This window comes from Citrobacter sp. R-1.5.2 (assembly GCF_035064245.1).
Taxonomy (GTDB): domain Bacteria; phylum Pseudomonadota; class Gammaproteobacteria; order Enterobacterales; family Enterobacteriaceae; genus Citrobacter.
The window spans coordinates 1-56,489 of sequence record NZ_JASEYC010000005.1; the positions used below are offsets into that span (position 1 = coordinate 1).

Genomic DNA, 56,489 nt, shown 5'->3' on the forward strand with positions numbered 1-56,489 from the left:
GGTTTGGCGATTGATCAGATCGCACAATCCGGGCTGAGTTCCCTTTCAGTGATCTACTATTCCGCGCAGCTATTTAGCACACTTGCACGCATCAAAGGTGAAATTCGGGGAGTTACTCAGGCTATTAAAACCATTAAAGGGACGGTGACGTTCTGGACAAACATGGTTGATAATAGTATCAGCGAGGTCACAAACCTAAGTAATGTCCTGAACTCCACATTTGGAAATACACGATACGGGCGTTATAAAAAGGGATCAGTCGGCGGACGTTCGCCTGCAATTGCGGGTAGTGCAGCAACAGTTGATGTGGTGGATGATCAGGGCCTCTCAGACCAGGTGACAGCCCAGTCGGTAATGGACCGCAAAAACATTACAGATACTGTTGATGAACTGAATAATTCATCAACTGCTGATGAATTTGTTCAGGGTATTTCTGATGTTGTTAATTCCATTCTGAACAGTGCCGGTAGTGTGAATGAAAGGATTTCAGCTCTGGAGAAACTCGCTAATTCTACAAGCACTGAATATCAGCAATCTGAAAGTAGTAAAGCAATTTCCGCAACCATCAATACGTTGATTATTGTGTTGTGTACTGGAGCAATGACCAGCTCAGCAGCCGATGCAAACCCGACTAGTCGTGATGAATCTGAACAGTTAACGCAGCGTGTTTCTCAGCAGTTGGATGAAGCATTGTTATTAGTTGGTGATCGTGCAGATGATGAGTTATATAACGCTCTGCTAAGCATCAGGACTGCTTTTATTTCGACAATGATGAATCGCTCATCGGGATTAAGTGACCTGATGCTGGTGACAATGGCTCAGCCCATACCTGCGCTTACTCTTGCAAATCGTTTATATCAGGATTCCTCTCGTGCCGATGAATTAATTCAGGAGTCACGTGTTCCGCATCCGGCATTTATGCCGCTTACGATGAAGGTGCTGAGACAATGAGTAATGACAATGATCAGGATGTCGTTTCACTTACAGTTGGCGGAAAAATCATTGAGGGATGGGATTCTGTTCGTGTAACAAGGGGTATCGAACGTTTTCCTTCTGATTTCGATCTTGGTCTGATGGATTATTATCCTGGCAGTGACAATAAGCAGTTGGTTGAGGAGGGCATGTCTTGCAGCGTCACTATTGGCGATGATCTGACTGTTACCGGCTATGTTGATGACTGGGAACCAGCGATATCACGCTCCCGGCATGAAGTAAGAGCGACGGGGCGTAGCAAATGCCAGGACCTTGTGGATTGTTCAGCAGAATGGCCCAATAACGTTATTAATGCCAGCAACGCGCTTGAAATCGCTCAGCGCCTGGCATCGTACTATGACATTCAGGTTTCGACTGATGTTGATGATTTGATTAAGGTCCCCCAATTCACAATTAACTGGGGGGAATCACCGCAGGAAATTATTGAGCGGGTGGCCCGTTGGTCAGCATTGCTCTATTACGATCAGCCTGATGGAAATTTGCTTCTTACTCGTGTAGGTACACGACGGGCCGCCAGCGGCATTGCAGAAGGTGTAAACGTTGAACAGGCATATTATCGCAGGTCAATGGCGGATCGATTCTCGGACTATGTTGGCGTATCTATGGGAATATCACCGATCGCCGGATTTTCACCTGATACAGCATATGACGCGGTAACGCTGGCGACGGCAAGGGACCCTGAAGCTGCCAAAATGCGTTATAGAAAACATATTTCTATTATCGAAAGTACGTTGATGGCCTCGCATCAGGCACAGCGTGCAATAGATTGGGAAATGAATCGTCGATATGGCCGCTCAAAACAATTATCTGTAACCATCGACTCCTGGCGGGATAAGGATGGGAAACTTTGGGAGCCCAATACTCTGATCCCGGTTGACCTTCCAACACTGCAACTTCCTGATACTGAATTACTCATTGCTGAAGTCACTTATATGCGAGACGACAACGGCACACATGCGCGTCTGGCTCTGATGCCGCCGGAAGCTTTCGCCATTCAGCCTTATGCCTTTTATCAGCAGATTCCAGGACTAAATACATGAACCAGAATTTGAAAAAAGCAGCAGTGCGAATTGCTGGGATGCTGGGGATTGGGCGGATCACATCTCAGAAAGACAGTGGGGAAATTCAACAAGCGCAATATCAGACTCCATTGGAGGTTGCCAGTGCGCCTCGGATGGCTGACTTCGGTTTTTCCTCCGGGCTTCCGGTAGGTACTGATGTTGTTATTGCCTTCATCGGCGGTGATCGTTCAAGCCCAGTAATCATTGCATCAAATCATCAGGGGTATAGACGAACTGGGCTGAATGAAGGGGAAACAGCCATATATAACAAATGGGCGATGGAAGTGTTGCTCACTGAAAATGGCGTCTTTATTGATGCTAATGGGAAAGACGTAGAAGTAAATAACGCTACGAACGTAACTATAAATGCCAGTGAGGGAATACTGGCAAATACTCCGGTTTTAAAGTGTACCGGAGGCATTATAGACAACTGTGAGAGCAATACCCGAACGCTCAAAGAGCTCCGTGATGCTCACAATGATCATGACCATGTAGTTAAAAATGTTCAGAAGGGTAACGACGACGCTACCAGTGAGAAAACAGAGGAGCAGGTTAAATGAGTGATTTTTCCTCCTTCTGGAACGTGGACGAAATGATTGCCGACTGGCAGGAAGGCGCGGGGATGCTATCTACCGATTATGACCTTCAAACGGTAATTCTAATCAGTCTTTTTACCGATCGGCTGGCGCGTTCTGATGATAACTATGGAGATAGCGATCGTCGTGGCTGGTGGGGTGATACAGGTGAAGATCAGCAGCTTGGTTCACGGCTTTGGTTATTGCGCAGGGAAAAACTGACGACAAATGTGGCAATAAAAGCTGAAACATACGCGCTGGAAGCTCTTAAATGGCTGAAAGATGATGGGGTTGTAAGTGACGTTATCCCAGTAGCCCAAATCGTTATGCCAAATCGCTTGAACCTCACTATCCGGTATTTATCTCCGGGGCAAAACTGGCAGGAAAGCAGGTTCTACTGGATATGGGAGAAACTTTAAAATGCCCTTTAAACGAAAGACTCTGACTGAGTTACGAGATGAAAACCGTAATTTTCTTCAGGCCGAACTAAAAAACGTTGGTGCGCTTCTCCGTTTTGCCAACCTAAAGGTTGTTGCCGATATGGATGCGGGGATGTCCCACCTGCATTACGGCTACCTTGATTATATGGCGCTGCAGTCCAACCCGTTCACGGCAACTGGTGAATATCTGGCTGGATGGATGGCCTTAAAACGTGTCTACAGGAAACCCGCCAGTGCCGCTAAATCAAAAGATGTGAAAGCGGTCGGGGCCGGAAACCGCATTATTCCCGCCGGAACGATTTTAAACAGGGGGGATGGCTATCAGTACACTGTAACCTCGGAAATCAAAATTCAAGATACCGGGGAAGGGCATGGAGGAATCACCGCTGTTTTGCCTGATGTCACGGATGATGTTACCGGTGGGGGCGCTAATGGCAATGCAGATGCAGGAACGGTACTCACGCTTGATGTAAACATTGCAGGAGTTGAGGCTCAATTAACGCTAATAGAAGCTGCTATAGGCGGCGCTGATATCGAGGATGAAGAGGCTTTTCGAAGTCGTGGCCTGCTCTCATGGCAAGAACCTCCACAGGGGGGAAGTGATACCGATTATAAAAAATGGGCGCTGGAGGTCTCCGGGGTCACGCGAGCCTGGGTGAAACGTAGGCTTAATGGTGCAGGGACGGTTGGTGTGTACATCATGTGCGATGGAAATCTTAATGACGGTTTCCCTGTCGGAACTGATGGGATATCACAACTTGAGGAGTGGGGGGCAGTGAAGGCATCCGGTGATCAGCTAACTGTAGCCGATCATATCTATCCACTTCAGACAGACACTGCGATTATTTTTGTTTGTTCACCAATCAGGAAAACCATTAATTTTGAAATTGCAGGTATTAAGAATGCAGATAGTACAGTAGTCAGTAATATTAAAGAGGCATTAAAATCCCTATTTTTTGATGAGTCGAATCCTGATGGTTCAGGGAAAATTGATTTGTCTGATATTAATAAAAGTATCAGTAATGTAGACGAAACTAAGGGGTATATCCTTAACAGCCCATCATCAAACATTACTTTTGAAATTGGTGAGATTCCAGTCCTGGGTGAGGTGAAATTTGTATGAGCCTGTATTCCCAAAATGATTACGCTACTGCGCTCGGTGCGTTATTGCCGACGGGTAGAGCATGGCCGAGAACAAGCAAGACTGTACAGGCTGCAGTTTTACGTGCATTGGGTAACTCCTTTCAGCGTTCTGATAATGATGCTGTGAACCTCATCACTGGTGCTTTTCCTGCGACTGCAACTGTCATGCTATCAGAATGGGAAAGTACTCTCGGTTTACCGAATGACTGCTCTATTGGGGAAATTGGTGGCATCAGTGACAGGCAACGCTCAGTTGTCTCTAAATTAATAAGCACTGGCGGCCTAAACCGAGATTATTATATTCATGTCGCAGCAGCATTAGGTTACACCATCACGATTACACAGTTTCGGCCTGCAATGAGTGGGATGTCTGCATGTGGTGATGCGTTGAATGGCGATGAATGGCCCTTTACGTGGAGAATTAATGCTCCGGAAACAACTGTTAAGTATGCGTTATCTGGTGCTGCGTATTGTGGTGACCCATTAGCTTCGTGGGGGAACAAACTGCTCGAATGCGCAATTAATAAGATCGCACCATCCCATCTGAATCTTATCTTCAGTTATTCATAATTAATTATTTACCTTAATTATTATCACTTACTAGTGAGGATTAATCATGCTCAGAATCGGGCAGGTTGAATCGTCGGCAACAGCAGACGGTAAATATACAGACGGTAGCGTTGCTGGTGGCATTGCAGCAACACGACTTCGCGCAGCTGCGTTTAACGCCATTCAGGAAGAGCTGGCCAACATTGTAGAGTCAGCAGGAATGACACTTTCCCCTGATGATATGACACAGGTGCTTACAGCATTAAAAAAACAGTTCCTTAGTCGTACTAACCCATTTGCAGATATTAAATCTGATGGTACGGCAGCGGTAGCTACGGCTCTCTCAAACCTTGGTTTTGGACAATCCGTCGCACGTGAGGGTTATCTGATTTGGCCCGGAGGGCTGATCATGCAGTGGGGTACGTTAACTGGAGACCAGGGGAATCTGGGGGCTGGATATCCTATCGCGTTCAAAGAACTGGTGTTTCAGGCTCTTACTTCAATGAATGACAAAACAGCCGGGGCCGTTGACGGAATTACGCTGTATGTCCCGACCGCGAATTTAGCCAATAAAACATCGTTAATTGCGCTCAATAAAGGAAAAGATTTGCAGGGCACAGTAACTGCTTCATATTTTGTGATAGGAAAATGATATGTACCAATACAGCGCTGAAACAAACGGATTTTATTTAACAGGATTTCACACCGAAATCCCAACAGATGCAGTTAATGTGACTGAGGATAAATGGCGTGAGTTGATGGCCGGTCAGGCTGGAGGGAAAATAATCAGTGCAGATGTTGATGGCTACCCTGTTCTGATTGACAGGCCAGCCCCAACACATGAGCAATATGTCGCTGCTGCTGAGCAGGAAAAACAGAACAGAATTGACGAAGCTCTCCAGTCTATTTCTGTCATCAATCTGAAACTGCAGGCAGGAAGAACTCTAACAGATGCGGAGAAGCTCAGGCTCGACAGCACGCTGGATTACATCGACGCAGTGACGGCAACAGACACCGACACCGCGCCAGATATCAACTGGCCCGCTCCCCGGGAGGTGTAGGCCATTCAATAACACGCTCTACTTCTCATGCGCCAGGTTAACTGGCGCTGGCAGTCCGCTTTGAACATCTGCTGGTAGCAGAGAGAAATATTCAGCGTATCGTTGGTCATCCAGCGCCACTTCTCCGGGGTTACTATAGAAATCTGGTGAGTGTGGTGACGCAAATACAGCGACTATTTTTGTTTCTGTGGTATCTGAAAACTGAACATAAATCATAGTTAAATCTCATATGATGTTACATAAACTGACGAGCTGTTCGTTGTACCTACTGCACTGCCCGCGTAGTAGATAGTCGATGGCTCAGTGAGTTGAATTTTGAATATTCCAGTAATATTTGTGCCGCTATTTGCTACTCTCGTTCTACCCACCATATTCTTACGGGGGGCAACATCAATTGCGATATTGTAAATGTTGGATGATCCGCCTGCTGACGCTGACATTAAACCTGACACTGCTTTTGCATTTAAAGGTACTGTATTTACCAGTGATATTGGGGTTGCTGTAGAAACCGGGCTTGATGTTGAAAGTACCGTCACCTGTTGAATTGACAATATTCTCCCCACTAAATCACCAATAATGAACTGACCTGACTCAACACCCCACACAGCAACCAGTGCGGATGCTGTAAATCCAGCTGGCATATTTGTTCCACCATAAACTTCTCGAACATTGGCGTTTGTCGCATTAACGGCGAGAAGTGCTGACGTCGCTGTCGTCGGGTTATAAATAGCATACAGTGCCACGAAGCCGGTGGTCGGCACAGACCCCGTATCCATCCCACCTGCACCGGTAGTCGCCAGGTTGATTGTTTTGCTGAAAGAAGTTAACCGATACTGACGCCCACCACTTTCTTCAACAATCAACTCGTCTGCTAAAAATGTCGCAGTAGCACTCGCTGCAGCCACTGACATTCTGGCGTTTCGCGACTGCCCAACAACGCCAGAGAATGATTCTCTCAATTGAACGTTTTTAATAATGATCATTTATCGCTCAGATGGCATGCTTCCGGCCTTTTGGATGGAGGAAACTCATGCTTATTGGCTATGTGAGGGTGTCAACAAATGACCAGAACACTGCACTTCAGCGAAACGCGCTCGAAAGTGCAGGATGTGAGCTGATTTTTGAAGATAAGATCAGCGGTAAGGTGTCCGACAGACCAGGATTAAAAAAGGTGCTACGGACGCTATCAGAAGGCGATACGCTGGTGGTATGGAAACTGGATCGGCTCGGGCGAAGCATGCGACATCTTGTTGGGTTAGTGGAGGAATTGCGGGAGAAAGGAGTTAACTTCCAGAGCCTGACCGATAGCATCGATACGAGTACACCTATGGGGAGATTCTTCTTTCATGTTATGGGTGCACTGGCCGAAATGGAAAGGGAGCTTATTGTCGAACGCACCCGGGCTGGTTTAGCAGCTGCGCGTGCGGAAGGTAGGATCGGCGGCCGTCGGCCAAAGTTAACGGATGGGCAGTGGGCTCAGGCTGGAAGGTTGATTGCAGCAGGGGAATCAAGAAAACGTGTGGCTATAATTTATGATGTAGGGGTGTCAACGCTATACAAAAAATTTCCGGCGCGATGTTGAGAAGACGCCGCCGCGTCGTCGTATGCAAGAACAGGCGGCGGCGAACTGGCGAACGCTCGATAGTGCAAGTATTGAATGATTGCCAGTCACGGGGGATTGTACTTAAGCAATATGACGGTTCAAGGTGTTTAATCTGAAATCAGCCACATATCAGCCTCTTCAAACATTTCCTGAACAGTACGGCTTATCTGCTCTTTCTCATGCTTGCTGGCGTCAGTATTGATCGCCGGCAGCGTCATCATAGGCTTAACCCGAACATCAGCATCCGGGAAAATCCGGTGAACTCTCTTACTCAGTTCGCCAAGAATGATGTCTTTTGCACCGGGCAGCCCATCAAAATTCCGTTTGTCATAAACGAGTTCCACGAACATTGCTCTTTGCCTCTTCACTGGATGGATATACAGTTAATATTGTCTGGTTATTTATACAGTGTCAAGACAGATAACGAGGCATGGCGGGTGGGTATCTTGGGGCATACTTGGGGCAAAAATTTCTGCCTTGGGGCATTTTGGGGCATGATTGGGACGTTATAACACGTATGAACTTTACCGAATTTCACATGATGTTAATTTTTAATGTGTTGAATATACTAGAGAAAACACATGCTCTTGGGCGTTCTTTAGTGATTTTTAAAATATCCGCGTCACGCAGTTAAAGTGGTGGGCATACTCTTCAAGGCTGGTGATCCCCAGACGCATCCATTTCGGGTGTGACCACTGGGGTAAGCCGATATAGATCATAACGCTTGTAGGATCTCGTCAACGCGACGTACACGGGCAATGCGTGGGAAAATATGCGTCATGCTGCCCTGATGCTGGTCGGCGCTGGCGGCACTGCAGGCGTCTTCGGCAACGATCAGGCTAAAACCCAGCTCCCAGGCGTTACGCGCAGTGGATTCGACGCCGATATTGGTGGAGATCCCGCAAAGGACGATGGTGTCGATACCACGACGGCGCAGCTGTAGTTCCAGGTCAGTACCGTAGAATGCTCCCCACTGGCGCTTGGTAACCTCCAGGTCTGTTGCACATTTTCCCAGCGCTTGCGGGTATTCCCACCAGTTGTCGGGTAATGCTTTGGCTGGCGCGGGGGCATCAACCGGTTGTTTTAGCGCTTCGGCATAATCCGCAGACCAGCCGACGCGAACCATCACCACTGGTGAACCGTGAGTACGGAATTTTTCCGCCAGTTGTGCTGCGCGAGCGACGACGTCGTTTGCCGAATGAGGCCCACCCGCGAAAGGCAAGATCCCCTCCTGTAGATCGATGACGACAAGTGCGGTTGTTTTTGCGTTCAGTTCCAGCATGGTGACTCCAGTAAAAAAGATTTCCGTTACACCTTAATCGCGAATCTGTGTGAAAGGGGCGACAATTTTTGTTATTTTTTGTGAGATTACGCAATACCCGCTCAGGAAACACGCGTACAGTCAGTACCGGACTGAGAGTCTACCCCAGTAGGCTCTTATCGTGCGGCAGAATTTCCAGTATAATAGCCGCCTTTTTTCATTCAGTTGTGACATTCAGCTAAAGCTGCGACTTCGTCATCTGCCGGGCAGGTGACAATCCGCCTGCGGCAAAGTTAAGGGATATCTCATGCGTACAGAATATTGCGGACAGCTACGTCTGTCCCACGAGGGGCAGCAGGTGACTCTGTGTGGTTGGGTCAACCGTCGTCGTGATCTTGGTAGCCTGATCTTTATCGATATGCGCGACCGCGAAGGTATCGTGCAGGTATTTTTCGATCCGGACCGTGCGGACGCGTTAAAGCTGGCCTCCGAACTGCGTAATGAGTTCTGCATTCAGGTAACGGGCACCGTGCGTGCGCGTGACGCGAAAAACGTCAACGCCGATATGGCGACGGGCGAAATTGAAGTGCTGGCATCCGATCTGGTCATTATCAACCGTTCAGATTCACTGCCGCTCGACTCTAACCACGTAAATACTGAAGAAGCTCGTCTGAAGTATCGCTATCTCGATCTGCGTCGCCCTGAAATGGCGCAGCGTCTGAAAACGCGTGCCAAAATTACCAGCCTGGTGCGTCGTTTCATGGACGACCACGGCTTCCTCGACATTGAAACGCCGATGCTGACGAAAGCGACGCCAGAAGGCGCGCGTGACTACCTGGTACCGTCTCGCGTACATAAAGGTAAATTCTACGCGCTGCCACAGTCACCTCAGTTGTTCAAACAGCTGCTGATGATGTCTGGCTTCGACCGTTACTACCAGATCGTAAAATGCTTCCGTGACGAAGACTTACGTGCTGACCGCCAGCCTGAATTTACGCAGATCGATGTTGAGACCTCTTTCATGACCGCACCGCAGGTGCGTGAAGTGATGGAAGCGCTGGTGCGTAATCTGTGGCAGGAAGTAAAAGGTGTGGACCTGGGCGATTTCCCGATCATGACCTTTGCTGAAGCAGAGCGTCGTTACGGTTCCGATAAGCCGGATCTGCGTAACCCGATGGAACTGGTGGACGTTGCTGATCTGCTGAAATCTGTTGAGTTCGCCGTATTCGCTGGTCCGGCTAACGATCCTAAAGGGCGTGTAGCGGCTCTGCGCGTCCCTGGCGGTGCTGCACTTAGCCGTAAGCAGATCGACGATTACGGTAACTTCATTAAGATCTACGGTGCGAAAGGTTTGGCATACATTAAAGTCACCGAGCGTGCGAAAGGTCTGGAAGGGATAACCAGCCCGGTGGCCAAGTTCCTGAATGCTGAAATCATTGAAGCTATTCTGGAACGTACTGGCGCGCAAGACGGCGATATGATCTTCTTCGGTGCCGACAACAAGAAAGTGGTTGCCGATGCGATGGGGGCTCTGCGCCTGAAACTGGGTAAAGACCTGAACCTGACCGACGAATCCAAATGGGCGCCGTTGTGGGTTATCGACTTCCCAATGTTTGAAGACGATGGTGAAGGTGGACTGACCGCAATGCATCATCCGTTCACCTCACCGAAAGACATGACGGCGGCTGAGCTGAAAGCTGCGCCGGAAGATGCGGTTGCCAATGCGTACGATATGGTTATCAACGGCTACGAAGTAGGCGGTGGTTCTGTACGTATCCATAACGGTGATATGCAGCAGACCGTATTCGGTATTCTGGGTATCAACGAACAAGAGCAGCGCGAGAAGTTCGGCTTCCTGCTGGACGCGCTAAAATACGGTACACCGCCGCACGCGGGCCTGGCGTTTGGCCTGGATCGTCTGACCATGCTGTTGACCGGTACTGATAACATCCGTGACGTTATTGCTTTCCCGAAAACGACAGCTGCCGCATGTCTGATGACCGAAGCGCCGAGCTTTGCCAACGAAGCTGCGCTGGCGGAACTGAGCATTCAGGTTGTTAAGAAGGCCGAGAATAACTGATATGGCATATAAACAGCCTGTCTCGGTGTTAGTCGTGATTTATGCAAAGGACACCGGGAGAGTGCTGATGTTACAGCGACGCGACGATCCTGATTTTTGGCAGTCGGTCACCGGCAGCCTTGAAGAAGGTGAAACCGCGTTGCAAGCCGCCCTGCGCGAAGTAAAGGAAGAGGTCGCCATTGATGTTGCGCGTGAGCAACTGACCTTAATTGACTGCCAGCGCACGGTGGAGTTTGAGATTTTTAGTCATTTACGTCATCGCTATGCGCCAGGAATTGTACGTAATACGGAGTCCTGGTTTTGCCTGGCACTGCCCACTGAACGAGAGATCGTGTTCACCGAACATTTGACCTACCGTTGGGTTAATGCGCACGAGGCTGCACAGTTAACCAAGTCGTGGAGTAACCGGCAGGCGATTGAAGAGTTTGTAATTAACGTCGCCTGAGAAGGCGCGCTTTTTGGAGAGATTATTTATGGCAGGTCATAGTAAATGGGCCAACACCAGACATCGTAAAGCAGCGCAGGATGCTAAGCGCGGTAAGATCTTCACCAAAATCATTCGTGAGCTGGTAACGGCGGCTAAATTGGGTGGTGGCGATCCAGATGCTAACCCGCGTCTGCGTGCAGCGGTTGATAAAGCGCTGGCAAACAACATGACCCGTGACACCCTGAACCGTGCAATCGCACGCGGTGTGGGTGGTGATGAAGATTCCAACATGGAAACTATCATCTATGAAGGTTACGGTCCTGGCGGTACAGCCGTTATGATTGAATGTCTGTCTGATAACCGTAACCGTACCGTTGCGGAAGTGCGCCATGCATTCACTAAAACGGGTGGCAACCTCGGTACCGACGGTTCCGTCGCATACCTGTTCAGCAAGAAAGGCGTGATCTCCTTTGAGCAAGGCGACGAAGACGCCATCATGGAAGCGGCCCTGGAAGCCGGTGCTGAAGACGTTGTAACTTTTGACGACGGCGCGATTGACGTTTACACCGCGTGGGAAGAGATGGGTAAAGTTCGTGATGCACTGGAAGCGGCAGGTCTGAAAGCGGACGCGGCTGAAGTTTCTATGATCCCATCCACCAAAGCGGATATGGATGCAGAAACAGCACCGAAACTGATGCGTCTGATCGATATGCTGGAAGATTGCGATGACGTGCAGGAAGTTTACCACAACGGCGAAATCTCCGATGAGGTTGCAGCTACGTTAGAATGATGTGGTTAAGCCATAAAATAACAGGAGATGCGTGATGTCTATCATTCTCGGCATTGATCCGGGGTCGCGCATTACCGGTTATGGCGTAATCCGTCAGGTCGGCAGACAGTTGACCTACCTCGGCAGTGGTTGTATTCGCACCAAAGTTGACGATCTCCCGTCACGCCTGAAATTGATATACGCGGGGGTGACGGAAATCATCACCCAGTTCCAGCCGGATTATTTTGCCATTGAGCAGGTCTTTATGGCGAAAAATGCCGATTCGGCGCTGAAGCTGGGACAGGCGCGCGGCGTAGCGATTGTTGCTGCGACCAATCAGGATCTTCCGGTGTTTGAGTATGCTGCCCGACAGGTTAAACAGACAGTCGTCGGTATCGGCAGCGCGGAAAAAAGCCAGGTACAGCACATGGTGCGTACGCTGCTCAAGCTCCCGGCTAACCCTCAGGCGGATGCTGCGGATGCGCTGGCGATTGCCATTACCCACTGCCATGTCAGCCAGAACGCTATGCAAATGAGTGAGTCGAGGTTGAATTTAGCACGCGGCAGGTTACGTTAGTGACAAATGAGGCTGGATATCTATCCAGCCTTTTTTTATGATAGCGCATTACCTTTTAGCCCTTAACGCAGGAGCGTCATGTGATAGGCAGACTCAGAGGCATCATTCTTGAAAAACAACCCCCACTGGTCCTTCTGGAAACGGGCGGGGTAGGCTATGAAGTGCATATGCCGATGACCTGTTTCTACGAGCTGCCGGAAGCCGGGCAGGAAGCGATCATCTTCACGCATTTTGTGGTGCGCGAAGACGCACAACTGCTGTATGGCTTTAACAATAAGCAAGAACGCACGTTGTTTAAAGAGCTAATTAAAACCAACGGCGTGGGGCCGAAGCTGGCGCTGGCGATCCTCTCCGGCATGTCTGCGCAGCAGTTCGTGAATGCTGTTGAGCGCGAAGAGCTTGGTGCGTTAGTGAAATTACCGGGTATCGGTAAGAAAACGGCGGAGCGTTTGATTGTCGAAATGAAAGACCGCTTTAAAGGACTGCATGGCGATCTCTTTACTCCGGCAGCCGATCTGGTGTTGACATCACCTGCCGGTCCGGTAAGTGATGACGCCGAGCAGGAAGCGGTTGCTGCGCTGGTAGCGTTAGGCTATAAACCACAAGAAGCCAGCCGCATGGTAAGCAAAATTGCTCGCCCTGATGCCAGCAGTGAAACCCTGATTCGCGAAGCCCTTCGCGCGGCATTGTGAGGTAAAGGATGATTGAAGCAGATCGCCTGATTTCGGCTGCCAGCACTACCCCTGAAGACCTGGTGGATCGTGCGATTCGCCCCAGGTTGCTGGAAGAGTATATCGGCCAGCCTCAGGTACGTTCGCAGATGGAAATTTTTATCCAGGCGGCGAAGCTGCGCGGTGATGCCCTCGATCACCTGCTGATTTTTGGACCTCCGGGTCTGGGTAAAACCACGCTTGCCAATATTGTTGCCAATGAAATGGGCGTCAACCTGCGTACTACGTCCGGTCCGGTGCTGGAAAAAGCAGGCGATCTGGCGGCCATGCTCACCAATCTCGAACCCCATGATGTGCTGTTTATTGATGAAATCCATCGCTTGTCACCGGTAGTGGAAGAGGTGTTGTATCCGGCAATGGAAGACTATCAGCTGGATATCATGATTGGCGAAGGCCCGGCAGCACGTTCAATTAAAATCGATCTGCCGCCGTTTACCCTGATTGGCGCCACAACGCGTGCGGGTTCGTTAACCTCTCCACTGCGTGATCGCTTTGGCATTGTGCAGCGCCTGGAGTTCTATCAGGTCGCTGATCTTCAGCACATTGTTGGACGCAGTGCCCGCTTTATGGGGCTGGAGATGAGTGACGAAGGGGCGCTGGAGGTTGCACGCCGGGCACGCGGTACGCCGCGTATTGCTAACCGTTTACTGCGTCGTGTGCGTGATTTCGCCGAAGTGAAGCATGACGGCACCATCTCGGCGGATATCGCGGCCCAGGCGCTGGATATGCTCAATGTCGATGCTGAAGGCTTCGATTATATGGACCGCAAGCTGCTGCTGGCGGTGATCGATAAATTCTTTGGTGGTCCGGTCGGGTTGGATAACCTGGCGGCGGCAATCGGCGAAGAACGTGAAACCATTGAGGACGTGCTGGAACCGTATTTGATTCAGCAAGGTTTTCTACAACGTACCCCACGCGGGCGCATGGCAACGGTGCGGGCATGGAACCACTTTGGCATTACACCGCCGGAAATGCCTTAAGCCCCAATAATGCCTGATGGCGCTACGCTCATCAGGCCTGGCGATTTTGTAGGCCCGGTAAGCGCAGCGCCACCGGGCAACACATGCTCAGCTCGCTTGCTTCTTCATCATACTAAAGATAAACAGCAGCGCAGCGCAAAGCACCACGGATGGCCCCGCCGGTGTGTCATAAAACGCTGAGAAGGTCAGCCCGCCTGTAACCGCTATCATCCCTACACCTACGGCAACGCCCGCCATCTGTTCGGGTGTACGGGCGAAACGACGTGCGGTAGCCGCAGGAATGATCAGCAGTGATGTGATAATCAGTGCCCCGACGAATTTCATCGCCACACCAATAGTGAGTGCTGTGACCAGCATCAGCAATAGCTTGACACGTTGCAGCTTCACGCCATCAACAAAGGCCAGATCCGGGCTGATAGTCATCGACAGCAGGTTACGCCACTGCCAGAACAGAATAGCCAGTACAACCACGACACCAATGGCAATGGCCACCAGATCTTCTGGGGTGACGGCGAGCAGATCGCCAAACAGATAGGCCATCAGATCCACACGAATGTTTGACATCAGGCTGACAACCACCAGGCCTAATGACAGCGCGCTGTGCGCCATAATACCGAGCAGGGTATCAATCGCGAGGTGCGGGCGCTTCTCCAGCCATACCAGGCCTGCGGCCAGCAGCAGGGTGACGACGATAACAGCATAAAAGGGGTTTACATCCAGCAGCAGACCAAACGCAACGCCCAGCAGTGATGCGTGCGCCAGCGTATCGCCAAAATAAGACATCCGACGCCAGACCACAAACGAGCCAAGCGGGCCAGCAGCGCAGGCCAGCATGATCCCGGCTAACCAGCCGGGTAATAATAATTCAATCATGAGTGACCATTTCCCCGGCGTAAAACAATGCGACCCTGTAAATCGTGGCGATGATTATGGTTGTGACGGTAAATTCCGAGTTGTTCAGCGCCGCGTTGCCCGAACATAGAAATGAATTCGGGGTGCATTGAAACCACCTCTGGTGTGCCGGAGCAGCAAATGTGGTGGTTCAGACACAGGACTTCGTCGGTTTTTGCCATGACCAGATGCAGGTCATGGGAGACCATCAGCACGGCGCAATCCAGTTCATGTCGCAACTGATCGATAAGATCGTACAGTGCAACCTGACCATTCACATCCACTCCCTGCGTCGGTTCATCGAGCACCAGGAGCTGTGGTTTATTAAGCAAAGCACGGGCCAGCAAGACACGCTGCGTTTCCCCGCCGGATAGTTTTTGCATCGGAGCATCCATCAGATGCCCGGCCTGAACACGCTTTAGCGCAGGGAGAATGTCGGCTTTCTTTGTGCCAGGACGTAAGCGCAAAAAGCGGCTCACCGTCAGCGGAAGTGTTGTATCGAGGTAGAGTTTTTGCGGTACATAGCCAATCCGCAAATGCCCGTTGCGCTTGATAACCCCTTCATCAGCCGCTACCAGCCCCAATACAACGCGCACCAGCGTAGACTTTCCGGCCCCATTCGGGCCAAGAAGCGTTAAAATTTTGCCGGGTCGAAGTTCAAGCGATACGTCAGAAAGGACGCGGCGTTGACCATAAGAGACCGAGACATTTTCCAGTGAAACCAAAGTCGTCATATCAATTTTAGTCTTGCAGAAGTTATAGAATGTTATAATATCACATTTCTCACATTCGTTACGATGATTGGTCGCATTATGTTACATAAAAATACGCTTCTTTTCGCAGCGTTATCCGCTGCTCTTTGGGGTAGTGCAACTCAGGCAGCAAATGCCGCTGTAGTGGCCTCACTTAAGCCGTTGGGCTTTATTGCTTCAGCGATTGCAGATGGGGTTACAGACACCCAGGTTCTGCTGCCTGACGGGGCTTCCGAACATGATTATTCGCTGCGCCCTTCAGATGTAAAACGCTTACAGAACGCGGACTTAGTAGTATGGACCGGTCCGGAAATGGAGGCGTTTATGGAAAAGTCAGTCAAGAATATTCCTAACGCAAAACAGGTAACGATTGCGCAGCTCAATGACGTGAAACCGTTACTCATGAAAGGCGCTGACGATGATGATGACGATCATGGGCATAACGACGCTCACGGCGAAAAAAGTGACGAGCATCACCATCATGGTGATTACAACATGCATCTTTGGCTTTCCCCAGAGATAGCGCGGGCCTCAGCGGTTGCAATCCATGATAAATTAGTGGAACTTATGCCGCAAAGTCGAGCCAAACTTGACGCCAACCTGAAGGATTTTGAGGCACAATTAGCCGCAACCGATAAGCAGGTAGGTAACGAGCTCGCACCGCTCAAGGGGAAAGGGTATTTCGTTTTTCATGACGCCTATGGCTACTACGAAAAACACTACGGGCTAACACCGCTTGGTCACTTTACCGTGAACCCTGAGATTCAACCTGGTGCGCAGCGTTTACATGAAATAAGAACACAGTTGGTTGAGCAAAAAGCAACCTGCGTTTTTGCTGAGCCACAGTTCAGGCCAGCGGTCGTTGAAGCCGTAGCGAGAGGGACATCCGTTCGAATGGGAACGTTGGATCCCCTCGGAACGAATATCAAACTGGGTAAAACAAGCTATTCAGCGTTTCTGAACCAATTAGCCAACCAGTATGCGAGCTGCCTGAAAGGAGATTAATGAGGAAGTGAATACGTGCAACAGATAGCCCGCTCTGTCGCTCTGGCATTTAATAATTTGCCGCGACCCCATCGTGTTATGTTGGGGTCGCTTACTGTTCTGACATTGGCCGTCGCAGTCTGGCGGCCTTATGTATACCATCCCGACTCTGCACCCATCGTTAAAACTATTGAGCTGGAAAAAAGCGAGATACGTTCACTGTTGCCAGAGGCCAGCGAACCTATCGATCAAGCCGCTCAGGAAGATGAAGCTATCCCACAGGACGAACTCGATGACAAGACCTCTGGCGAGGCCGGGGTTCACGAGTATGTTGTCTCTACCGGCGATACGCTGAGCAGTATCCTGAACCAGTACGGCATTGATATGGGCGATATCAGCCAGCTTGCCGCATCTGATAAAGATTTACGTAACCTAAAAATTGGCCAGCAACTTTCCTGGACGCTGTCTTCGGAAGGTGATTTGCAGCGCCTGACCTGGGAAGTTTCCCGCCGTGAAACCCGTACTTATGATCGTACGGCAACGGGTTTCAAAATGAGCAGCGAAATGCAGCAGGGCGACTGGGTTAACAGCCGAATCAACGGTACGGTGGGCGGTAGTTTCGTCGCCAGTGCAAGAGATGCTGGCCTGACCAGCTCTGAAATCAGCGCGGTGATTAAAGCGATGCAATGGCAGATGGACTTTCGCAAGCTGAAGAAAGGCGATGAGTTCTCCGTTTTGATGTCTCGCGAGATGCTGGACGGTAAACGCGAACAAAGCCAACTGCTGGGCGTTCGTTTGCGATCTGAAGGCAAGGATTATTACGCGATCCGTGCTGAAGACGGTAAATTCTATGACCGTAACGGGACCGGGCTTGCTAAAGGGTTTATGCGTTTCCCTACGGCGAAGCAATTCCGTATTTCGTCAAACTTCAATCCACGTCGCCTGAATCCGGTAACCGGACGGGTTGCACCGCACAAAGGTGTCGACTTTGCGATGCCGCAAGGTACGCCGGTGCTGTCAGTCGGTGATGGTGAAGTGGTGGTCGCGAAACGCAGTGGCGCGGCCGGATACTATGTTGCTGTTCGTCACGGTCGCACTTACACCACCCGTTACATGCACCTGCGTAAGCTGCTGGTTAAACCAGGGCAAAAAGTGAAACGAGGTGATCGTATTGCGCTGTCAGGTAACACTGGGCGTTCTACTGGCCCGCACCTGCACTACGAAGTATGGGTCAACCAGCAGGCAGTGAACCCGTTGACGGCAAAACTGCCGCGTACGGAAGGGCTGAGCGGTTCAGATCGTACCGAGTACCTGGCACAGGTGAAAGAGGTTCTGCCTCAGTTACGCTTCGATTAATAAATACACGGACAGAGCCGGTACGCTATGCGTGCCGGCTTTTTTATTTTGTACGGGACACGGTGCGCCGCTACACTATCAGCAGATTTACTTTTTCGCGGCCCCCGATACTGGAAGAGCATGGAAACGAAAAAAAAGAGTATTGAGTATATCCCTGAGTTTCAAAAATCATTCCGTCACCCGCGCTACTGGGGCGCCTGGCTTGGCGTGGCAGCGATTGCAGGGATTGCATTAACGCCAGCATCATTTCGCGATCCCATTCTGGCGAAACTGGGACGGCTTGCCGGACGGCTGGGGAAAAGTTCGCGTCGTAGAGCGCTTATCAATTTATCCCTCTGTTTTCCTGAGCGCAGCGAAGCCGAGCGTGAGGCCATCGTTGATGAGATGTTCGCGACTGCGCCTCAGGCGATGGTTATGATGGCAGAATTAGCCATGCGCGGTCCGGAGAAAATCCAGCACCGCGTTGACTGGCAGGGCCTGGAAATTATCGATGAGATGCGACGTAATGAGGAAAAGGTGATTTTTCTCGTCCCTCACGGCTGGGGTGTTGATATCCCGGCAATGCTGATGGCATCTCAAGGCCAGAAAATGGCAGCCATGTTCCATAACCAGGGCAATCCGGTATTTGACTATGTCTGGAATACGGTACGTCGACGTTTCGGCGGTCGTTTACATGCACGTAACGACGGTATTAAACCTTTTATTCAGTCAGTTCGGCAGGGATACTGGGGATATTACTTACCGGATCAGGACCACGGCCCGGAGCACAGCGAGTTTGTGGATTTCTTCGCGACCTATAAAGCAACGTTACCGGCAATTGGTCGTCTGATGAAGGTTTGTCATGCGCGCGTAATACCGCTGTTCCCGGTGTACGATGGCAAAACGCATCGTCTGACGATTCAGGTACGCCCACCCATGGATGACATTCTGACGGCCGATGACCATACCATTGCCAGACGGATGAATGAAGAAGTGGAGATTTTTGTCACCCCGCATCTCGAACAATACACCTGGATTCTGAAACTGCTAAAGACCCGCAAACCCGGCGAAATCGAACCGTATAAACGCAAAGATCTTTATCCTAAGAAATAGAAAAAGCCTCTCGTTCGAGAGGCTTTTTTGTATCAGATGACCCGTCCTGAATAGCGAGTAATATCAGGCAGTCAGCAGCGTCGTTATTCTACAGTCAGAATACGTGTGGTGTTGGTGGAACCGATGGTGCTCATGACATCACCCTGAGTCACAATCACCAGATCGCCTGACACCAGGTAACCTTTGTCGCGCAGCAGATTGACCGCTTCGTTGGCAGCCACTACACCGTCAGTTTCGCTGTCAAAGTGGACCGGCGTAACGCCACGGTACAGAGAGGTCAGATTCAGCGTACGCTCATGACGAGACATCGCGAAAATTGGCAGGCCAGAACTGATGCGGGATGTCATCAGCGCAGTACGGCCGGACTCGGTCATGGCGATGATAGCGGTAACGCCTTTCAGATGGTTCGCGGCATACATCGCTGACATGGCGATAGCTTCTTCGACATTATCAAACTGTACGTCGAGACGGTGTTTAGAAACGTTGATGCTCGGGATTTTCTCTGCACCCAGACAGACGCGAGCCATCGCTGCGACGGTTTCCGCCGGGTACTGGCCTGCGGCTGTTTCTGCAGACAGCATAACGGCATCAGTCCCATCCAGAACAGCGTTTGCCACGTCCATGACTTCTGCACGGGTCGGCATTGGGTTAGTGATCATCGACTCCATCATCTGCGTTGCGGTAATTACCGCACGGTTCAGTTGACGTGCGCGACGGATCAACGCTTTCTGAATACCGACCAGTTCCGGGTCACCGATTTCCACGCCCAGGTCACCACGCGCAACCATTACCACGTCAGAGGCAAGGATGATGTCATCCATCGCATTCTGGTCGCAGACGGCTTCAGCACGCTCTACCTTGGCAACGATTTTCGCATCGCAGCCTGCGTCGCGCGCCAGGCGGCGGGCATAATTCAGATCTTCGCCGCAGCGAGGGAAGGAGACCGCCAGATAGTCAACGCTGATTTGCGCTGCAGTAATGATGTCTGCTTTGTCTTTTTCCGTCAGCGCTTCAGCAGAAAGGCCACCGCCAAGTTTGTTGATGCCTTTATTGTTGGAGAGCGGGCCACCGACAGTGACTTCGGTGAAAACTTTCATACCCTGAACTTCCAGCACTTTGAGCTGTACGCGACCATCATCCAGCAGCAGGATATCGCCTGGCACTACGTCAGCAGGCAGACCTTTGTAATCGATGCCGACTTTTTCTTTGTCGCCTTCACCTTTACCGAGGTTGGCGTCCAACAGGAATTTGTCGCCAACATTGAGAAATACTTTGCCTTCTTTAAAGGTCGATACGCGGATTTTAGGTCCCTGCAGGTCACCCAAAATAGCTACATGACGTCCCAGTTTGGCGGCAATCTCACGGACTTTATCCGCCCGCATTTTGTGATCTTCTGGAGAGCCGTGTGAAAAGTTCATACGTACAACGTTCGCCCCAGCGGCGATAATTTTTTCAAGGTTGTTATCGCGGTCAGTTGCCGGGCCTAACGTGGTAACGATTTTGGTTCTGCGAAGCCTTCTGGACATGTAATACTCCGTTGACTGAAACAACTAGGTGTTGCGTGAACATTGATCCGGCCGTTCTCGAACATAAACGGTAAAATGAACGACCCGGATGATAAAAGGGTAGAACATTGTTATTGCTTTTAGCGGTCATCACTCTTGATGAGTAATTCTTTATCAAAACGCGATTCCTTGAGCGCTTCCTTGACACGCTTCAAGTTATCTCTAAATTTTGCCCCACGGCGCAAAGTAAATCCCGTAGCCAGCACATCTATCACGGTAAGTTGAGCAAGTCGAGAGACCATGGGCATATAAATGTCAGTATCTTCCGGTACATCGAGGGTAATTGCCAGCGTTGCTTCACGTGCCAGCGGAGTACCAGGAGATGTCAGGGCAATCACCATGGCATCGTTTTCTCTTGCCAGTTGTGCCAGTTCCACCAGACTTTTGGTTCTTCCGGTGTGTGAAATGAGCACAATGACATCATCATCACTACAATTCATACAGCTCATGCGTTGCAGAACGATGTCGTCGGAATAGATAACCGGAACGTTAAAACGGAAAAATTTATTCATGGCGTCATGCGCCACCGCAGCGGAGGAACCTAGCCCAAAAAAGGCTATTTTCTTCGCCTGAGTGAGCAAATCAACCGCACGATTTACCGCCACGTTATCCAGAGACTGACGAACATGGTCAAGGCTTGCCATTGCAGACTCGAAGATTTTCCCCGTGTAGGATTCAACGCTGTCATCCTCATCCACATTGCGATTAACATATGGGGTACCATTTGCCAGACTTTGCGCCAGATGCAGTTTAAAATCAGGAAAGCCACGCGTATCCATGCTGCGACAGAAACGGTTAACGGTCGGTTCGCTGACATTGGCTTCCAGCGCCAGCGCAGCAATGCTCGAATGGATTGCCTGGTCTGGTGAGGTAAGAATAACGTCAGCAACTTTACGTTCTGACTTGCTCAAATGTTCCAGTTTTAACTGGATTTTTTCCAGCATATTCATGATGTAGGTGGACTCATGGGTCATGGGCAAAAGCGATTTCAGCAATATGGGGAAATCGGGGCATAATTTTGTTATACACGGCATACTTCGAGCCGCAGGGGCGTTGGCTATGTTAACTCACCTGAATCACTTACTTGAGTAAGCTCATCGGGAGGGAATGAGGGACATCCTTCAGCAGGGAAAATTCGTTCCTGACGAGTTTGTCACACTCTTGCCGCTGTCCTGCAACGCGAATTATTTTGTGTATAGATACTACCCCTGGGAGCGAAGGAACGGGGCAAAATGGAGAGAATAGTTGTTGTTTTTTTTCATTACATGATCGAAGTCTGGTTTTCATACTTCTTCATGGGTACGAAAAAAAACGACTTTTTTATCCATTTTGAGCCTAATGGGCGTCTCTTTAGCCGCTGTTTTCGGTAACAGCACGGCTGGATAAGCGTTTACGGTTCACGGAATCACGTAAAAGCAGTACAGTGCATTGTAAGAAAATTACAACCAGTGTCTGGCAAAAGCACCAGGCACTCAATTGAGGAGAATGACATGGCGGTAACGCAAACAGCCCAGGCATGTGACCTGGTCATTTTCGGCGCGAAGGGCGACCTGGCGCGACGGAAATTGCTGCCTTCCCTGTATCAACTGGAAAAGGCCGGTCAGATTAACCCGGATACCCGTATCATTGGAGTAGGGCGTGCTGATTGGGACAAAGCTGCCTATACCAAGGTTGTACGCGAAGCGCTCGAAACTTTCATGAAAGAAAAAATTGATGAAAGTTTATGGGAAACCCTCAGCGGCCGTCTGGATTTTTGTAACCTGGACGTCAATGACACCGCCGCATTTAGCCGTCTGGGCGAGATGTTGGATCAAAAATCACGTACCACGATTAACTATTTCGCAATGCCGCCAAGCACCTTTGGCGCGATCTGCAAAGGTTTGGGTGAAGCAAAACTTAATGCTAAACCTGCGCGTGTCGTGATGGAAAAACCGCTGGGTACTTCGCTCGCGACATCCCGTGAAATTAACGACCAGGTGGGTGAGTATTTCGAAGAATGCCAGGTTTACCGCATCGACCACTATCTTGGTAAAGAGACGGTTCTGAACCTGCTGGCGCTGCGTTTCGCTAACTCCTTGTTTGTAAATAACTGGGATAATCGCACTATCGACCACGTAGAAATTACGGTGGCGGAAGAAGTGGGTATTGAAGGACGCTGGGGCTATTTTGACCAGGCAGGTCAAATGCGGGATATGATCCAGAACCACCTGCTGCAGATCCTCTGCATGATCGCAATGTCTCCTCCGGCTGATCTGAGCGCCGACAGCATTCGCGATGAGAAAGTAAAGGTACTGAAATCGCTGCGTCGCATCGATCGCTCGAACGTGCGTGAAAAAACGGTTCGCGGTCAGTACACCACCGGTTTTGCCCAGGGTAAAAAGGTACCGGGTTACCTGGAAGAAGAGGGCGCGAATAAGAGCAGCAACACGGAAACGTTTGTGGCGATCCGCGTCGATATCGATAACTGGCGCTGGACGGGTGTACCGTTCTACCTGCGTACCGGTAAACGTTTACCAACCAAGTGCTCTGAAGTGGTGGTTTACTTCAAAACACCTGAGTTGAATCTGTTTAAAGAATCCTGGCAGGATCTGCCGCAGAACAAGCTGACTATTCGTTTGCAGCCTGATGAAGGGGTTGATATCCAGGTACTGAACAAAGTGCCAGGTCTGGACCACAAACATAATCTGCAAATCACTAAGCTGGATCTGAGCTACTCAGAAACTTTCAACCAAACGCACCTGGCCGACGCTTATGAGCGCCTGCTGTTGGAAACCATGCGCGGTATTCAGGCTCTGTTTGTGCGTCGCGATGAGGTCGAAGAAGCCTGGAAGTGGGTGGATTCAATTACCGAAGCCTGGGCGATGGATAACGAGTCGCCGAAGCCTTATCAGGCAGGAACCTGGGGACCGGTTGCGTCTGTGGCCATGATCACCCGTGACGGCCGTTCCTGGAACGAATTCGAGTAAAAGATCATCTAGCCATTAGGTGTTATTTTACCGGTAACATGATCTAACACAGATTGTAGAATAATTTTTGCACTTTTAAACCTCGCGTGGATTCACCCGCGAGGTTTTTTTTATTACACTGCCTGAAACGATTTTGCCCCTGAGCTACGGCTAACAAGCGATTCAGCAATATTTAGTGATGCTGAGTAACACTGTTTACCCAACCGCTCTGACAGATAAATTTTAGGAGCCTCTATGAATCCGAATTTGTTACGCGTAACACAACGTATCGTCGAACGTTCCCGGGACACGCGTTCCGCCTACCTCGCTCGAATCGAACAGGCTAAAACGACTACCGTACATCGTTCACAACTGGCATGCGGTAATCTGGCGCATGGTTTTGCCGCCTGTCAGCCGGAGGATAAAGCCTCGCTAAAAAGCATGTTGCGTAACAATATCGCGATCATTACCTCCTATAACGACATGCTTTCCGCGCACCAACCGTATGAACACTATCCGGCCATCATTCGTAAAGCACTACATGAAGCCAATGCGGTGGGCCAGGTTGCTGGTGGCGTACCTGCGATGTGCGACGGGGTGACCCAGGGTCAGGACGGCATGGAGCTTTCTCTGTTAAGTCGTGAAGTCATTGCGATGTCGGCGGCCGTGGGGCTCTCACACAATATGTTCGATGGTGCGCTGTTCCTTGGCGTATGTGACAAGATTGTCCCAGGCCTGGTCATGGCGGCGCTTTCCTTCGGTCATCTGCCTTCAATCTTCATCCCTTCAGGCCCGATGGCGAGTGGTCTGGCGAACAAAGAGAAAGTGCGTATTCGTCAACTGTATGCCGAAGGCAAAGTAGATCGTATGGCACTGCTCGAATCCGAGGCTGCGTCTTATCATGCACCGGGTACCTGTACGTTTTACGGCACCGCTAACACTAACCAGATGGTCGTGGAGTTTATGGGCATGCAGTTGCCAGGCTCCTCTTTTGTGCACCCGGATGCACCACTGCGTGAAGCATTGACCGCAGCGGCGGCCCGTCAGGTAACACGTCTGACCGGGAACGGTAACGAGTGGATGCCGATCGGTAAAATGATCGATGAAAAAGTTGTGGTAAACGGTATTGTGGCACTGCTGGCGACCGGCGGTTCAACCAACCATACGATGCACCTTGTGGCTATGGCGCGTGCGGCCGGTATTCTGATTAACTGGGATGACTTCTCCGACCTGTCCGATATCGTGCCGCTGATGGCGCGTTTATACCCGAATGGCCCTGCAGACATTAACCATTTCCAGGCTGCTGGCGGTGTGCCTGTACTAATGCGTGAACTGCTGAACGCGGGTCTGTTACATGAAGATGTGAATACCGTGGCCGGATTCGGTTTATCGCGTTATACCCTGGAGCCGTGGCTGAATAACGGTGAACTGGACTGGCGCGAAGGCGCGGAAAAATCGCTGGACAGCAATGTGATTGCTGCCTTTGACCAGCCATTCTCCCATCATGGCGGCACTAAAGTACTGAGTGGCAATCTGGGGCGTGCGGTGATGAAAACCTCAGCTGTTCCAGTTGAAAATCAAGTGATTGAAGCGCCTGCCGTGGTCTTCGAAAGTCAACATGATGTGTTACCGGCATTTGATGCGGGTCTGCTTGACCGGGATTGTGTGGTCGTTGTGCGCCATCAGGGACCAAAAGCGAACGGAATGCCAGAATTACATAAACTCATGCCGCCACTTGGTGTATTATTGGACCGTTGTTTCAAAATTGCGTTAGTTACTGATGGACGACTTTCAGGTGCTTCAGGTAAAGTGCCTTCAGCAATCCATGTAACCCCAGAAGCCTACGATGGCGGGCTGCTGGCGAAAGTGCGCGATGGCGACATCATTCGTGTGAATGGACAGACAGGTGAATTGACGCTGCTGGTTGATGAAGAGGAACTTGCCTCTCGTCAGCCTCACATTCCTGACCTTAGCGCTTCGCGCGTGGGTACCGGGCGTGAAATGTTCAGCGCGTTGCGTGAAAAGCTGTCCGGTGCGGAGCAGGGCGCAACCTGTATCACTTTTTAAGACTTAATTTGTAATCAGGCGAGAGAAAACTCTGATGAAAAACTGGAAGACAAGTGCAGAAGCAATCCTGACCACTGGCCCGGTTGTACCGGTTATCGTGGTTAACAAACTGGAACACGCTGTGCCGATGGCAAAAGCGTTAGTTGCAGGGGGCGTGCGCGTTCTGGAAGTGACGTTACGTACCGCATGTGCGATGGATGCTATTCGTGCAATCGCGAAAGAAGTACCGGATGCTATCGTCGGTGCGGGTACTGTGCTGAATCCACAGCAACTGGCTGAAGTTACTGCGGCTGGTGCTCAGTTTGCGATTAGCCCGGGTCTGACCGAGCCGCTGTTGAAAGCAGCAACCGAAGGGACGATTCCGCTGATCCCTGGTATCAGCACCGTTTCTGAACTGATGCTGGGTATGGACTACGGCTTGAAAGAGTTCAAATTCTTCCCGGCTGAAGCAAACGGCGGTACGAAAGCACTGCAGGCAATCGCGGGTCCATTCTCTCAGGTTCGTTTCTGCCCGACTGGCGGTATCTCCCCGGCGAACTACCGTGATTACCTGGCCCTGAAAAGCGTGCTGTGCATTGGCGGTTCCTGGCTGGTTCCGGCGGATGCGCTGGAAGCGGGTGATTACGATCGTATTACCAAACTGGCTCGCGAAGCGGTTGAAGGCGCGAAGCAGTAAGCTATCAACGTGTAAACCGAAGGCCCGATAAGTGGCGTTAGCGCCGATATCGGGCTTTGCCGGATGGGGTTTTACTGCCTCATCCGGTTTACGGGTCCTGTTTTAACCTGCCACTTTTACCTGTGCAGCCGCGTTTTTCGCGCGATCAACCGCCTCTTCAACACTTTCTGCAGTTGCCAGCACGACACCTAAACGACGCGTACCGTCGATTTCGGGTTTACCAAACAGACGTATCTGCAAACCTGCGCCAACGGCAGCATCCACATTATCAAAGGTAACGTTTTGACTGCTTAGCTGCGGCAGGATCACCGCTGACGCTGACGCTGACGGCCCATACTGGCGGATTTCACCAACGGGCAGACCGAGAAATGCGCGAACGTGCAGGGCAAACTCAGACAGATCCTGCGAAATTAAGGTCACCATACCCGTGTCGTGCGGGCGAGGGGAAACTTCGCTGAAAATGACGTCGTCACCGCAGACAAACAGCTCCACGCCAAACAGTCCGTGACCACCCAGCGCCAGCACCACCTTGCGGGCAATCTCCTGCGCCCGGGCTAACGCCAGTTCGCTCATCTGCTGTGGCTGCCAGGATTCGCGATAATCGCCGTCTTCCTGGCGATGACCTACCGGTGCGCAAAAATGTACGCCGTCAATGGCGCTGACGGTCAGCAGTGTGATTTCAAAATCGAAATTCACCACGCCTTCGACGATAACACGCCCGGCGCCAGCCCGCCCACCCTGTTGGGCATAGTTCCAGGCTTCGGTTAGCTGTTCGGCGGAGCGGATAAAGCTCTGTCCTTTACCAGAAGAACTCATTACCGGTTTTACGATGCAGGGATAACCGATTTCTTCTACGGCCTCGCGAAAACGCATTTCACTGTCGGCGAAGCGAAAAGATGATGTCGGTAAAGATAACTCGTCGGCGGCGAGGCGACGGATGCCTTCCCGGTTCATGGTCAGTTGAGTCGCACGTGCACAAGGCACTATGTTCAGGCCTTCCTGCTCCAGTTTTACCAGCATATCTGTGGCGATGGCTTCAATTTCTGGCACGATAAAATGCGGTTTTTCATGCTCGACAACCTGGCGCAATGCATCGCCATCCAACATGTTGATGACGTAGGAACGATGAGCAACGTGCATCGCTGGTGCGTCGGGGTAACGATCCACGGCAATGACTTCCACACCCAGGCGTTGGCATTCAATCGCCACTTCTTTACCCAGTTCACCTGAACCTAATAACATCACACGCGTTGCTGCAGGACGCAGTGCTGTGCCTAATAACGTCATAAATTAATCCCCTGTTTCAACTAGGCGCAGTATATACGAAAACGTTTGCGTCTGTCTTTATTACCAGGTTGATTTCAGGGATGAAAAAGAATATGCTGTATATAAATACAGGTAATTTAAGAGGCTGCAAAAATGGCGGTTGAAGTTAAATACGTAGTCATTCGGGAAGGTGAGGAAAAAATGTCGTTTACCAGCAAAAAGGAAGCCGATGCGTATGACAAGATGCTCGATACAGCCGATCTGCTCGACACATGGCTGGAACAATCACCGGTAGCGCTGGAAGATGAGCAGCGTGAAGCGCTTTCTCTGTGGCTTGCTGAGCAAAAAGAGGTGCTAAGCGCCATCCTGAAAAACGGCAAGCTGCCTTCTCCGCAGGTGGTCGACAGCGACACATCTGCTGAGGATGATACCCAGGCGGCCTGAAGCGACTTGCGCTCCTGATATTTTGTACCATGCTTTTCCCTGAATCATTGTGCAATCTCTGACAGCCTTCACACCGCGGGTCTGCGGCCTGAAGGACGAAGGGGAGATAAGGAGAAAAGAATGTATAAAAAAAGAGCGCTGTTGAGCCTGCTGTTATTATCTGCCAGCGTATCAGTATTTGCGGCGAATACGGAAAGTAAGTCAGTTAAGTTTCCAAACTGTGAAGGCCTGGATGCTGATGGTATCGCGGCCAGCGTAAAACGTGATTATCTGCAGAATCGCATTGTGCGCTGGGCCGACGATCAAAAGAAACTTGGTCAGCTTGACCCGGTAGCGTGGGCCAATCCGCAGGATATTGTCGGTAAAGATGGGCAGTGGACAGTCCCCCTGACCGTGCGCGGCAAAAGCAGCGACATTCAATATCAGGTAAAGCTTGATTGCAAAGCTGGCACAGCAGAGTATCAGGTGCGTCAGTAGCTGAATTTGCACATCTTTTGATGACCTGAACACTTCCTGACATCCCCTCGGGTACGCTTTGATGATTATTCGTCTGTACTTGAGGGGCAAAATGGCTAACTGGCTGAATCAACTACAATCTCTTCTTGGGCAAAAAGCATCATCTGCGACATCTTCTGGTGAACAAGGGCTTAGCAAACTGCTGGTGCCTGGCGCGCTAGGCGGTCTGGCAGGATTACTGGTTGCTAACAAATCCTCACGTAAATTACTCAGTAAATACGGAACCAGTGCGCTGCTGGTCGGTGGGGGCGCAGTGGCCGGCACGGTGTTATGGAACAAGTACAAAGATAAGGTTCGTGCGGCGCATCAGGGGGAACCACAATTTGGTGCACAGAGCTCACCGCTGGATGAGCGAACTGAGCGTCTGATCCTGGCGCTGGTTTTTGCGGCGAAAAGCGATGGGCATATCGATGCTAAAGAGCGTGGGGCCATTGAACATCAACTCCGTGAAGCAGGTGTCGAAGAGCAGGGGCGTGTTCTGATTGAGCGTGCGATTGAACAACCACTCGACCCGCAGCGTCTGGCTCAGGGGGTCCGTAATGAAGAAGAGGCACTGGAAATTTACTTCCTGAGCTGTGCGGCAATTGATATCGACCACTTTATGGAGCGCAGTTATCTGAATGCGTTGGGTGATGCGTTGAAGATTCCGCAGGATGTTCGCGAAGGGATTGAGCAGGATCTTAAGCAACAAAAACAGGCTCTGCCGGGTTAAATAGTTACTGCGCAGGAGCATGTTTCGCTTGCATCATTGCTGACTTTTGCCACCCTTATAGAATGTTTAAGCAAAAGAACAATGACATGCTACCTAAAGCTCCTCGTATCCCCCACGCCATGACGCAGCATGGCGATACTCGTGTTGATAATTATTACTGGCTGCGAGATGACACCCGCTCACAGCCAGAAGTATTGAATTACCTGCAACAAGAAAATGCGTATGGCCGCCAGGTGATGGCTTCGCAGCAAGCTTTGCAGGATCGTGTTCTGAAAGAGATTATCGACCGTATTCCCCCTCAGGATGTGTCCGCACCGTATGTGAAAAATGGGTACCGCTACCGCCATATCTTTGAGCCGGGGTGTGAATATGCCATTTATCAGCGCCAGTCTGCTCTCAGTGAAGAGTGGGATGAATGGGATACCTTGCTGGATGGAAACCAGCGCGCAGCCCATAGCGAATTCTATACATTAGGTGGTCTGGCAATATCACCGGATAATACCATTATGGCGCTGGCGGAGGATTACCTTTCCCGCCGGCAATATGGCGTGCGCTTTCGCAACTTACAAACGGGTAACTGGTACCCGGAGGTACTTGAAAACGTCGAGCCGGAATTAGTCTGGGCTAACGACTCGCAGACTTTCTATTATGTCCGCAAGCATGAAACCACATTGCTGCCGTATCAGGTCTGGCGGCATACTGTCGGTTCACCATCCACTGATGATGAGCTGGTGTATGAAGAGGCTGATGATATATTTTATGTCAGTCTGCATAAAACCACCTCGCAGCACTATGTTGTTATTCATATTGCGAGTGCAACCACCAGCGAGGTTTTGCTCATTGATGCAGAACTGGCTGATGCCGAGCCACTGGTCTTTTTGACGCGTCGGAAAGACCATGAATACAGTCTCGATCATTATCAGCACGCGTTTTATCTGCGCTCAAACCGTCAGGGTAAAAACTTCGGTCTGTACCGTACCCGAGTACGAGACGAACACGCCTGGGAGACGCTAATCCCTGCGCGTGACAGTGTCATGCTGGAGGGCTTTACGCTGTTCACCGACTGGCTGGTGGTGGAAGAACGGCAACAGGGATTAACCAGCCTGCGGCAGATCAATCGCAAAACGCGCGAAGTAATAGGGATTGCCTTTGACGATCCCGCCTATGTGACGTGGCTGGCTTATAATCCTGAGCCGGAAACATCGCGCCTGCGCTATGGCTACTCCTCCATGACTACGCCGGACACGCTGTTCGAACTGGATATGGATACTGGCGAGCGCCGCGTACTTAAGCAGACTACCGTCCCCGGTTTCGACGCTGCAAATTACCGCAGTGAACACGTGTGGATAACCGCGCGCGATGGTACCGAGGTACCTGTCTCGCTGGTCTACCACAAGCAGCATTTCCGTAAAGGGAAAAATCCATTATTGGTGTACGGCTATGGTTCATATGGCGCAAGCATGGACGCTGATTTCAGTAGCAGCCGCTTAAGCTTATTGGATCGTGGCTTTGTGTACGCGATCGCCCACGTGCGTGGCGGTGGTGAATTGGGGCAGCAATGGTATGAAGATGGTAAATTTCTGCGCAAGAAAAATACCTTCAATGACTATCTTGACGTCTGTGATGCACTGCTCAAACTGGGTTATGGATCACCTTCATTGTGTTATGGGATGGGAGGAAGCGCCGGGGGGATGCTGATGGGTGTTGCCATCAACGAGCGTCCGACACTTTTTCACGGTGTTATTGCCCAGGTGCCATTTGTCGATGTGGTGACCACCATGCTGGATGAGTCAATTCCGCTGACAACCGGTGAGTTTGAAGAGTGGGGTAATCCGCAGGACAAAGAATATTACACCTACATGAAAAGCTACAGCCCATACGATAATGTCACCGCACAGGATTATCCGCATCTGTTGGTTACCACAGGGTTACACGATTCCCAGGTGCAATACTGGGAACCGGCGAAGTGGGTGGCGAAACTGCGTGAAATGAAAACAGACGAACATCTGCTGCTATTGTGTACGGACATGGACTCCGGGCATGGCGGTAAATCCGGGCGTTATAAATCCTATGAAGGTGTGGCCCTCGAGTTCGCTTTTTTAATTGGTCTCGCGCAGGGAACACTGCCTGGTCAGGCGGCAACTCAGGCGTTATCCAGATAGTGTTTCAGCGTTAGGCGCAATTCCGGGCTCATATTGTCAAGGTTATTAAACAGCCAGCGCAAATAGCCCGGATCGCGTTCAGCGACTTCAGATACCGGTTTCCCGCGGTATTTCCCGAAGGTAAATGTGGTTAGCAACGCAGGACGACCGGTGACATCGGCCATTTGCTCCGGGGTCCAGCCGGACGTCTGCATAATGTCGATCAGCAGTGCCGCCGTGATGTAGCAGTCATAAAGCGCGCGGTGGTGGTGTAGACCAGACGGTGTCTGGACGCTCAGCTTGCGGGATTTATAGAGCGCCATATTGCTGTATTTGATCCCCGGCCACAGGCGACGGGAAAGCTTCATGGTGCAAATCCATTCCCCCGGCATTTCGGGCAGCACACGCCGATCAAAACTGGCGTTATGCGCCACGTACCACTCGCTGCCGTAATAGTGCGGGATGACATCTTCAATCCACGGTTTATCCGCTACCATCGCTTCAGTGATGTGATGGATAGCCATGGCTTGTGGACTGATGGGACGGTCAGGGCGCACCAGATGGCTCATGGGATTAACGATCGTTCCGTCAACGACATCGACAGATGCAATCTCAACAATGCCTCCCTGCAGACCACAGGTTTCTGTATCTATTATGCGCAACATGCCGGGCTCCAGACCAAAAACGACTAGCGTAATGGAATGATATCACCTTGCCAACCCCGTGGCGTGCGTTGACCGGTTAACAGTAATGAACCGCTGTCGGCGCGTACAATTAACCGACCACGTTCATCCCACAATGCGCTGCTGCCACGGGCATTGGCCATCAGTACCGCAATGGCGAATTTATGCGAAAAACTTTGCAGGCGCGAAGCGGAAGAGAGCAGTTCTGGTTCGCTGACGGACTGACAGGTTGTGAATAGCGAAAATGTCGGGTCGATATCAATACCTTCCGGCTGGCTGTCGACCACGCTGATGGCATTTCGTTGCCTGGCGATACAGGCGCCATGGCTTTGATGAAACATTAACGGCGAGCTCATCCAGGGAGAGAAAAGCGCTATTCCCTTCACAAATCGATCGTGATGCTCTACCGACAACCCGGCAATGATGGTCATACGATACGTGGCCGCGGCGTGGGCGAGGGGTTGCAATAACTCTTCATCGGGCGGGGCTGGGAGAGCGTCGTCTTCGTCCACACATCCCAACAGGGACAATGATGGAAAAACCAACAATTCGCATTGGCATTTAGCCGCTTCATGAATGAACTGCAAATGATGGGCGACGTGTTCGCTTAATGATCTTTGAAGTGGTTCGTACTGCGCTGCAGCAATTTTCCAGTGTGACATAATGATTTCCTTTTCATAGTGTCTACAACCATCCTTAAATAATAGATTAAGAATGTGCTTATACTGTAGCAGGCATCATGTAAGGAATCGTAACTTAATATAAGGTTTATTTTACTTTAGGCTCGTAAGGTAAACGTGAGAGGGAAACGGAAGCTAAACGGTGCGCGATCAGGCGTTCACGGAACCAGTCGCGTAAATGTGCAGGCTGTTCACGCTCGACAACTTCAGCAACGACAGGCATGTTGTAGCGCTCTTTAAATGCGACGCCTGCCGCAGCTAGATCGACGTTAACCTTGTCCATTTCTGCTTGCTCAAGTTTGGCCAGATTAATATTCATACGTTTCTCCTTATCTCTCCATTGGCGCGCAAAAGTTACTAAGAGTGCGCATTAATGGCAAGCCTGAAATGATGATTCTCGACTCGATCATTGTAGAAGGTTATTCTCTACAGATTAGACATAACAAAAAGGAATAGTTGATATGGCTTCATCTGCATCTTCACTTCGCTATGCTCTCATCGCTCTTGCCGGAATTCTGGCGACACCTGCAGCCCTGGCGCATGCGCATCTGACACAACAAAGTCCTGCGGCTAATGCGCAGGTCACGGCATCACCCCAGGCATTGACGCTCAATTTTTCTGAAGGTGTCGAACCTGCATTCAGCGGAGCAACGCTGACAGGCCCGCAAAAAGAACAGATAAAAACGGGTAAGGCAACGCGTAATGAGCAGGATAAAACGCAACTGATTATTCCGCTCGTTCAGTCACTGGAAACAGGAAAATACACGGTCGATTGGCACGTTGTGTCAGTGGATGGGCACAAGACGAAAGGACAATATAGCTTTAGCGTGAAATAACCGATGCTGGCGTTTACCTGGGTTGCACTGCGTTTTATCCATTTTACCACGCTGATGCTGGTGTTTGGCTGTGCGCTCTATGGCGCATGGCTGGCTCCTGTTTCGCTCCGTCGTTTGATGATGCGTCGTTTCTTACATCTGCAACGCCACGCCGCGGCGTGGAGCTTTGTCAGTGCGACGCTGATGCTGGCGGTTCAGGGGGGATTAATGGGCGCGGGTTGGCAGGATGTCCTCTCCATCACCGTTTGGGGAGCCGTCCTACAGACACAATTCGGGGGCGTCTGGCTGTGGCAAATTATCCTTGCGCTGGTCACACTGGCGGTGACCATTATCGTACCGCGCAGTATGCCGCGACGACTGCTAATGCTGACGATTGCTCAGTTTATTCTGCTGGCGGGCGTTGGGCATGCAACACTACACGATGGTGTAACGGGTACACTTCATCAGGTTAACCATGCGCTGCATCTGATATGCGCAGCTGCCTGGTTTGGCGGCTTGCTGCCGGTGCTCTACTGTATGAAAATGGCACAAGGACGCTGGCGCGATCAAGCCATCAAGACCATGATGCGCTTCTCCCGCTATGGGCATCTTTTTGTGGTTGGCGTATTGCTTACCGGCATCATGAATGCACTGTTTATTGTCGGTTTTTCTGTTCCCTGGCATGCGGCTTATGGGAAACTGCTGTTGTTAAAATGTGCCCTGGTCATGCTAATGGTGGCGATTGCGCTGGTGAATCGGTATGTTCTTGTTCCACGTATGCAGCAGGATAATCGCTGCATGACCCTCTATTTTATTTGGATGACGAAGCTGGAATGGGGTATAGGCGCTGTTGTGCTGGCAATTGTCAGCCTGTTTGCAACCCTCGAACCGTTCTGATGGACTGGCAAAACGTATGAAAAAAATCATTATCTCTTTATTGCTACTGGCAAGTTCAGGAGCGGCACTGGCTGCGCCGCAGGTTATTACCGTCAGTCGTTTTGAGGTTGGCAAAGATAAATGGGCGTTTAATCGTGAAGAGGTGATGCTGACCTGCCGTCCGGGCAACGCGCTGTATGTCATCAACCCCAGCACGCTGGTGCAATACCCACTGAATGATGTTGCCAGACAGCAGGTTGAGAGTGGTAAAACCACGGCAAAACCGATCGACATTATCCAGATCGACAATCCGGCTAAACCTGGCGAAAAAATGAGCCTTGCTCCGTTTATCGAGCGTGCAGAAAAGCTCTGTTAATTGTCAGATGTAGCGCTCTGATTTCCAATAAAAAACCGCAAGGATCTCACAGGAGAACTTGCGGTTTTTACATTGTAGCGAGTGACAATCACCCTTTTTTTCAGGCCACTTTAGTCGCGGACTGGAAAACCTGGCGCTGTCATCTATTCTTAAATGGCAGGGTAACTTAGCCTGCATTAATGCCAACTTTTAGCGCACGGCTCTCTCCCAAGAGCCATTTCCCTGGACCGAATACAGGAATCGTATTCGGTCTCTTTTTATGTGCTTATTCTCATTGATTTTTTTCGATGCTTTCACGAAACCCCGCGAAAACTACTCGAAATTTCCATATCCTGTCTAAACCATAACATATTCTGCACCACGTGCGTCCAGGTATTTTTGGGTCATTGTTAAATTTTTAAACCCAAACAACCTCTGAGCAAAATCCTCTATGTGTTCCCTTTTCTGACGCGAAGACTTGAAACCATGCTTTCATGCAGACGGCACCTGTAGCATGAAACAGCAGTCCGCTGTACAGCATTTATACGTTAAGTTTTCTCGTGGAATTGTCGATATTACTCTTTATTGGCTCTTCAAAAGGAATAAAAATGAAATATTTCTATGCTTATCATGGTCCCAAAAATACAAAAGATTTTGACTACAGTAATGGGTACGGGGTTGGACAGGAATGGAAAACCCGTCAAGTGAACCCGGGTGACCGCCTTTTTGTTATTCAAAAACTCTCTGGAAAGCGAGATTTCCAGTTGTGTGGTGTGTTCGAAATTATTGATACTTTAGTAGACCCAAACAGTGCTTATCCCTATCGAGTTCAGCTGAAAGACTTATCCAATCTTGATACTTTCCTACCAATGGATGAATTGCTCGTTGGTGAACAACTTCCCCCCAGCAATCGAAAAGAGGCGTGGACTAATTTTAAACGACATTTCTGTCATCAGGGAGTTTCATTCGAAGCTCCGTTGTGCGAAGAAATTGTGTCGGTTCTCAGTTTACTGATTGCTGTACCTGAGGATCAAATTGGAAAATATGCTCGCAGGGAAGACGGTTTACGCATGGTTAAGATTCGCCGGGAGCAGGCAAAGTTTCGCAAAGCGGTGATGTTAAATTGGGGCAGTAAATGCGCAATTACTGGCAGTTCTTTGGCAGTTGAAGCTTGCCATATAATTAGCCATGCCAATAAAGGATTACCGAGTGTAGAAAATGGAATTGCACTTGCTGCTGATCTCCATAAGTTATTTGATAGTGACCATCTGAGTTTTCGGGATAACCGAGTTATTCTTTCAGAATCAGCTCGTCTTGAACCACGATACAAAGATTTTCATGATACTGAACTGAGGGAGCCACTGAAACCAGTTGATCTATCAATGAAGTAACGGATGGGCCAGGCAGAGTAGTAGCGCTATTAAAAGTGAAGAAGCCCTATTGCATAGGCGACATGTGGGCAGCATTCACAGCATAGTTATTCTGTCTGCATGACATCGACGGCAGAGGGTTTGTCGTGATGTCAAATCGTACCCTGCGCAAATCATCGCGTGTCGCATGCGGCATTCTCCTCATTTCATGGCGCTGTTGCTAAAGTTATAGGCAGGGAATATCTGAGTGCAGAAGGTCATATGGGTCAGTCTGATAACGTCTACCAAAGGATAGAAGGAACAAACTGGCGTCACATCTGGGTCGTGGGGGATATTCACGGCTGTTTTTCTATGCTGATGGATAAATTGCGCCAGTGTCGGTTTGATCCGTGGCGCGATCTGCTGGTTTCTGTCGGCGATGTTACCGATCGTGGGCCTGATAGTCTGCGCTGCCTACAGTTGCTTCGCCGGAACTGGATCGTGGCGGTCAGGGGGAATCACGAGCAAATGGCGCTGGATGCACTGGTGACGGGGGATCTGCAGTTGTGGTTTATGAATGGGGGCTCGTGGTTTTCGCACGCAGCACAACCCGCGGCAAGGTTTGCTCTTGAAGCCTGTCAGCAATTACCGTGGATTCTGGAACTGCATTGTCAGAATGGCGTACATGTGATTGCCCACGCTGATTACCCGGATGATGATTATCTGTGGCGAAAAGAGGTCGATTTACAACGGGTGTTGTGGGATCGTGCGCGATTAATGAATAAAGGCAGTGGAATTCATGGCGCAGATCACTTTTGGTTTGGCCATACGCCCCTGCGCCATCGGCTTGATCGCGATAATCTGCACTATATTGATACCGGCGCGGTATTTGGCGGCGAGCTAACGTTGGTACAGTTACAATAATTAGAAATCACTATATTCCTGAGCAGGGTGCCAGAAGCTGTCGATATAGTTTTCGGCAGGTAAGCATCCGCCGTTGCGAATACGCTGATCGTCCATCGAAATTAGGCACTGCTGTTCCGTATTGTAGACATCAACCACGATATCTTCACAACCGCCATCCAGGTAGCAAACAAAAAGAATCAGCGTGAACATTCCATCCTCAAATTGTGTTGCCGTATCAATAGTGTAGAAGAAATTGCAGTTAATGGGGCGATGAGAAAGACGTTAACGCGTCACTGTGTGTTCACTCGTGAAGGGCAGGGATGTTTCAGCGGGCAGTTCAAAAGATTGCAACCAGTGGGTAAATTTTCTTACCGCCTCATCTTGTCTGTCGTTCCATAGCAGAGAGTAGGTTCCGGTATCGATGGTCAAATCGCCAAATGGCGCAACCAGCCTTCCTGTTTTCAGGTGTTTTTCACAGAATAAATAGGGCATTAAAACCAAGCCCAAACCATCTTCAGCCGCCTGCATTGCCGCAAACGTATGATCCAGCGTGATAATCTGGTTACTTTCATGATGATCATTTGGGAAATGGCTATGCCAGCGTTTCCAGAGATCGTTACGCGCACGAATTTGAATTTTTATATGATCGCCCAGTTGATCTGGCGAGACCAGCGGTCGGCTGTGCAGATACTGCTGGCTGCAAACCAGCAGGCTTGATTCCCGAAGAAATGGCACAGGTTTAAGTCCGGAAAAATGCGCCGGATCCCGGCGAATAGCGATATCAAAGGGAGAGGCAAAGCTAACGGGACCGATGCTGGTGGTGACATCGACGGTGAGCTCAGGGTGGACTTCATTCAGCTCAGCCAGTCTTGGCATTAGCCAGTGCATGGCGAATGTGGGCAGGCACTGGACGGTTAATCTTCCCGAAAAAACGTTAGCGCTGACCTCTTTTTCTGCCTGCGCAAGTTCATCGAGTAACCGTGTTGCGACGCGGGAAAAGGTCTCACCGGCACTCGTCAGCCTGACAGATTTGTGTGCACGATAAAACAGTTGTACACCCAGTTGTTCTTCCAGTGTGCGGATGTGTCGGCTGACTGCTCCTGTGGTGATAAACAGTTCATCAGCAGCCGCACTGAAGCTGCTTCTGCGTGCAGCAGCTTCGAATGCCGGCAAATGGGGGAGCGAGAGTAATCGTGTCATTGGTTGAGTCTAACTCAACCAATGGACGCAATAAAGATCGTTTGTCAGCGTCTTCCCCTTGCTCATAACATGGCCCGCAACGCTCTGATTCACTATTGATATCCACTTTTTCTGAAGGCAATTTTAGTGAAAGCATTCAATTTGTTTTGCCTTGGCCGGGCGGGGACATGCCTGGGGACAATGGCTTTTGCTGGTGCACTTCCGGTAATACGCGATGAGTGGCATATCGACGCCGCCGCTGCGGGAACAATACAGACGGTATTTAGTATTTCAAACGCCTGTGCCTTATTTGCTGCCTCCTGGCTGTGTGACTATCTGGGGGCTCGCAAGGTGTATCTCATTTTCTCGTGGTTCGGTGTGTTCGCTTTATTGCTTTTCGCCTGTTTTGCCCGCTCTTACTCTTCCGCTCTGGTCATGATGGCCTTCGTCGGATTGACCCAGGGTGGGGCCTATACGCCAGCGATGATGTTGGCGATGGGTATGAACAGTGTGCCCAAACGAGGACTTGCCGTTGGGATGATCCTGGCCGCAGGTTCGTTTGGCTACCTGCTGTCGGTATTTATCTCCGCCTGGGGAGCATTGCGCTGGGGAGCGTCCTTTGCGTTCTATTTATGTGCCGCTGGCGCATTGGTTGGTGCGGTATCCGGTTCAGTGGCGTTATCCGGCTATCAGGAAGACATGCACAGGACGCAGAAGCAGGGGGGATCGGCAAAGCGCCATGTTCTGTCGGTTGGCGCAATACTGCTGATGGCGGGTTATATTGCGCATTGCTGGGAGTTACTGGGGAGCTGGGCATGGACCCCAAGCCTGGTGACGGGTGCGTTGCAAGCCTGGCAGATGGAGCCGATAACCACCGGATTGATCGTCGCTTGTGCCGTACATTTATCGGGGATGTTCTCGACGCTGATTGTAGGAGCAATCTCCGATTATTTTAATCGCGCAACGGTGTTGATCTTCATGGGCGCTGCCGGCGCGTTGAGTTCACTCCTGATGGGATTATCGGTTTCCTGGGGGGCGGGGTGGACGTTGCTGTTTGCGTTTATGGGGAGTTTCTTCATTCTTGGCGATTCGGGCGTTTTATCTGCCGCGATTGCCGATAATGTGCCTCAGGCAAAGCTGGGGAGTGTGATGGGATTGCGGTCGCTACTTGGATTTGGTGTGGGGTCTCTTGCGCCTTTATCATTTGGTGTGGTGATGGATTCAACGCAAAGCTGGGAACTCGCTTATAGTGTGCTGGCTGCGGGAGGAACCATCGCTTTCTTCTGTGCCTGCGTACTTAGAGTCAATTGTTTTAACGCCAATAAATAACCCGTCTGGCGACGGGTTCTTTTTGAATCAGGCAAAACGCATGACCCAGGCATCTGACTTACGGTCGTAGTGCTCGCGGAATAGAACGGAATGTTCTCCATTGAGAAGGGCCGGGACGCTGGTGTCGGCATCCCAGGCGTCCAGTTGCATACATAAATCCGGATCGGATTTACAAGGAATGGTTAACGTTCGGTCCCCCGGCGATTCGCCATGTAACTCGGCGTCGTCGATTTCAAAAGCGCCAATGCGCACACTGGTTTTCATCATCGTGCTCTCCGTTGATTTGCTGGTTGTGGTACGACCAGTTAAGCCGCCCATTTTTCAGCGTAGTCAACGTTAGCAAAAGCGCCAGTAAAAACGTGCGTTATCCCGTAAAGAGTTTACCATCCCGGACAAGATCGCGTGGATAACTGTTCTTCAACCGTGATCCGATCCGTTTTGCCAGTCCAATCGGCTGACGCTGGAACGTAACCAGTACATCGTCGGTTGTTGGAGAGGTTTGTGGGTAGACATCTCTGCCGCGATACCACTCTTCCGCTTCTTCAAGCGTCAGTTCAAACGCATTGCGGTGTTCTGGGTTAGCAAGGGCGATAACCGCCTCATGCTGCCAGCGGTAACCCTTATTGTGGGTTTCAGCGAGTTTAATCCCGAGGCGGGAAAAACGAACTTTACCAATCAGTGGTTCAATGTCTGTCGGGAATAACCAAATTTCTTTATCACGCTGCCAAAGGCGCAGATTGTCTTGCCACTGCAATCCACAGGCGGTAGCGGCCTGGGTGATTTGTGCGGCTTCCCGGCTTTTCAGCGGGCTGAAGGGGAAATTTCCCACCTTATATTTCGGCGCTGGCAGTGCAGGTATAGGGGCAGTTTTTCGCAAACGCGCGACAAAGAAGCCTTCACAGTCATAAATTTGCGGGAAGACATGCAGGAATCCCTCTGGTGTCAGGGCGCGTCCGGCCTCCGGGAATAAATCACCCAGAGGAAGAAATTCGACGGCGCCCGGGTAAGTCTCTATTAGCCACTGCATGATGGATTCATTTTCATCACGGTTAAGTGTGCAGGTGGAATAAACCAGTGTGCCGCCAGGGCGAAGGGCGTGGAAGGCGCTATCAAGCAGCTCGCGCTGGGTAGCAGCAATGTCCAGATTGCTTTCGATGGACCAATTTTTTAGTGCATCGGGATCTTTACGCACGACGCCTTCGCCTGAGCACGGTGCGTCCAGGAGAATGGCATCAAACGTTTCTGGCAACGCGGCGCCAAACACGCGGCCATCAAAATGAGTGAGTGCGACGTTCGCAATCCCGCAACGACTGATATTGGCATGCAGAACTTTGACGCGGCTGGCAGAAAATTCATTTGCCAGAATTGCACCCTGATTATTCATTTTGGCGGCAATTTGCGTGGTTTTGGAGCCTGGCGCGGCGGCAACATCCATCACCCGCTCCGGGATATTGCTATCGGCAAATAACGCAGCAACAGGCAACATCGAACTGGCTTCCTGAATATAAAACAGGCCGCTTAAATGTTCAGCCGTACTGCCGAGCGGTACAGATTCTTCACCGTTGCGCTCAATCCAAAAGCCTTCAGCACACCAGGGAATCGGAGTGAGTGACCAGCCATAAGGCGCGGTTAAGTCGAGAAAATCAGCAACGGAGATTTTCAGCGTATTGACGCGGATGCTGCGGCGTAATGGGCGCTGGCAGGCTGCGAGAAAATCGTCAAAAGAGAGCGTGGAAGGCATTGCTTCACGCATTTGCGTCAGAAAGGCGTCAGGAAAATAAGCCACTTGGTACCACCGGCAAAAAAACAAGTGCGCAGTGTAGCATATACCCTCAATAATTCGAGTTACAGGACAACAACGTTCCTACGTGAAGTATGACAAGGCTAACCGCTCCGGCGCGAGTACGCCGGAGCGGGGGAAAGATTAGCGTGGCAGGGCGGTTCCCCATTGACGCCATTCTTTCGGTTCACTCTCCAGCAGCAGGAAGTGTTTACCCGCCTGCGCTTTCGGCGCCAGTGGCGTACCTGGTGGGGTGGCAAACGCGATACCACCGCGGATGAACTGATTGAAGGTACCCGTCTTCACGACGCCGCCGGTGAGGCCAAAATCGAGGTTGTAGCCAGATGCCAGCCAGAACACAGAGTTATTGCGCACCAGGTGCTGGTAGCGCTGACTGATGCGCATGGCCACCATCACGCGATCGGACAGTGAACCCAGCGTCAGACCCGTGACGGTCCCCACTTCAATACCTCTGAACAGAACCGGAGTACCGATATTGAGTGATCCCGCTTCTGGCGCCTCTACCACGATACTCAGACCATCAAGGTAACGTGAATCAGTAATCGTCGCTTCCTGCAGTTCAAAATCACGGCGCGGATTACCGCGTCCTGGTTCCACGTTAATGTATGGTTGTAAGATAGTATCCAGATGCTCTACACCTGCCGCCGAAATTTGCGGGGTAATTACTGAGAAACGTGTACCGCTACGCGCAAACGTCTGGACATACTCCGGATACAACACCGCTTTTGCCTGAACTTCGTTACGGCTGGTGAGCAGTTCAAGGGTCTGGATCTGACCTATATCGATCCCCAGGTAGCGAATTGGCATCCCTGCGGCGAGTTTCCCGGCGTCAAATGCGTGCAGAGTAATCTGCCCACCTACCGCACGTGCAGCGGTCTCCGACGCGTACAAAATACGCTTGTCTCCTTTACGCTGGCTGGCGCTGGCACCGCTCAGATTATCGAAGCTAATCGCCCCTTTTAGCGCGCGTGACAAGGGAGAGGCCTGTACGGTCAGGCCGCTGCCGTTAAGCTGAACTTTTGCGCCACCTTCAGCCCAGAACACGCTGTTGCTGGTTAACAGATTGCGGTATTCCGGTTTGATATGCAGATCGATATCAAACGCATCGGCACGAGGGCGTACGCTAATGACTTCACCGACGTCGAATTTGCGGTATAGCACCACCGACCCGGTCTGCACATCGGGTAGCGTCTCGGCGCTCAGGCTGACGGTGGTGGTGGGCAGATCGCTCAGGCTGTTCTCAATGGCTTTTTCGAGGTTTGCATACAGCGGATAGCTTTTTTTCATTTCACCTTTGGTACCGGGTAAAATGCGAATACCGCCGCTTATCCATTCGCTGGCGCTGGCACCAAGGAACTCAACGCCATCAAGGCCCACTTTGACATCCACTCGACTATTAACCACGAATTTGCTGTCACCTTGCACCAGTGCACGATGCTGCGGCTCGATAGCAACGATAAATGAAACGCCATTGCTTGATAGCTTCCGTTCGATAACCTGACCGACCTGTACGCCATGAAGGATCAGCGGCTGGCCGGCATCGATGCCGTAGCTTTCCGGGGCGGTCAGCGTAAGCGTCATAACGCCGGGATCATGAAGCAGGGACTGTTCACCGGGGATCACCACAAATTGGCTACGTGGCTCACCTTCGCCGGGCACCAGTTCAAACGTTTTTCCTGTTAACAGCGAGCTCAGGTTCATATCGTTTAATGATAATTTGGGGTTTTGTAACTCAATGCGCGTGCCATCGCGCAGTAGCGTTACAACGCTGGGGTCGACGGTCATTTCACCGGTGACTTTACCCCCTGGGTTCAAATCCAGTCTGGTCAGTTGACCGACTTCCAGGCCCTGATACATCAGCGGGGTTGATCCAGCCTTCAGTCCATCGCCGTTGGGTAGCGCCAGTTTGACAATCACGCCACGTTGGCTGTGGGCGAGATCCTGATATAGCCCAAACGTATCGTCGGCGGCAGCAGGTTGCGAATCTTCTGGGGAGTCAAAGGCTATGGCGCCATTGACCAGCGCGGCCAGACTTTCCAGTTTTACCTTTGCGCCGCTTAGGCTGACATCGGCATTCACCCCGGACACATTCCAGAAACGACTGCCTTTTTTCACCAGATTGGTAAAGCGACGCTCAATCAGGACATCGATGGTTACACCCTGATGATTGGGGTTGATGGTGTAGTCATAGACCCGGCCTACCGGGATCTTGCGGAAATAAACCAACGAACCGCTATTAAGGGAACCGAGGTCGGGAGCCTGCAGATGCAACATTAAATCGCCATTATTCAGCCGATATTTTGGCTGTGTGTCGAGCGCGACGAAATGATCTTCCGGTTCGCCGGTGCCCGGCATCATCCCGATATAGTTCCCGCCAACCAGCGCATCGAGGCCAGAAACGCCCGCCAGTGATGCCTTCGGCGTGACCAGCCAGAATTGCGTGTCTTTGCGCAAAGCATCCTTCATGGTGGACTTGATGCTGACGCGAACTTCAATTTTACGCAGATCTTTACTCAGGCTGATATCCTGCACCGTGCCAACTTCGACCCCCTGATAGCGCACGGGAGTTCGGCCTGGCACAATGCCGTCCGCGGACATAAAGTCGATGGTCACGGTATTGCCACGATCTTCATAGCTGCCCCAGATGAGCCATCCAGCAATCATTAGCGCGATGAACGGCAGCAGCCAGAACGGAGAGATACGGCGTTTTGTTTTAATTTGCGCTTCAATCTGCGAAGCGGGCGTTTCCTGACTCATGTGCATCCCAAAGTAAGCGGCTGTCCAGCCATTCCACTGCAAGAATAGTCAATATTACCGCTGCACCGAAATAAAACGCAGCCGGTCCCATAGTAAAAGCAAGTATCTGATCGCGATTTATCAGTGACATTGTTAAGGCGATAACAAACAGGTCCAGCATCGACCAGCGACCAATCCAGGTCACCATACGGAGTAGCAGGATGCGGGTGCGTAATCCTTGTTCACATTTAAACTGGATGCTGAACAACAACGTAAACATCACAATCACTTTAGTGAATGGCACCAGGATACTGGCGATAAAAACAATGGCCGCTACGCCAACGTTGCTGTTCGCCAGGGACATGATACCGGTCAGAATAGTGTCTTCCTGACGGGCACCGTTAACGTAAATTACCGAGATGGGCAGCAGATTAGCAGGCAGCAACAGGACAATCGAGGCCAGCAGAGCTGCCCAGCACTTTTGGATGCTCTGATTTCTGCGCCAGCGTAATGGAATATGGCAACGGGGACAGCGGCCTCGGGCATCAGGATAACCTGTAAAGTGACAGCCGAGGCATACACGAAGCTGTCCGTCGGGGCGGCGTGCGGGCCTTTGTGGATAAAAACGTTCCCACAATTGCTCAACATTGAGGTGCGACAGCGTCAAAATGCTCAGGATCACCAGTGCGATAAAGGCATAGAGTCCCACTCCGGGCAGCAGAAAAGCGTAGTCCTGCACTTTGATCGAGGCGACGCCGATACCAACAAGATAGATATCAAGCATGACCCACTCTTTAAGCCTTTCCAGCATCAATAATACCGGGCGTAGGTTCATGCCGAGAATATTGCCAAACCACAGATAAGCGATTGATGACACGAGTATCACGGGAGCGCCAATGACGCAAAACATCACGAAGGATGCTGTTAGCGGATCGCCTTGCCGGGTCATCTGCCAGATGCCCTGTACTACATTCGCGTCGATGCGTATGCCTAGTAAATAGATGTGCAGCAGCGGCTCTCCCCATGCGAAGGGCATCAGTAACAGCATGGTGAAAGCCATTGCCGCCAGTCGCGTTAACGACCAGTCACGGCCGTCACGAATTTTGGCCTGACAGCGAGGGCAGAATGCACTTTGGTGCGAACGCATTTTCGGCAAGCTAAACAGCAGGTCACATTCAGGGCATCGTTGGTAATGCGCACGGGGTAGCGCTTCACCAATGGACCTGATCGCTATTTTTTTAGTCGGCGTGATGCGTGGATAAGTTAGGGCCATGTATCGCGAATCAAAGTGTTGAAGTAATGTTATCTTAACCCATGATGGGAATGATCTTGAGCATTTACGCATTTAATGTTTATTTTAGTAGGCTGCAGTTTTAAGTAAGACAACTAAGTGATTACATAATGAACAAAATAGAGCTATACACGGATCTGAACCGTGATTTTCAGGCATTAATGGCAGGTGAAACCAGTTTTCTGGCAACGTTGGCGAATACCAGCGCGTTATTGTACGAACGTCTTGCAGAAGTGAACTGGGCAGGTTTTTACCTGCTTGAGAACACTACGCTGGTGCTCGGTCCCTTCCAGGGGAAAATCGCCTGCGTTCGCATCCCGGTAGGGCGCGGCGTGTGTGGTACTGCGGTGGCGCAGAACCAGGTTCAGCGTATAGAGGACGTGCATGCCTTTGATGGCCATATCGCTTGCGATGCTGCCAGCAATGCGGAAATCGTTCTGCCGATTACGGTTGAGAATCAAATTATCGGCGTGTTGGACATTGATAGCACAGCGTTTGGTCGCTTTACTGAAGAAGATGAACAGGGTCTGCGGACGCTTGTAGCACAGCTTGAAACCGTGCTTGCAACGACGGATTACAAAAAATTCTTTGCGACCGTCGCAGGATAATCAACGGATAACGTAGCAATTACTGATGACGTCATTATAATGACGCCTGTTCATGCCTGCGCTTGTTGGCTACGTCCGTTGTAATCAGGAAATTTCATGGAAAATCAACCTAAGTTGAATAGCAGTAAAGAAGTCATCGCGTTTCTGGCCGAACGCTTCCCGCAGTGTTTTAGTGCGGAAGGCGAAGCGCGCCCGCTGAAAATTGGCATTTTTCAGGATTTGGTAGAGCGTGTTGAGGGCGAAATGAACCTCAGTAAAACACAGCTCCGTTCGGCCTTACGTCTCTATACTTCAAGCTGGCGTTATCTGTACGGCGTTAAGCTGGGCGCAACGCGTGTCGACCTCGACGGCAACCCATGTGGTGAGCTGGATGAGCAACACGTTGAACATGCGCGTAAACAGCTTGAAGAAGCTAAAGCCCGCGTTCAGGCGCAACGTGCAGAGCAACAGGCGAAAAAACGCGAAGCGGCGGTCGCTGCTGGTGAAAAAGAAGACGCACCGCGTCGTGAGCGCAAGCCGCGTCCTGCACCGCGTCGTAAAGAAAGTGCTGAGCGTAAACCTCGCGCTGAAAAACCAGTGGCAAAAGCACCGCGTGCTCCTCGTGAAGAACAGCATACCCCAGTATCTGATATTTCAGTGCTGACGGTAGGGCAGTCTCTGAAGGTGAAAGCAGGTAATAATGCGATGGATGCCACCGTATTAGAAATCACCAAAGATGGCGTCCGTGTACAGCTGAATTCGGGTATGTCTTTGATTGTACGCGCAGAACACCTGGTGTTCTGAAACGGAGGCCAGGCCTGGCATGAACACTTTTTTTAGGCTTACTGCGTTAGCTGGTCTGCTTGCATTTGCAGGCCAGGCACTCGCTGTGGAAGACATCACGCGTGCCGATCAAATCCCCGTTTTAAAGGAAGAAACTCAGCATGCGACGGTGAGTGAACGTGTGACATCACGCTTTACGCGTTCACATTATCGCCAGTTCGATCTGGATCAGGCGTTTTCGGCGAAAATTTTTGACCGCTATCTGAATCTGCTCGACTACAGCCATAACGTGCTGTTGGCGAGCGATATCGAGCAGTTTGCCAAAAAGAAAACCGTCCTCGGTGATGAACTGCGTTCGGGCAAGCTCGATGTCTTTTACGATCTCTATAATCTGGCGCAAAAGCGCCGGTTTGAACGCTACCAGTACGCATTAAGCGTACTGGCTCGTCCAATGGATTTCACCGGTAACGACAACTTTAACCTCGATCGGAGTAAAGCTCCGTGGCCGAAAAGCGAAGCAGAGCTGAATGCGCTGTGGGACGGCAAGGTTAAATTTGACGAACTCAGCCTGAAGTTGACGGGTAAAACCGACGCTGAAATCCGTGAAACACTGACACGTCGTTACAAATTCGCCATCCGCCGTCTGGCGCAGACAAACAGTGAAGATGTGTTCTCACTGGCGATGACCGCGTTTGCACGTGAAATCGATCCACATACTAACTACCTGTCTCCACGTAATACTGAGCAGTTCAATACTGAAATGAGCTTGTCTCTGGAAGGTATTGGCGCGGTTCTGCAAATGGATGATGACTACACCGTCATTAATTCCATGGTTGCAGGTGGCCCGGCAGCGAAGAGCAAAGCGATAAGCGTAGGCGATCGTATTGTTGGCGTCGGTCAGACCGGTAAAGGCATGGTCGATGTGATTGGCTGGCGTCTGGATGATGTTGTCGCACTGATCAAAGGACCAAAAGGCAGCAAAGTTCGCCTTGAGATCCTACCTGCGGGTAAGGGCACCAAGACACGTACCGTTACGCTGACGCGTGAGCGTATTCGTCTGGAAGACCGTGCCGTTAAAATGTCGGTGAAAACCGTTGGCAAAGAAAAAGTCGGCGTACTGGATATTCCTGGTTTCTATGTTGGCCTGACGGATGACGTCAAAGTTCAGCTGCAGAAACTGGAAAAACAGAATGTCAGCAGCGTGATTATCGATCTGCGTACCAACGGTGGTGGCGCACTGACCGAAGCGGTCTCGCTTTCCGGTCTGTTTATCCCTTCTGGTCCGGTTGTCCAGGTTCGTGATAACAACGGCAAGGTGCGCGAAGACAGCGATACCGATGGCGTTGTTTACTACAAAGGCCCGCTGGTGGTGCTGGTTGACCGCTTCAGTGCCTCTGCATCAGAGATTTTTGCCGCAGCGATGCAGGATTACGGCCGTGCACTGATTGTCGGTGAACCGACGTTTGGTAAGGGTACCGTACAGCAGTATCGTTCTCTGAATCGTATTTACGATCAGATGCTGCGTCCGGAATGGCCGGCACTGGGTTCTGTTCAGTACACCATTCAGAAGTTCTACCGCGTTAATGGTGGCAGTACGCAGCGTAAGGGCGTAACGCCGGATATCATCATGCCAACAGGTAATGAAGAAACCGAAACCGGTGAGAAGTTCGAAGATAACGCGCTGCCGTGGGACAGCATTGATGCTGCAACCTACACCAAGTCCGATAACCTGACGCCGTTTGGGCCGGAATTGCTGAAAGAGCACAATGCACGTATTGCGAACGATCCTGAGTTCCAGTACATCATGAAAGACATTGCGCGTTTCAACGCAATGAAGGATAAGCGCAACATCGCCTCTTTGAATTACGCCCAGCGTGAGAAAGAGAATAACGAAGATGACGCAATGCGTCTGGCGCGTATCAACGATCGGTTTAAGCGAGAAGGTAAGCCGTTGCTGAAGAAACTGGACGATCTGCCGAAGGATTACCAGGAGCCAGATCCGTATCTGGATGAAACGGTGAAAATCGCGCTCGACCTGGCGCATCTTGAAAAAGAAAAGCCAGCGGAACAGCCCGCGACCAGTCAATAACGTCAAACAGGCACAAGAAATTGTGCCTGTTTTTTTAACAAGCGCATGAAGTCGTCAGTCTGATACGATAAAATGTAAAGTTGTGTCTTTCTGGTGACTTAGCACCTATGCATGCTTGAAAATAGCCGTAAGACCCATACGATATGGGTAATCGCATAGTGCGTTTTGTTAAATTGAGGTTAAAAGAAAATTATGATGCGAATCGCGCTCTTCCTGCTGACGAACCTGGCTGTGATGGTCGTTTTCGGGCTGGTATTGAGCCTGACAGGGATTCAGTCAAGCAGCGTTCAAGGCTTGTTAATCATGGCACTGCTGTTTGGTTTTGGTGGTTCCTTCATTTCGCTGCTGATGTCCAAATGGATGGCGTTAAAGTCCGTTGGTGGAGAAGTTATTGAGCAGCCGCGTAATGAGAGAGAACGCTGGCTGATGAATACGGTAGCGACTCAGGCTCGTCAGGCCGGAATTGCAATGCCGCAGGTCGCTATCTATCACGCGCCTGATATTAACGCGTTTGCTACCGGCGCACGCCGGGATGCTTCGCTGGTAGCGGTTAGTACTGGCCTGCTGCAAAACATGAGCCCGGATGAAGCTGAAGCTGTTATTGCGCATGAAATTAGCCACATTGCCAATGGCGATATGGTTACCATGACGCTGATTCAGGGGGTAGTGAACACCTTTGTTATCTTCATTTCGCGTATTCTTGCGCAAATTGCCGCTGGTTTTATGGGTGGGAACCGCGATGAAGGTGAGGAAAGTAACGGTAACCCATTAATCTATTTTGCCGTGGCGACGGTGCTGGAACTGGTGTTCGGTATTCTGGCGAGCATTATTACCATGTGGTTCTCACGCCATCGTGAATTCCATGCGGATGCCGGTTCTGCAAAACTGGTTGGTCGTGAGAAGATGATTGCCGCATTGCAGCGTCTGAAAACCAGTTATGAGCCGCAGGAAGCGACCAGCATGATGGCGTTCTGCATCAACGGTAAATCCAAATCGTTGAGTGAGCTGTTTATGACTCACCCACCTTTGGATAAACGCATTGAAGCGCTGCGTAGTGGTGAATACCTGAAGTAATCCGTGGTAAACGAAAAAGAGAAAGCGCGTCGAAAGACGCGCTTTTTTTATGCCTTAATCCGGGGCTGGGTTATGCGTAATCCGCTAACAATAGCCGCAACAGTTGCCAGGATGCCTGCAGTAATCAGCGAGACGTGCGTACCGCTGTCGCCAAATTGGTTTAGCATCAATGCAACCAGTGCTGCCCCGGTACTTTGTCCAAGCAAGCGTGCCGTTCCCAGCATCCCGCTCGCACCGCCACTGCGTTCACGCGGCGCGGAGGTAATGATGGTGTGGTTATTCGGTGACTGGAACAGGCCAAAACCCGCACCGCATAAAATCATCGGCCAGATGATATTAAAATCAGAAGGCGTTGCAGGCAGTAGCACCAGCGAGAATAACCCGCTTGCCATGACGGCCATACCCAGCGCACCTAAAAGACCCGCATGAACGCGTTCAATCAGATAACCAGCCAGAGGTGCCATGACCATGGTTGCGAGTGGCCATGGGGTCAGTAGTAGTCCTGTTTCGACTTCGCTACGACCCAGTACGGTTTGCAAAAAGAAGGGCAGGGAAACCATCGCCAACATTTGCGCGCTGAATGAACAGATTGACGTGCAAATCGAGAGCGAAAACAGCGGAATGCGCAGCAGGTCAACCGGTAATAACGGTACCGGTAGTGCGAGCTGGCGACGGATAAAGAAAAAACCTACCACGATGAGACCTACGAGCTCAGCACCAATTAACTTAAGCGATTGCCCTTGTGCAAAACCACTTAGTGCGGTGATTAGCAAACCGAACGTTAGCGCATTCATTACCGCGCTGGGCAGATCAAAACGTGGCTTATTGTTACGCGGTGTATTAGGTGGCAGGAAGCGCATGGCCAGCAGCAACGCGATAATCCCCAGTGGAACGTTAATCAGAAACAACCATTTCCACGAGGCAATCGAAAGGATCGCTGCCGCAATAGTCGGGCCTGCTGCTGAGGAAACCGCCACGATAAAGGAGTTGATCCCCATGCCTCGCCCAAGCTGGCGCTGCGGATAAATCAGGCGAATGAGTGCTGTATTCACGCTCATCAATGCCGCGCCGCCGAAACCCTGAGCCACTCGCGCCAGTGTGAGCATGTGCAGCGAATCGGAGAGGGCACAGAAGAGTGATGCGAGCAGAAATACCACCAGTCCGCACTTGTATATGCGTCGGTAGCCAAACATATCACCCAAAAATGAGAGAGACAGGAGTGATACGACAATCGCGATTTGGTAGGCGTTAACGACCCAGATTGAGCTGGCTGCGGAGGCCTGAAGATCGGTGGCAATCGTCGGCAGGGCAACGTTAGCAATTGCGCCGTCCAGTACTGCCATAGAGATGCCAATAACAATGGTTAAAATTGCACCATATCGCTGGGGCAATGGCAGGCCATCGGCCTGAATTTTTTCCATAGGAAGTCAATTTTGTCGGAAATTATGATGAGAATAATAATTTTAGCATTGATATTCAGGCGTTAGGTCGCAGATTTGTAACTAAGTGAGCAAAGACAGATTGCGGCGGTTGGTACGTGAAATTATAATAAAAACCGGTTCTGATTTTTATAAAACACTCGCAATGAGGTGGTAAATGGCTATCGCAGATCTGGATAAACAACCCGATTCTGTATCTTCTGTGCTGAAGGTTTTTGGCATCCTGCAGGCGCTGGGTGAAGAGCGCGAAATTGGTATTACCGAATTGTCACAACGCGTCATGATGTCGAAAAGCACCGTTTATCGCTTTTTGCAGACCATGAAAACGCTGGGTTATGTGGCACAAGAAGGCGAGTCTGAGAAATATTCCCTGACCCTGAAACTATTTGAGCTGGGCGCGCGTGCATTACAGAACGTTGATCTGATCCGTAGCGCTGACATCCAGATGCGTGAACTTTCGCGTCTGACCAAAGAAACAGTACATCTTGGTGCGCTGGATGAAGACAGCATTGTCTACATCCATAAAATTGACTCGATGTACAATTTGCGCATGTATTCCCGCGTAGGTCGTCGTAATCCGCTGTACAGTACCGCTATTGGTAAAGTACTGCTGGCATGGCGTGACCGCGATGAAGTGAAACAAATTCTGGATGGTATTGAGTACAAACGCAGTACAGATCGTACAATCACGAACACCGATGAATTACTGGTATTGCTGGACAAAGTCCGTGAGCAGGGCTATGGCGAAGACAACGAAGAGCAGGAAGAAGGCCTGCGCTGCATCGGCGTGCCGGTATTTGATCGTTTCGGCGTAGTTATTGCGGGTCTGAGCATCTCATTCCCGACGCTGCGTTTTTCTGAAGAACGTTTGCACGAATATGTCGAAATGCTGCACACCGCAGCGCGTAAGATTTCAGAGCAAATGGGTTACAACGATTACCCGTTCTGATTTTAACGCGTTGCGAAACGCAAAAAACCCGATACAGCGTATCGGGTTTTTTTACGACCTGCCGTCGTAGCCGGAGCAAATAACGTACTGACTTTTTGCTGCTATATTAACCGTTATCGATAACTACGGTGCTTTTCCTCAACAGGGGACAATCTGACAGGCCAATGATGCCGCTGTTGGTATGGACGTATTGCGCGGTGCTGGTCCCGCGGGCGGTCAGATATTGACATTGCAGGCCCAGACCTGCTGCAGTCTCCTTACTTCCTATCAAAACGCCGTAGCCACTCAGTAATAAACCGATCCAAACCAGAGCGAGCAACACAATAGCGCGGATAATCAGACGCATTACAACCTCTTATCTTTTCTCGTTATTATTAGATTAGCCTGTACATGGGATGAAACAAGTGAATCATTCCTAAAAACATTTAATGCCGTTACAGTTAACTTAGGGTTTAGGTAACTCATGATAATTTATCAACATAAGCTGTAGGTTTGGAGAGTGGAGTTGGAGTGAAAAAAATTCGATGGGTGGTCCTGATAGTTGTCGTGCTGGTATGCATGCTGATGTGGGCGCAGGTGTTCAACATCATGTGCGATCAGGACGTACAATTTTTCAGCGGAATTTGCGCCATCAATAAATTTATTCCCTGGTAAGCGCATTTCAGTAACAGTTGATTACCTTCTTGTGCGGCAATGGTAAACTACGCTGTCTACATTGAGGTGGTGAAATGAACGAAGTTTTGAATTCTGGCGCGTTGAGTTTTGCGTCTTTAGCGGTATCGGTGGTGGTTCTGGTAATCGGGCTTGTATTGTGGTTTTTCATCAATCGGGCAAGTTCGCGTACTAACGAGCAGATTGAACTGCTTGAGGCGTTGTTGGATCAGCAAAAACGACAGAACGCATTGCTCCGTCGTCTTTGTGAAGCTAACGAACCGGAAAAAGCAGAAGAGCCTGCTGCGGTGCAAACTCAGGATGAAGATGATGACATCATTCGCCTGGTAGCCGAACGGTAGTAAACAGAAAGACAGGGTGAGAGTCTGTAGATGCTATTCTCAGATGCTTCATCCTGTCGTCAACGATATCAGATTATTTTCTTCTGCAACAATCCAGCAATTACTGCGCTGGCACACGTGGAACCTGCGCTTTTCCAGATGCTCTGACCAATTAATATCTTATCTCTGGTTCGACATAAATATAATTATCCATAGATTAATAATATGATTGTGTCATTTTTGTGATACCGATCGTTTTATTATCAGCGAAACGTTTCTCTTACTTTTTTTTGTGCATTGTCATCATTCTTTCATTATTTTGGTGCAAAACCAGAATGCTGATCTCATTTTTATGCTTATGATATTTTATGCATTACTCAGCATAAAAAATGATATCCGGCAGAGGCTGTGACAGATAATCTGGAACAGTTCAACCTGATGAGCTATGGTAGAAAAGTCCCTGCTACGGCGCAGGCCAGCCGGGGCAAGGGTGAGAGGCGGGGATATATCTCTACTTGGCCTGGCGCATAACTGTGCAGTTGTTGTTTGATGAACTGCGGGATTTGTGCGACCGATCGAGACACGTTTAAAAATGGCTTGCCATTATTAACGTTGTATGTGATAACACGGTTTGGGTTAAACGAGGTACAGTTCTGTTTATGTGTGGCATTTTCAGTAAAGAAGTCCTGAGTAAACACGTTGACGTTGAATACCGCTTCTCTGCCGAACCTTATATTAGTGCCTCAAGCAGTAATGTCTCAGTTTTATCTATGTTATGCCTGCGGGCGAAGAAAATACTCTAAGGAATTTTGCAAATGGCAAAGATTAAAGGTCAAGTTAAGTGGTTCAACGAGTCTAAAGGTTTTGGTTTCATTACTCCGGCTGATGGCAGCAAAGACGTGTTCGTACACTTCTCCGCTATCCAGGGTAACGGCTTCAAAACTCTGGCTGAAGGCCAGAACGTTGAGTTCGAAATTCAGGACGGCCAGAAAGGTCCGGCTGCTGTTAACGTAACAGCTATCTGATCGACACCACTGATTTGAAGCGCTCAGGCGCAACCAATTCAGATATAAAGCCTCGCTTATGCGGGGCTTTTTAATTCAAATTACGTCAAAATATTTCTGAATGCCTCTCCATTAGTGCTTTGTTGCAAAGGCGTGATGTTCGTAGCATTGTTTTCCCCGCTTTCTCCCGGCAATTCCCGTTAAATCAGTCACCTGAAAAACTATCTTGCTGGAGCCCCGGTGAAAAAGAAAAACGACGGCGATGCGCGCAATTTTACTCCCGTACGTTTTGCCCTGCTTTGTGTGGCAATATTGTTGAGTCTGGGATTGTTGCTTGGTCGGGTTGCGTGGTTACAAATCGTCACCCCTACGAGTCTGGTCAAGCAGGAGGATATGCGTTCGTTACGTGAAGTCACAATCGCCTCACCGCGCGGGATGATTACCGACAGAGAAGGACGTCCCCTCGCAGTAAGCGTGCCGGTGAATGCAGTTTGGGCCGATCCCAAGACCATTATTAGCAAGGGGGGCGTGGGTTATAACGAGCGTTGGCAAGCACTGGCCCGAACCCTGCATCTGTCACTCAGTTCACTGGCGGAACGTGTAAACAGTAACCCTACCGGACGCTTTATCTATCTGGCACGACAGATTTCTCCGCAGCAGGCAGAGTGGGTCGATGATCTTAATCTCCCGGGGATCAATCTGCGCGAAGAATCTCGCCGTTTCTATCCCGCAGGTCATGTGGCGGCGAATCTCATCGGCTTTACGAACATTGATGGACAAGGTATTGAAGGCCTGGAGAAAAGCTTCAACAGTCAGTTGATGGGTAAACCCGGCTCTCGTCTTGTGCGCAAAGACAAGTTTGGGCATGTGATTGAAAATATCACGGAAGTGATGCCGGTCCCCGCGCACGAATTGCAGCTCAGTATTGATGAGCGTTTGCAGACGGTGACTGAAGATGCGCTGGACAATGCCGTGACATGGAATAAAGCGGATTCTGGTGCGGCGGTGCTGGTAAGTATTGCCACCGGTGAAATCCTGTCGATGGCAAGTTTTCCCGATTTTAACCCTAATAACCGCGAAGGCGCGGTACTGGATGATTTCCGCAACCGTGCAATTAGTGACACCTTTGAGCCGGGCTCAACCGTAAAACCATTAGTGATCATGACCGCTCTCCAGCAGGGGATTGTGCAGCCTGACAGCGTGATTGATACCCACCCCTTTAATGTTGATGGTCATCGTATCCGCGACGTCGGGTTTTACCCTGAGCTATCGCTTACCGGTATTTTGCAGAAATCAAGCGATACTGGTGTGTCGCACCTTTCGCTGGCAATGCCGGTACAGAAACTGCTGGATACCTATAAAAGCTTCGGCTTCGGTGATCCAACTGGCTTAGGTCTCACCGGAGAAAGTAGCGGCTTAATGCCCCAGCGACGTTACTGGAGCGATTTGGACCGCGCGACCTTTGCATTCGGCTACGGGTTAATGGTGACACCGCTCCAACTGGCACATGTCTATGCCACTATCGGCAGTTTTGGCGTCTACCGACCGCTTTCAATTACACGTATCGACCCACCGGTGATCGGAACTCGTGTAATGCCAGAGGCGCTGGTGCATCAGGTTGAACATATGATGGAAAGCGTTGCGCTACCCGGCGGCGGTGGGACCAAGGCTGCGGTGAGGGATTATCGTGTTGCGGTGAAAACCGGGACGGCAAAAAAAATAGGCGATGACGGTAAGTACGTCGATAAATACGTGGCTTATACGGCAGGGGTTGCCCCTGCCAGTGATCCGAAATTCGCGCTGGTCGTGGTGATAAATAACCCACAAAACGGCGCTTACTACGGCGGTGCGGTATCGGCCCCGGTGTTCAGCCAGATCATGGGGGATGTCCTGCGTCTGGAAAACGTGAAACCCG

The 56,489-nt window shown here is 50.5% G+C and carries 59 protein-coding genes and 2 pseudogenes (1 of these 61 running past the window's edge); 41 read left to right on the forward strand and 20 right to left on the reverse strand.

The features are described from left to right. From QMN38_RS10895 to QMN38_RS10930, 8 genes and pseudogenes are all read left to right on the forward strand, one after another. Positions 1–951: pseudogene (locus tag QMN38_RS10895) on the forward strand (DNA circularization protein); the annotation flags it as partial. Next, complete coding sequence (locus QMN38_RS10900) at positions 948–2,033, forward strand: phage baseplate assembly protein (protein ID WP_323605057.1); 1,086 nt, start codon at positions 948–950, stop codon at positions 2,031–2,033. The pseudogene QMN38_RS10895 and the gene QMN38_RS10900, both read left to right, overlap by 4 nt. Further along, a complete protein-coding gene (locus tag QMN38_RS10905; RefSeq protein ID WP_323605058.1) occupies positions 2,030–2,614 on the forward strand; it encodes a phage baseplate assembly protein domain-containing protein in 585 nt (194 codons plus the stop codon). Before QMN38_RS10900 ends, QMN38_RS10905 begins: the two co-directional genes overlap by 4 nt. After that, positions 2,611–3,048, forward strand: a complete 438-nt coding sequence (locus QMN38_RS10910) for a phage GP46 family protein (protein WP_323605059.1) — start codon at positions 2,611–2,613, stop codon at positions 3,046–3,048. The genes QMN38_RS10905 and QMN38_RS10910 overlap by 4 nt, the downstream gene beginning before the upstream one ends. Before the next feature lies 1 nt (position 3,049). Next, positions 3,050–4,192, forward strand: a complete 1,143-nt coding sequence (locus QMN38_RS10915; RefSeq protein WP_323605060.1) for a baseplate J/gp47 family protein — start codon at positions 3,050–3,052, stop codon at positions 4,190–4,192. After that, the gene (locus tag QMN38_RS10920; protein ID WP_115642620.1) at positions 4,189–4,782 is read left to right on the forward strand and encodes a YmfQ family protein; all 594 of its coding nucleotides are present in this window, start codon (positions 4,189–4,191) and stop codon (positions 4,780–4,782) included. The genes QMN38_RS10915 and QMN38_RS10920 overlap by 4 nt, the downstream gene beginning before the upstream one ends. 46 nt (positions 4,783–4,828) lie before the next feature. After that, positions 4,829–5,413, forward strand: coding sequence for a gp53-like domain-containing protein (locus tag QMN38_RS10925; RefSeq protein ID WP_323605061.1), 585 nt, complete (start codon positions 4,829–4,831; stop codon positions 5,411–5,413). Position 5,414: 1 nt separating this feature from the next. Further along, positions 5,415–5,822, forward strand: a complete 408-nt coding sequence (locus tag QMN38_RS10930; protein ID WP_182290353.1) for a tail fiber assembly protein — start codon at positions 5,415–5,417, stop codon at positions 5,820–5,822. 218 nt (positions 5,823–6,040) lie between these two features. On the opposite strand, the gene QMN38_RS10935 is transcribed toward QMN38_RS10930, so the two are convergent. Continuing rightward, positions 6,041–6,805 carry a hypothetical protein gene (locus QMN38_RS10935; protein WP_323605062.1) on the reverse strand — a complete coding sequence of 255 codons (765 nt, stop codon included), beginning with the start codon at positions 6,803–6,805 and terminating at the stop codon, positions 6,041–6,043. A 47-nt stretch (positions 6,806–6,852) separates the two neighbouring features. Between QMN38_RS10935 and QMN38_RS10940 the strand changes: the two genes are divergently transcribed. Beyond that, positions 6,853–7,404 (forward strand): recombinase family protein, encoded by a 552-nt coding sequence (locus QMN38_RS10940; RefSeq protein WP_323605063.1) that lies wholly within the window; start codon positions 6,853–6,855, stop codon positions 7,402–7,404. 128 nt (positions 7,405–7,532) lie between these two features. Here the strand turns inward: QMN38_RS10940 and QMN38_RS10945 are convergent, their stop codons facing one another. The 3 genes and pseudogenes from QMN38_RS10945 to QMN38_RS10955 all read right to left on the reverse strand — a co-directional run bounded on the left by QMN38_RS10945 (position 7,533) and on the right by QMN38_RS10955 (position 8,707). After that, entirely contained in the window at positions 7,533–7,775 is a 243-nt protein-coding gene (locus QMN38_RS10945) for a DinI family protein (RefSeq protein WP_109862594.1), read from the reverse strand. A gap of 273 nt (positions 7,776–8,048) precedes the next feature. Continuing rightward, a pseudogene (locus QMN38_RS10950) lies at positions 8,049–8,144 on the reverse strand (hypothetical protein); the annotation flags it as partial. Continuing rightward, positions 8,141–8,707 carry a hydrolase gene (locus QMN38_RS10955; protein ID WP_271450084.1) on the reverse strand — a complete coding sequence of 189 codons (567 nt, stop codon included), beginning with the start codon at positions 8,705–8,707 and terminating at the stop codon, positions 8,141–8,143. The gene QMN38_RS10955 and the pseudogene QMN38_RS10950, both read right to left, overlap by 4 nt. 286 nt (positions 8,708–8,993) lie before the next feature. Between QMN38_RS10955 and aspS the strand changes: the two genes are divergently transcribed. The 6 genes from aspS (at position 8,994) to ruvB (ending at position 14,250) form a co-directional block, all read left to right on the forward strand. After that, the gene (gene aspS, locus QMN38_RS10960) at positions 8,994–10,766 is read left to right on the forward strand and encodes an aspartate--tRNA ligase (protein ID WP_323605064.1); all 1,773 of its coding nucleotides are present in this window, start codon (positions 8,994–8,996) and stop codon (positions 10,764–10,766) included. A gap of 1 nt (position 10,767) precedes the next feature. Further along, positions 10,768–11,211 (forward strand): dihydroneopterin triphosphate diphosphatase, encoded by a 444-nt coding sequence (nudB, locus tag QMN38_RS10965; protein WP_323605065.1) that lies wholly within the window; start codon positions 10,768–10,770, stop codon positions 11,209–11,211. A 28-nt stretch (positions 11,212–11,239) separates the two neighbouring features. Continuing rightward, positions 11,240–11,983: a YebC/PmpR family DNA-binding transcriptional regulator gene (locus QMN38_RS10970; RefSeq protein WP_003833836.1), complete on the forward strand. Its 744-nt coding sequence runs from the start codon at positions 11,240–11,242 to the stop codon at positions 11,981–11,983. Between the two features lie 34 nt (positions 11,984–12,017). Further along, entirely contained in the window at positions 12,018–12,539 is a 522-nt protein-coding gene (ruvC, locus tag QMN38_RS10975; protein ID WP_003034867.1) for a crossover junction endodeoxyribonuclease RuvC, read from the forward strand. A gap of 80 nt (positions 12,540–12,619) precedes the next feature. Continuing rightward, positions 12,620–13,231, forward strand: a complete 612-nt coding sequence (gene ruvA / locus QMN38_RS10980) for a Holliday junction branch migration protein RuvA (protein WP_137381569.1) — start codon at positions 12,620–12,622, stop codon at positions 13,229–13,231. Positions 13,232–13,239: 8 nt separating this feature from the next. Further along, complete coding sequence (ruvB, locus tag QMN38_RS10985) at positions 13,240–14,250, forward strand: Holliday junction branch migration DNA helicase RuvB (RefSeq protein WP_271450086.1); 1,011 nt, start codon at positions 13,240–13,242, stop codon at positions 14,248–14,250. Between the two features lie 87 nt (positions 14,251–14,337). Here ruvB and znuB read toward each other — a convergent pair whose 3' ends face one another. Both znuB and znuC read right to left on the reverse strand, forming a co-directional pair. After that, positions 14,338–15,123 (reverse strand): zinc ABC transporter permease subunit ZnuB, encoded by a 786-nt coding sequence (znuB, locus tag QMN38_RS10990; RefSeq protein ID WP_137381571.1) that lies wholly within the window; start codon positions 15,121–15,123, stop codon positions 14,338–14,340. Beyond that, positions 15,120–15,875, reverse strand: a complete 756-nt coding sequence (gene znuC / locus QMN38_RS10995) for a zinc ABC transporter ATP-binding protein ZnuC (RefSeq protein ID WP_271450087.1) — start codon at positions 15,873–15,875, stop codon at positions 15,120–15,122. The genes znuB and znuC overlap by 4 nt, the downstream gene beginning before the upstream one ends. Before the next feature lie 78 nt (positions 15,876–15,953). Between znuC and znuA the strand changes: the two genes are divergently transcribed. The 3 genes from znuA to lpxM all read left to right on the forward strand — a co-directional run bounded on the left by znuA (position 15,954) and on the right by lpxM (position 19,325). Continuing rightward, entirely contained in the window at positions 15,954–16,898 is a 945-nt protein-coding gene (gene znuA, locus QMN38_RS11000; RefSeq protein WP_323605066.1) for a zinc ABC transporter substrate-binding protein ZnuA, read from the forward strand. A gap of 15 nt (positions 16,899–16,913) precedes the next feature. Beyond that, entirely contained in the window at positions 16,914–18,233 is a 1,320-nt protein-coding gene (mepM, locus tag QMN38_RS11005) for a murein DD-endopeptidase MepM (RefSeq protein WP_071887356.1), read from the forward strand. Between the two features lie 120 nt (positions 18,234–18,353). After that, positions 18,354–19,325: a lauroyl-Kdo(2)-lipid IV(A) myristoyltransferase gene (gene lpxM, locus QMN38_RS11010; protein WP_323605067.1), complete on the forward strand. Its 972-nt coding sequence runs from the start codon at positions 18,354–18,356 to the stop codon at positions 19,323–19,325. Positions 19,326–19,408: 83 nt separating this feature from the next. Here lpxM and pyk read toward each other — a convergent pair whose 3' ends face one another. Together pyk and QMN38_RS11020 are read right to left on the reverse strand one after the other, a co-directional pair. Continuing rightward, positions 19,409–20,851, reverse strand: a complete 1,443-nt coding sequence (gene pyk, locus QMN38_RS11015; protein WP_137381575.1) for a pyruvate kinase — start codon at positions 20,849–20,851, stop codon at positions 19,409–19,411. 119 nt (positions 20,852–20,970) lie between these two features. Further along, positions 20,971–21,840: a MurR/RpiR family transcriptional regulator gene (locus QMN38_RS11020; RefSeq protein ID WP_137381864.1), complete on the reverse strand. Its 870-nt coding sequence runs from the start codon at positions 21,838–21,840 to the stop codon at positions 20,971–20,973. Between the two features lie 540 nt (positions 21,841–22,380). Here QMN38_RS11020 and zwf point away from each other — a divergent pair. The 3 genes from zwf (at position 22,381) to kdgA (ending at position 26,578) form a co-directional block, all read left to right on the forward strand. Beyond that, positions 22,381–23,856: a glucose-6-phosphate dehydrogenase gene (gene zwf, locus QMN38_RS11025; protein WP_137381576.1), complete on the forward strand. Its 1,476-nt coding sequence runs from the start codon at positions 22,381–22,383 to the stop codon at positions 23,854–23,856. A gap of 234 nt (positions 23,857–24,090) precedes the next feature. After that, positions 24,091–25,902 carry a phosphogluconate dehydratase gene (gene edd, locus QMN38_RS11030; protein WP_086523748.1) on the forward strand — a complete coding sequence of 604 codons (1,812 nt, stop codon included), beginning with the start codon at positions 24,091–24,093 and terminating at the stop codon, positions 25,900–25,902. A gap of 34 nt (positions 25,903–25,936) precedes the next feature. Continuing rightward, positions 25,937–26,578 carry a bifunctional 4-hydroxy-2-oxoglutarate aldolase/2-dehydro-3-deoxy-phosphogluconate aldolase gene (kdgA, locus tag QMN38_RS11035; RefSeq protein ID WP_005120716.1) on the forward strand — a complete coding sequence of 214 codons (642 nt, stop codon included), beginning with the start codon at positions 25,937–25,939 and terminating at the stop codon, positions 26,576–26,578. A gap of 102 nt (positions 26,579–26,680) precedes the next feature. Here the strand turns inward: kdgA and purT are convergent, their stop codons facing one another. Next, entirely contained in the window at positions 26,681–27,865 is a 1,185-nt protein-coding gene (gene purT / locus QMN38_RS11040) for a formate-dependent phosphoribosylglycinamide formyltransferase (protein ID WP_323605068.1), read from the reverse strand. 132 nt (positions 27,866–27,997) lie between these two features. Between purT and yebG the strand changes: the two genes are divergently transcribed. From yebG to ptrB, 4 genes are all read left to right on the forward strand, one after another. Further along, entirely contained in the window at positions 27,998–28,288 is a 291-nt protein-coding gene (yebG, locus tag QMN38_RS11045; RefSeq protein WP_271450094.1) for a DNA damage-inducible protein YebG, read from the forward strand. Between the two features lie 120 nt (positions 28,289–28,408). Beyond that, complete coding sequence (yebF, locus tag QMN38_RS11050) at positions 28,409–28,765, forward strand: protein YebF (protein WP_271441794.1); 357 nt, start codon at positions 28,409–28,411, stop codon at positions 28,763–28,765. Positions 28,766–28,856: 91 nt separating this feature from the next. Further along, on the forward strand, positions 28,857–29,516 hold the full coding sequence (locus tag QMN38_RS11055; protein ID WP_323605069.1) for a tellurite resistance TerB family protein: 660 nt from the start codon (positions 28,857–28,859) through the stop codon (positions 29,514–29,516). An 86-nt stretch (positions 29,517–29,602) separates the two neighbouring features. Beyond that, complete coding sequence (gene ptrB, locus QMN38_RS11060; protein ID WP_323605070.1) at positions 29,603–31,678, forward strand: oligopeptidase B; 2,076 nt, start codon at positions 29,603–29,605, stop codon at positions 31,676–31,678. Here the strand turns inward: ptrB and exoX are convergent. From exoX to QMN38_RS11075, 3 genes are all read right to left on the reverse strand, one after another. Then, the gene (gene exoX, locus QMN38_RS11065; protein WP_271441797.1) at positions 31,660–32,322 is read right to left on the reverse strand and encodes an exodeoxyribonuclease X; all 663 of its coding nucleotides are present in this window, start codon (positions 32,320–32,322) and stop codon (positions 31,660–31,662) included. The two genes, ptrB and exoX, sit on opposite strands and share 19 nt — an antisense overlap. A gap of 23 nt (positions 32,323–32,345) precedes the next feature. Next, positions 32,346–33,002 (reverse strand): carbon-nitrogen hydrolase family protein, encoded by a 657-nt coding sequence (locus QMN38_RS11070; RefSeq protein ID WP_271450096.1) that lies wholly within the window; start codon positions 33,000–33,002, stop codon positions 32,346–32,348. 106 nt (positions 33,003–33,108) lie between these two features. Beyond that, on the reverse strand, positions 33,109–33,339 hold the full coding sequence (locus QMN38_RS11075) for a DNA polymerase III subunit theta (RefSeq protein ID WP_005120732.1): 231 nt from the start codon (positions 33,337–33,339) through the stop codon (positions 33,109–33,111). A 142-nt stretch (positions 33,340–33,481) separates the two neighbouring features. Here QMN38_RS11075 and yobA point away from each other — a divergent pair, with 142 nt between their 5' ends. From yobA to pphA, 5 genes are all read left to right on the forward strand, one after another. Beyond that, positions 33,482–33,856 carry a CopC domain-containing protein YobA gene (yobA, locus tag QMN38_RS11080; protein WP_271450097.1) on the forward strand — a complete coding sequence of 125 codons (375 nt, stop codon included), beginning with the start codon at positions 33,482–33,484 and terminating at the stop codon, positions 33,854–33,856. A gap of 3 nt (positions 33,857–33,859) precedes the next feature. Then, complete coding sequence (gene copD / locus QMN38_RS11085; RefSeq protein WP_271450098.1) at positions 33,860–34,732, forward strand: copper homeostasis membrane protein CopD; 873 nt, start codon at positions 33,860–33,862, stop codon at positions 34,730–34,732. Positions 34,733–34,748: 16 nt separating this feature from the next. Then, positions 34,749–35,087: a YebY family protein gene (locus QMN38_RS11090; RefSeq protein ID WP_323605071.1), complete on the forward strand. Its 339-nt coding sequence runs from the start codon at positions 34,749–34,751 to the stop codon at positions 35,085–35,087. 587 nt (positions 35,088–35,674) lie between these two features. Beyond that, positions 35,675–36,457 carry an HNH endonuclease gene (locus QMN38_RS11095; protein ID WP_323605072.1) on the forward strand — a complete coding sequence of 261 codons (783 nt, stop codon included), beginning with the start codon at positions 35,675–35,677 and terminating at the stop codon, positions 36,455–36,457. A gap of 240 nt (positions 36,458–36,697) precedes the next feature. Beyond that, positions 36,698–37,339, forward strand: coding sequence for a protein-serine/threonine phosphatase (gene pphA, locus QMN38_RS11100; protein ID WP_323605073.1), 642 nt, complete (start codon positions 36,698–36,700; stop codon positions 37,337–37,339). Here the strand turns inward: pphA and QMN38_RS11105 are convergent, their stop codons facing one another. Further along, positions 37,340–37,531, reverse strand: a complete 192-nt coding sequence (locus QMN38_RS11105; protein WP_271442561.1) for a YdfD/YebW family protein — start codon at positions 37,529–37,531, stop codon at positions 37,340–37,342. It lies immediately after the preceding gene. A gap of 72 nt (positions 37,532–37,603) precedes the next feature. Then, complete coding sequence (locus tag QMN38_RS11110) at positions 37,604–38,521, reverse strand: LysR substrate-binding domain-containing protein (RefSeq protein ID WP_323605074.1); 918 nt, start codon at positions 38,519–38,521, stop codon at positions 37,604–37,606. A gap of 126 nt (positions 38,522–38,647) precedes the next feature. Here QMN38_RS11110 and QMN38_RS11115 point away from each other — a divergent pair, with 126 nt between their 5' ends. After that, on the forward strand, positions 38,648–39,829 hold the full coding sequence (locus tag QMN38_RS11115; protein WP_271442559.1) for an MFS transporter: 1,182 nt from the start codon (positions 38,648–38,650) through the stop codon (positions 39,827–39,829). A 27-nt stretch (positions 39,830–39,856) separates the two neighbouring features. Here QMN38_RS11115 and QMN38_RS11120 read toward each other — a convergent pair whose 3' ends face one another. From QMN38_RS11120 to yebS, 4 genes are all read right to left on the reverse strand, one after another. Beyond that, entirely contained in the window at positions 39,857–40,093 is a 237-nt protein-coding gene (locus QMN38_RS11120; protein WP_101742234.1) for a YebV family protein, read from the reverse strand. Between the two features lie 100 nt (positions 40,094–40,193). Continuing rightward, positions 40,194–41,615, reverse strand: coding sequence for a 16S rRNA (cytosine(1407)-C(5))-methyltransferase RsmF (rsmF, locus tag QMN38_RS11125; RefSeq protein WP_323605075.1), 1,422 nt, complete (start codon positions 41,613–41,615; stop codon positions 40,194–40,196). A gap of 138 nt (positions 41,616–41,753) precedes the next feature. Further along, positions 41,754–44,387, reverse strand: a complete 2,634-nt coding sequence (locus QMN38_RS11130; protein ID WP_271442557.1) for a PqiB family protein — start codon at positions 44,385–44,387, stop codon at positions 41,754–41,756. After that, positions 44,356–45,639 (reverse strand): membrane integrity lipid transport subunit YebS, encoded by a 1,284-nt coding sequence (yebS, locus tag QMN38_RS11135; RefSeq protein ID WP_271450101.1) that lies wholly within the window; start codon positions 45,637–45,639, stop codon positions 44,356–44,358. Before yebS ends, QMN38_RS11130 begins: the two co-directional genes overlap by 32 nt. Positions 45,640–45,767: 128 nt before the next feature. Between yebS and QMN38_RS11140 the strand changes: the two genes are divergently transcribed. The 4 genes from QMN38_RS11140 to htpX all read left to right on the forward strand — a co-directional run bounded on the left by QMN38_RS11140 (position 45,768) and on the right by htpX (position 50,190). Continuing rightward, entirely contained in the window at positions 45,768–46,265 is a 498-nt protein-coding gene (locus QMN38_RS11140) for a GAF domain-containing protein (protein WP_048211393.1), read from the forward strand. A 96-nt stretch (positions 46,266–46,361) separates the two neighbouring features. Then, positions 46,362–47,048, forward strand: coding sequence for an RNA chaperone ProQ (proQ, locus tag QMN38_RS11145; protein ID WP_323605076.1), 687 nt, complete (start codon positions 46,362–46,364; stop codon positions 47,046–47,048). 19 nt (positions 47,049–47,067) lie between these two features. Beyond that, on the forward strand, positions 47,068–49,116 hold the full coding sequence (gene prc, locus QMN38_RS11150; protein WP_271442556.1) for a carboxy terminal-processing peptidase: 2,049 nt from the start codon (positions 47,068–47,070) through the stop codon (positions 49,114–49,116). Positions 49,117–49,308: 192 nt separating this feature from the next. Further along, the gene (htpX, locus tag QMN38_RS11155) at positions 49,309–50,190 is read left to right on the forward strand and encodes a protease HtpX (RefSeq protein WP_271450102.1); all 882 of its coding nucleotides are present in this window, start codon (positions 49,309–49,311) and stop codon (positions 50,188–50,190) included. 47 nt (positions 50,191–50,237) lie between these two features. On the opposite strand, the gene QMN38_RS11160 is transcribed toward htpX, so the two are convergent. Next, complete coding sequence (locus QMN38_RS11160; protein WP_271442554.1) at positions 50,238–51,611, reverse strand: MFS transporter; 1,374 nt, start codon at positions 51,609–51,611, stop codon at positions 50,238–50,240. Between the two features lie 175 nt (positions 51,612–51,786). Between QMN38_RS11160 and kdgR the strand changes: the two genes are divergently transcribed. Beyond that, positions 51,787–52,578 (forward strand): DNA-binding transcriptional regulator KdgR, encoded by a 792-nt coding sequence (kdgR, locus tag QMN38_RS11165; protein ID WP_005120190.1) that lies wholly within the window; start codon positions 51,787–51,789, stop codon positions 52,576–52,578. Between the two features lie 106 nt (positions 52,579–52,684). Here kdgR and QMN38_RS11170 read toward each other — a convergent pair whose 3' ends face one another. Continuing rightward, positions 52,685–52,924, reverse strand: coding sequence for a YobH family protein (locus tag QMN38_RS11170; protein ID WP_061068061.1), 240 nt, complete (start codon positions 52,922–52,924; stop codon positions 52,685–52,687). 164 nt (positions 52,925–53,088) lie between these two features. Between QMN38_RS11170 and mgrB the strand changes: the two genes are divergently transcribed. The 5 genes from mgrB to ftsI all read left to right on the forward strand — a co-directional run. Beyond that, positions 53,089–53,232: a PhoP/PhoQ regulatory lipoprotein MgrB gene (gene mgrB, locus QMN38_RS11175; protein WP_202038431.1), complete on the forward strand. Its 144-nt coding sequence runs from the start codon at positions 53,089–53,091 to the stop codon at positions 53,230–53,232. 74 nt (positions 53,233–53,306) lie between these two features. Further along, the gene (locus tag QMN38_RS11180) at positions 53,307–53,591 is read left to right on the forward strand and encodes a YebO family protein (protein WP_271442553.1); all 285 of its coding nucleotides are present in this window, start codon (positions 53,307–53,309) and stop codon (positions 53,589–53,591) included. 638 nt (positions 53,592–54,229) lie between these two features. Continuing rightward, entirely contained in the window at positions 54,230–54,373 is a 144-nt protein-coding gene (locus tag QMN38_RS11185) for a DUF2627 domain-containing protein (protein WP_003034983.1), read from the forward strand. A 12-nt stretch (positions 54,374–54,385) separates the two neighbouring features. Then, positions 54,386–54,595 (forward strand): transcription antiterminator/RNA stability regulator CspE, encoded by a 210-nt coding sequence (cspE, locus tag QMN38_RS11190; protein WP_001062678.1) that lies wholly within the window; start codon positions 54,386–54,388, stop codon positions 54,593–54,595. Positions 54,596–54,814: 219 nt separating this feature from the next. After that, a protein-coding gene (ftsI, locus tag QMN38_RS11195) for a peptidoglycan glycosyltransferase FtsI (protein WP_271449216.1) crosses the window boundary here: on the forward strand, positions 54,815–56,489 show its 5' portion. 71 nt of this gene lie beyond the right edge of the window; only the first 1,675 of its 1,746 coding nucleotides appear in the window; it begins with the start codon at positions 54,815–54,817; its stop codon lies off the right edge, out of view.

What these genes read in the sequence shown, in the direction of transcription:
- QMN38_RS10900 (WP_323605057.1), top strand. Translation starts at nt 948, where the DNA reads ATGAGTAATGACAATGATCAGGATGTCGTTTCACTTACAGTTGGCGGA.
- QMN38_RS10905 (WP_323605058.1), top strand. Translation starts at nt 2,030, where the DNA reads ATGAACCAGAATTTGAAAAAAGCAGCAGTGCGAATTGCTGGGATGCTG.
- QMN38_RS10910 (WP_323605059.1), top strand. Translation starts at nt 2,611, where the DNA reads ATGAGTGATTTTTCCTCCTTCTGGAACGTGGACGAAATGATTGCCGAC.
- QMN38_RS10915 (WP_323605060.1), top strand. Translation starts at nt 3,050, where the DNA reads ATGCCCTTTAAACGAAAGACTCTGACTGAGTTACGAGATGAAAACCGT.
- QMN38_RS10920 (WP_115642620.1), top strand. Translation starts at nt 4,189, where the DNA reads ATGAGCCTGTATTCCCAAAATGATTACGCTACTGCGCTCGGTGCGTTA.
- QMN38_RS10925 (WP_323605061.1), top strand. Translation starts at nt 4,829, where the DNA reads ATGCTCAGAATCGGGCAGGTTGAATCGTCGGCAACAGCAGACGGTAAA.
- QMN38_RS10930 (WP_182290353.1), top strand. Translation starts at nt 5,415, where the DNA reads ATGTACCAATACAGCGCTGAAACAAACGGATTTTATTTAACAGGATTT.
- QMN38_RS10935 (WP_323605062.1), bottom strand. Translation starts at nt 6,805, where the DNA reads ATGATCATTATTAAAAACGTTCAATTGAGAGAATCATTCTCTGGCGTT.
- QMN38_RS10940 (WP_323605063.1), top strand. Translation starts at nt 6,853, where the DNA reads ATGCTTATTGGCTATGTGAGGGTGTCAACAAATGACCAGAACACTGCA.
- QMN38_RS10945 (WP_109862594.1), bottom strand. Translation starts at nt 7,775, where the DNA reads ATGTTCGTGGAACTCGTTTATGACAAACGGAATTTTGATGGGCTGCCC.
- QMN38_RS10955 (WP_271450084.1), bottom strand. Translation starts at nt 8,707, where the DNA reads ATGCTGGAACTGAACGCAAAAACAACCGCACTTGTCGTCATCGATCTA.
- aspS (WP_323605064.1), top strand. Translation starts at nt 8,994, where the DNA reads ATGCGTACAGAATATTGCGGACAGCTACGTCTGTCCCACGAGGGGCAG.
- nudB (WP_323605065.1), top strand. Translation starts at nt 10,768, where the DNA reads ATGGCATATAAACAGCCTGTCTCGGTGTTAGTCGTGATTTATGCAAAG.
- QMN38_RS10970 (WP_003833836.1), top strand. Translation starts at nt 11,240, where the DNA reads ATGGCAGGTCATAGTAAATGGGCCAACACCAGACATCGTAAAGCAGCG.
- ruvC (WP_003034867.1), top strand. Translation starts at nt 12,018, where the DNA reads ATGTCTATCATTCTCGGCATTGATCCGGGGTCGCGCATTACCGGTTAT.
- ruvB (WP_271450086.1), top strand. Translation starts at nt 13,240, where the DNA reads ATGATTGAAGCAGATCGCCTGATTTCGGCTGCCAGCACTACCCCTGAA.
- znuB (WP_137381571.1), bottom strand. Translation starts at nt 15,123, where the DNA reads ATGATTGAATTATTATTACCCGGCTGGTTAGCCGGGATCATGCTGGCC.
- znuC (WP_271450087.1), bottom strand. Translation starts at nt 15,875, where the DNA reads ATGACGACTTTGGTTTCACTGGAAAATGTCTCGGTCTCTTATGGTCAA.
- znuA (WP_323605066.1), top strand. Translation starts at nt 15,954, where the DNA reads ATGTTACATAAAAATACGCTTCTTTTCGCAGCGTTATCCGCTGCTCTT.
- lpxM (WP_323605067.1), top strand. Translation starts at nt 18,354, where the DNA reads ATGGAAACGAAAAAAAAGAGTATTGAGTATATCCCTGAGTTTCAAAAA.
- pyk (WP_137381575.1), bottom strand. Translation starts at nt 20,851, where the DNA reads ATGTCCAGAAGGCTTCGCAGAACCAAAATCGTTACCACGTTAGGCCCG.
- QMN38_RS11020 (WP_137381864.1), bottom strand. Translation starts at nt 21,840, where the DNA reads ATGAATATGCTGGAAAAAATCCAGTTAAAACTGGAACATTTGAGCAAG.
- zwf (WP_137381576.1), top strand. Translation starts at nt 22,381, where the DNA reads ATGGCGGTAACGCAAACAGCCCAGGCATGTGACCTGGTCATTTTCGGC.
- edd (WP_086523748.1), top strand. Translation starts at nt 24,091, where the DNA reads ATGAATCCGAATTTGTTACGCGTAACACAACGTATCGTCGAACGTTCC.
- kdgA (WP_005120716.1), top strand. Translation starts at nt 25,937, where the DNA reads ATGAAAAACTGGAAGACAAGTGCAGAAGCAATCCTGACCACTGGCCCG.
- purT (WP_323605068.1), bottom strand. Translation starts at nt 27,865, where the DNA reads ATGACGTTATTAGGCACAGCACTGCGTCCTGCAGCAACGCGTGTGATG.
- yebG (WP_271450094.1), top strand. Translation starts at nt 27,998, where the DNA reads ATGGCGGTTGAAGTTAAATACGTAGTCATTCGGGAAGGTGAGGAAAAA.
- yebF (WP_271441794.1), top strand. Translation starts at nt 28,409, where the DNA reads ATGTATAAAAAAAGAGCGCTGTTGAGCCTGCTGTTATTATCTGCCAGC.
- QMN38_RS11055 (WP_323605069.1), top strand. Translation starts at nt 28,857, where the DNA reads ATGGCTAACTGGCTGAATCAACTACAATCTCTTCTTGGGCAAAAAGCA.
- ptrB (WP_323605070.1), top strand. Translation starts at nt 29,603, where the DNA reads ATGCTACCTAAAGCTCCTCGTATCCCCCACGCCATGACGCAGCATGGC.
- exoX (WP_271441797.1), bottom strand. Translation starts at nt 32,322, where the DNA reads ATGTTGCGCATAATAGATACAGAAACCTGTGGTCTGCAGGGAGGCATT.
- QMN38_RS11070 (WP_271450096.1), bottom strand. Translation starts at nt 33,002, where the DNA reads ATGTCACACTGGAAAATTGCTGCAGCGCAGTACGAACCACTTCAAAGA.
- QMN38_RS11075 (WP_005120732.1), bottom strand. Translation starts at nt 33,339, where the DNA reads ATGAATATTAATCTGGCCAAACTTGAGCAAGCAGAAATGGACAAGGTT.
- yobA (WP_271450097.1), top strand. Translation starts at nt 33,482, where the DNA reads ATGGCTTCATCTGCATCTTCACTTCGCTATGCTCTCATCGCTCTTGCC.
- copD (WP_271450098.1), top strand. Translation starts at nt 33,860, where the DNA reads ATGCTGGCGTTTACCTGGGTTGCACTGCGTTTTATCCATTTTACCACG.
- QMN38_RS11090 (WP_323605071.1), top strand. Translation starts at nt 34,749, where the DNA reads ATGAAAAAAATCATTATCTCTTTATTGCTACTGGCAAGTTCAGGAGCG.
- QMN38_RS11095 (WP_323605072.1), top strand. Translation starts at nt 35,675, where the DNA reads ATGAAATATTTCTATGCTTATCATGGTCCCAAAAATACAAAAGATTTT.
- pphA (WP_323605073.1), top strand. Translation starts at nt 36,698, where the DNA reads ATGGGTCAGTCTGATAACGTCTACCAAAGGATAGAAGGAACAAACTGG.
- QMN38_RS11105 (WP_271442561.1), bottom strand. Translation starts at nt 37,531, where the DNA reads ATGTTCACGCTGATTCTTTTTGTTTGCTACCTGGATGGCGGTTGTGAA.
- QMN38_RS11110 (WP_323605074.1), bottom strand. Translation starts at nt 38,521, where the DNA reads ATGACACGATTACTCTCGCTCCCCCATTTGCCGGCATTCGAAGCTGCT.
- QMN38_RS11120 (WP_101742234.1), bottom strand. Translation starts at nt 40,093, where the DNA reads ATGAAAACCAGTGTGCGCATTGGCGCTTTTGAAATCGACGACGCCGAG.
- QMN38_RS11130 (WP_271442557.1), bottom strand. Translation starts at nt 44,387, where the DNA reads ATGAGTCAGGAAACGCCCGCTTCGCAGATTGAAGCGCAAATTAAAACA.
- yebS (WP_271450101.1), bottom strand. Translation starts at nt 45,639, where the DNA reads ATGGCCCTAACTTATCCACGCATCACGCCGACTAAAAAAATAGCGATC.
- QMN38_RS11140 (WP_048211393.1), top strand. Translation starts at nt 45,768, where the DNA reads ATGAACAAAATAGAGCTATACACGGATCTGAACCGTGATTTTCAGGCA.
- proQ (WP_323605076.1), top strand. Translation starts at nt 46,362, where the DNA reads ATGGAAAATCAACCTAAGTTGAATAGCAGTAAAGAAGTCATCGCGTTT.
- prc (WP_271442556.1), top strand. Translation starts at nt 47,068, where the DNA reads ATGAACACTTTTTTTAGGCTTACTGCGTTAGCTGGTCTGCTTGCATTT.
- htpX (WP_271450102.1), top strand. Translation starts at nt 49,309, where the DNA reads ATGATGCGAATCGCGCTCTTCCTGCTGACGAACCTGGCTGTGATGGTC.
- QMN38_RS11160 (WP_271442554.1), bottom strand. Translation starts at nt 51,611, where the DNA reads ATGGAAAAAATTCAGGCCGATGGCCTGCCATTGCCCCAGCGATATGGT.
- kdgR (WP_005120190.1), top strand. Translation starts at nt 51,787, where the DNA reads ATGGCTATCGCAGATCTGGATAAACAACCCGATTCTGTATCTTCTGTG.
- QMN38_RS11170 (WP_061068061.1), bottom strand. Translation starts at nt 52,924, where the DNA reads ATGCGTCTGATTATCCGCGCTATTGTGTTGCTCGCTCTGGTTTGGATC.
- QMN38_RS11180 (WP_271442553.1), top strand. Translation starts at nt 53,307, where the DNA reads ATGAACGAAGTTTTGAATTCTGGCGCGTTGAGTTTTGCGTCTTTAGCG.
- QMN38_RS11185 (WP_003034983.1), top strand. Translation starts at nt 54,230, where the DNA reads ATGTGTGGCATTTTCAGTAAAGAAGTCCTGAGTAAACACGTTGACGTT.
- cspE (WP_001062678.1), top strand. Translation starts at nt 54,386, where the DNA reads ATGGCAAAGATTAAAGGTCAAGTTAAGTGGTTCAACGAGTCTAAAGGT.